This is a genomic window from Pseudomonas sp. USTB-Z, assembly GCF_019691255.1.
GTDB lineage: Bacteria > Pseudomonadota > Gammaproteobacteria > Pseudomonadales > Pseudomonadaceae > Aquipseudomonas > Aquipseudomonas alloputida.
The window spans coordinates 57672-113340 of record NZ_JAECZP010000013.1; the positions used below are offsets into that span (position 1 = coordinate 57672).

At 62.2% G+C, this 55669-nt stretch carries 58 protein-coding genes and 1 riboswitch (2 of these 59 only partly in view); of the genes, 36 read left to right on the forward strand and 22 right to left on the reverse strand.

Annotated elements, in window-relative coordinates; all coding sequences use genetic code 11:
- The 3 genes from I8746_RS16240 to I8746_RS16250 all read left to right on the forward strand — a co-directional run.
- Window positions 1–107, forward strand: partial view of a 2,3-butanediol dehydrogenase gene (locus tag I8746_RS16240; RefSeq protein WP_223279163.1) — the final stretch only. The gene continues 958 nt to the left of window position 1, outside the view; 107 of the gene's 1065 nt are visible here — the last part of the coding sequence; the start codon falls outside the window, past its left edge; its stop codon occupies window positions 105–107.
- A gap of 212 nt (window positions 108–319) precedes the next feature.
- On the forward strand, window positions 320–2053 hold the full coding sequence (locus tag I8746_RS16245) for a C13 family peptidase (RefSeq protein WP_221100834.1): 1734 nt from the start codon (window positions 320–322) through the stop codon (window positions 2051–2053).
- Window positions 2054–2080: 27 nt separating this feature from the next.
- Window positions 2081–2725, forward strand: a complete 645-nt coding sequence (locus tag I8746_RS16250) for an oxidoreductase (protein WP_003255346.1) — start codon at window positions 2081–2083, stop codon at window positions 2723–2725.
- Window positions 2726–2831: 106 nt separating this feature from the next.
- Here I8746_RS16250 and I8746_RS16255 read toward each other — a convergent pair whose 3' ends face one another.
- The 4 genes from I8746_RS16255 to I8746_RS16270 form a co-directional block, all read right to left on the reverse strand.
- Entirely contained in the window at window positions 2832–3119 is a 288-nt protein-coding gene (locus tag I8746_RS16255) for a YceK/YidQ family lipoprotein (protein WP_003255347.1), read from the reverse strand.
- Window positions 3116–3745, reverse strand: coding sequence for a flavin prenyltransferase UbiX (gene ubiX / locus I8746_RS16260; RefSeq protein ID WP_003255348.1), 630 nt, complete (start codon window positions 3743–3745; stop codon window positions 3116–3118). The genes I8746_RS16255 and ubiX overlap by 4 nt, the downstream gene beginning before the upstream one ends.
- Window positions 3742–5091, reverse strand: coding sequence for a UDP-N-acetylmuramate:L-alanyl-gamma-D-glutamyl-meso-diaminopimelate ligase (gene mpl, locus I8746_RS16265; protein WP_003255349.1), 1350 nt, complete (start codon window positions 5089–5091; stop codon window positions 3742–3744). Before mpl ends, ubiX begins: the two co-directional genes overlap by 4 nt.
- 66 nt (window positions 5092–5157) lie before the next feature.
- Window positions 5158–7173 (reverse strand): sigma-54-dependent Fis family transcriptional regulator, encoded by a 2016-nt coding sequence (locus I8746_RS16270; RefSeq protein WP_221100835.1) that lies wholly within the window; start codon window positions 7171–7173, stop codon window positions 5158–5160.
- 254 nt (window positions 7174–7427) lie between these two features.
- Here I8746_RS16270 and I8746_RS16275 point away from each other — a divergent pair, with 254 nt between their 5' ends.
- The 14 genes from I8746_RS16275 (at window position 7428) to I8746_RS16340 (ending at window position 22419) form a co-directional block, all read left to right on the forward strand.
- On the forward strand, window positions 7428–8948 hold the full coding sequence (locus tag I8746_RS16275) for an aldehyde dehydrogenase family protein (RefSeq protein WP_004577014.1): 1521 nt from the start codon (window positions 7428–7430) through the stop codon (window positions 8946–8948).
- 226 nt (window positions 8949–9174) lie between these two features.
- The gene (gene eat, locus I8746_RS16280) at window positions 9175–10623 is read left to right on the forward strand and encodes an ethanolamine permease (protein WP_003255355.1); all 1449 of its coding nucleotides are present in this window, start codon (window positions 9175–9177) and stop codon (window positions 10621–10623) included.
- 46 nt (window positions 10624–10669) lie between these two features.
- Entirely contained in the window at window positions 10670–12064 is a 1395-nt protein-coding gene (locus I8746_RS16285; RefSeq protein ID WP_003255356.1) for an ethanolamine ammonia-lyase subunit EutB, read from the forward strand.
- Between the two features lie 8 nt (window positions 12065–12072).
- On the forward strand, window positions 12073–12891 hold the full coding sequence (eutC, locus tag I8746_RS16290; RefSeq protein ID WP_003255358.1) for an ethanolamine ammonia-lyase subunit EutC: 819 nt from the start codon (window positions 12073–12075) through the stop codon (window positions 12889–12891).
- A gap of 107 nt (window positions 12892–12998) precedes the next feature.
- Window positions 12999–13457, forward strand: coding sequence for a GNAT family N-acetyltransferase (locus I8746_RS16295; RefSeq protein WP_003255360.1), 459 nt, complete (start codon window positions 12999–13001; stop codon window positions 13455–13457).
- A 217-nt stretch (window positions 13458–13674) separates the two neighbouring features.
- Complete coding sequence (locus tag I8746_RS16300; protein WP_003255361.1) at window positions 13675–14322, forward strand: DedA family protein; 648 nt, start codon at window positions 13675–13677, stop codon at window positions 14320–14322.
- Window positions 14323–14342: 20 nt separating this feature from the next.
- The gene (locus tag I8746_RS16305) at window positions 14343–15158 is read left to right on the forward strand and encodes a zinc-dependent peptidase (protein ID WP_060538986.1); all 816 of its coding nucleotides are present in this window, start codon (window positions 14343–14345) and stop codon (window positions 15156–15158) included.
- Between the two features lie 92 nt (window positions 15159–15250).
- On the forward strand, window positions 15251–15778 hold the full coding sequence (ppa, locus tag I8746_RS16310; protein WP_221100836.1) for an inorganic diphosphatase: 528 nt from the start codon (window positions 15251–15253) through the stop codon (window positions 15776–15778).
- 186 nt (window positions 15779–15964) lie between these two features.
- Window positions 15965–16666: an XRE family transcriptional regulator gene (locus tag I8746_RS16315; RefSeq protein WP_004577015.1), complete on the forward strand. Its 702-nt coding sequence runs from the start codon at window positions 15965–15967 to the stop codon at window positions 16664–16666.
- Window positions 16667–17623: 957 nt separating this feature from the next.
- Window positions 17624–19417 (forward strand): copper resistance system multicopper oxidase, encoded by a 1794-nt coding sequence (locus I8746_RS16320; RefSeq protein ID WP_221100837.1) that lies wholly within the window; start codon window positions 17624–17626, stop codon window positions 19415–19417.
- Window positions 19414–19749, forward strand: coding sequence for a hypothetical protein (locus tag I8746_RS16325; protein WP_017148071.1), 336 nt, complete (start codon window positions 19414–19416; stop codon window positions 19747–19749). The genes I8746_RS16320 and I8746_RS16325 overlap by 4 nt, the downstream gene beginning before the upstream one ends.
- Window positions 19739–20674, forward strand: a complete 936-nt coding sequence (locus tag I8746_RS16330) for a copper resistance protein B (RefSeq protein ID WP_221100838.1) — start codon at window positions 19739–19741, stop codon at window positions 20672–20674. Before I8746_RS16325 ends, I8746_RS16330 begins: the two co-directional genes overlap by 11 nt.
- A 9-nt stretch (window positions 20675–20683) precedes the next feature.
- The gene (locus I8746_RS16335) at window positions 20684–21457 is read left to right on the forward strand and encodes a cytochrome c (RefSeq protein ID WP_082423699.1); all 774 of its coding nucleotides are present in this window, start codon (window positions 20684–20686) and stop codon (window positions 21455–21457) included.
- Window positions 21458–21954: 497 nt separating this feature from the next.
- Window positions 21955–22419 (forward strand): hemerythrin domain-containing protein, encoded by a 465-nt coding sequence (locus I8746_RS16340; protein WP_221100839.1) that lies wholly within the window; start codon window positions 21955–21957, stop codon window positions 22417–22419.
- 176 nt (window positions 22420–22595) lie between these two features.
- On the opposite strand, the gene I8746_RS16345 is transcribed toward I8746_RS16340, so the two are convergent.
- Entirely contained in the window at window positions 22596–24770 is a 2175-nt protein-coding gene (locus I8746_RS16345) for a TonB-dependent siderophore receptor (protein ID WP_012051068.1), read from the reverse strand.
- A 181-nt stretch (window positions 24771–24951) separates the two neighbouring features.
- Between I8746_RS16345 and I8746_RS16350 the strand changes: the two genes are divergently transcribed.
- The 3 genes from I8746_RS16350 to I8746_RS16360 all read left to right on the forward strand — a co-directional run bounded on the left by I8746_RS16350 (window position 24952) and on the right by I8746_RS16360 (window position 27966).
- The gene (locus I8746_RS16350; RefSeq protein WP_012051067.1) at window positions 24952–25644 is read left to right on the forward strand and encodes a response regulator transcription factor; all 693 of its coding nucleotides are present in this window, start codon (window positions 24952–24954) and stop codon (window positions 25642–25644) included.
- Complete coding sequence (locus tag I8746_RS16355) at window positions 25644–26972, forward strand: sensor histidine kinase (protein WP_088513621.1); 1329 nt, start codon at window positions 25644–25646, stop codon at window positions 26970–26972. The genes I8746_RS16350 and I8746_RS16355 overlap by 1 nt, the downstream gene beginning before the upstream one ends.
- 100 nt (window positions 26973–27072) lie before the next feature.
- Window positions 27073–27966: an alpha/beta hydrolase gene (locus I8746_RS16360; RefSeq protein ID WP_221100840.1), complete on the forward strand. Its 894-nt coding sequence runs from the start codon at window positions 27073–27075 to the stop codon at window positions 27964–27966.
- A 21-nt stretch (window positions 27967–27987) separates the two neighbouring features.
- Here I8746_RS16360 and I8746_RS16365 read toward each other — a convergent pair whose 3' ends face one another.
- Window positions 27988–28968 (reverse strand): zeta toxin family protein, encoded by a 981-nt coding sequence (locus I8746_RS16365; protein WP_221100841.1) that lies wholly within the window; start codon window positions 28966–28968, stop codon window positions 27988–27990.
- A gap of 149 nt (window positions 28969–29117) precedes the next feature.
- Window positions 29118–29259, forward strand: a riboswitch (FMN riboswitch).
- 80 nt (window positions 29260–29339) lie between these two features.
- On the opposite strand from I8746_RS16365, the gene ribB reads away from it, so the two are divergent.
- The 5 genes from ribB (at window position 29340) to I8746_RS16390 (ending at window position 35651) form a co-directional block, all read left to right on the forward strand.
- Complete coding sequence (gene ribB, locus I8746_RS16370; protein WP_012051063.1) at window positions 29340–29990, forward strand: 3,4-dihydroxy-2-butanone-4-phosphate synthase; 651 nt, start codon at window positions 29340–29342, stop codon at window positions 29988–29990.
- A gap of 248 nt (window positions 29991–30238) precedes the next feature.
- Window positions 30239–30481 (forward strand): exodeoxyribonuclease VII small subunit, encoded by a 243-nt coding sequence (locus I8746_RS16375; protein WP_003255380.1) that lies wholly within the window; start codon window positions 30239–30241, stop codon window positions 30479–30481.
- On the forward strand, window positions 30478–31365 hold the full coding sequence (ispA, locus tag I8746_RS16380; RefSeq protein ID WP_012051062.1) for a (2E,6E)-farnesyl diphosphate synthase: 888 nt from the start codon (window positions 30478–30480) through the stop codon (window positions 31363–31365). Before I8746_RS16375 ends, ispA begins: the two co-directional genes overlap by 4 nt.
- Before the next feature lie 176 nt (window positions 31366–31541).
- Window positions 31542–33437 carry a 1-deoxy-D-xylulose-5-phosphate synthase gene (gene dxs / locus I8746_RS16385; protein ID WP_003255384.1) on the forward strand — a complete coding sequence of 632 codons (1896 nt, stop codon included), beginning with the start codon at window positions 31542–31544 and terminating at the stop codon, window positions 33435–33437.
- 342 nt (window positions 33438–33779) lie between these two features.
- Window positions 33780–35651 carry a TonB-dependent receptor domain-containing protein gene (locus tag I8746_RS16390; RefSeq protein WP_221100842.1) on the forward strand — a complete coding sequence of 624 codons (1872 nt, stop codon included), beginning with the start codon at window positions 33780–33782 and terminating at the stop codon, window positions 35649–35651.
- Here I8746_RS16390 and I8746_RS16395 read toward each other — a convergent pair.
- The 12 genes from I8746_RS16395 to nrdR form a co-directional block, all read right to left on the reverse strand.
- A complete protein-coding gene (locus tag I8746_RS16395) occupies window positions 35629–36441 on the reverse strand; it encodes a cobalamin-binding protein (RefSeq protein ID WP_012051060.1) in 813 nt (270 codons plus the stop codon). The genes I8746_RS16390 and I8746_RS16395 overlap by 23 nt on opposite strands.
- Window positions 36441–36860 carry a hypothetical protein gene (locus I8746_RS16400; RefSeq protein ID WP_003255388.1) on the reverse strand — a complete coding sequence of 140 codons (420 nt, stop codon included), beginning with the start codon at window positions 36858–36860 and terminating at the stop codon, window positions 36441–36443. The genes I8746_RS16395 and I8746_RS16400 overlap by 1 nt, the downstream gene beginning before the upstream one ends.
- The gene (ribA, locus tag I8746_RS16405; RefSeq protein ID WP_003255389.1) at window positions 36857–37474 is read right to left on the reverse strand and encodes a GTP cyclohydrolase II; all 618 of its coding nucleotides are present in this window, start codon (window positions 37472–37474) and stop codon (window positions 36857–36859) included. Before ribA ends, I8746_RS16400 begins: the two co-directional genes overlap by 4 nt.
- Window positions 37475–37655: 181 nt before the next feature.
- Window positions 37656–38399, reverse strand: a complete 744-nt coding sequence (locus I8746_RS16410; protein WP_011953349.1) for an ABC transporter substrate-binding protein — start codon at window positions 38397–38399, stop codon at window positions 37656–37658.
- Window positions 38400–38415: 16 nt separating this feature from the next.
- Window positions 38416–38919, reverse strand: coding sequence for a phosphatidylglycerophosphatase A (locus tag I8746_RS16415; RefSeq protein ID WP_003255391.1), 504 nt, complete (start codon window positions 38917–38919; stop codon window positions 38416–38418).
- Window positions 38916–39884 (reverse strand): thiamine-phosphate kinase, encoded by a 969-nt coding sequence (gene thiL, locus I8746_RS16420; RefSeq protein ID WP_011953348.1) that lies wholly within the window; start codon window positions 39882–39884, stop codon window positions 38916–38918. The genes I8746_RS16415 and thiL overlap by 4 nt, the downstream gene beginning before the upstream one ends.
- Before the next feature lie 18 nt (window positions 39885–39902).
- Window positions 39903–40403: a transcription antitermination factor NusB gene (nusB, locus tag I8746_RS16425; protein WP_003255393.1), complete on the reverse strand. Its 501-nt coding sequence runs from the start codon at window positions 40401–40403 to the stop codon at window positions 39903–39905.
- Window positions 40400–40876: a 6,7-dimethyl-8-ribityllumazine synthase gene (gene ribE / locus I8746_RS16430; RefSeq protein WP_003255395.1), complete on the reverse strand. Its 477-nt coding sequence runs from the start codon at window positions 40874–40876 to the stop codon at window positions 40400–40402. Before ribE ends, nusB begins: the two co-directional genes overlap by 4 nt.
- A 91-nt stretch (window positions 40877–40967) precedes the next feature.
- Window positions 40968–42059, reverse strand: a complete 1092-nt coding sequence (ribBA, locus tag I8746_RS16435) for a bifunctional 3,4-dihydroxy-2-butanone-4-phosphate synthase/GTP cyclohydrolase II (protein WP_003255398.1) — start codon at window positions 42057–42059, stop codon at window positions 40968–40970.
- An 18-nt stretch (window positions 42060–42077) separates the two neighbouring features.
- Window positions 42078–42743: a riboflavin synthase gene (locus tag I8746_RS16440; RefSeq protein WP_003255399.1), complete on the reverse strand. Its 666-nt coding sequence runs from the start codon at window positions 42741–42743 to the stop codon at window positions 42078–42080.
- 42 nt (window positions 42744–42785) lie between these two features.
- The gene (ribD, locus tag I8746_RS16445; RefSeq protein WP_011953347.1) at window positions 42786–43916 is read right to left on the reverse strand and encodes a bifunctional diaminohydroxyphosphoribosylaminopyrimidine deaminase/5-amino-6-(5-phosphoribosylamino)uracil reductase RibD; all 1131 of its coding nucleotides are present in this window, start codon (window positions 43914–43916) and stop codon (window positions 42786–42788) included.
- 2 nt (window positions 43917–43918) lie between these two features.
- A complete protein-coding gene (nrdR, locus tag I8746_RS16450) occupies window positions 43919–44383 on the reverse strand; it encodes a transcriptional regulator NrdR (RefSeq protein ID WP_003255402.1) in 465 nt (154 codons plus the stop codon).
- Window positions 44384–44489: 106 nt separating this feature from the next.
- Between nrdR and I8746_RS16455 the strand changes: the two genes are divergently transcribed.
- Genes I8746_RS16455 through trxA form a run of 3 tightly spaced genes read left to right on the forward strand, consistent with a single transcriptional unit; the run spans window position 44490 to window position 46500 of the window.
- Window positions 44490–44936: a YbaY family lipoprotein gene (locus I8746_RS16455; protein WP_003255404.1), complete on the forward strand. Its 447-nt coding sequence runs from the start codon at window positions 44490–44492 to the stop codon at window positions 44934–44936.
- Between the two features lie 3 nt (window positions 44937–44939).
- Window positions 44940–45596 (forward strand): methyltransferase, encoded by a 657-nt coding sequence (locus I8746_RS16460; RefSeq protein ID WP_088513617.1) that lies wholly within the window; start codon window positions 44940–44942, stop codon window positions 45594–45596.
- Between the two features lie 31 nt (window positions 45597–45627).
- Entirely contained in the window at window positions 45628–46500 is an 873-nt protein-coding gene (gene trxA, locus I8746_RS16465) for a thioredoxin (RefSeq protein WP_221100843.1), read from the forward strand.
- Window positions 46501–46651: 151 nt separating this feature from the next.
- Here trxA and I8746_RS16470 read toward each other — a convergent pair whose 3' ends face one another.
- Window positions 46652–46996: a hypothetical protein gene (locus I8746_RS16470; protein ID WP_221100844.1), complete on the reverse strand. Its 345-nt coding sequence runs from the start codon at window positions 46994–46996 to the stop codon at window positions 46652–46654.
- Between the two features lie 130 nt (window positions 46997–47126).
- Between I8746_RS16470 and I8746_RS16475 the strand changes: the two genes are divergently transcribed.
- The 5 genes from I8746_RS16475 to I8746_RS16495 all read left to right on the forward strand — a co-directional run bounded on the left by I8746_RS16475 (window position 47127) and on the right by I8746_RS16495 (window position 51110).
- Window positions 47127–47702 (forward strand): DUF2796 domain-containing protein, encoded by a 576-nt coding sequence (locus I8746_RS16475; protein ID WP_014755171.1) that lies wholly within the window; start codon window positions 47127–47129, stop codon window positions 47700–47702.
- Window positions 47703–48413 (forward strand): ABC transporter ATP-binding protein, encoded by a 711-nt coding sequence (locus tag I8746_RS16480; protein ID WP_014755170.1) that lies wholly within the window; start codon window positions 47703–47705, stop codon window positions 48411–48413.
- Complete coding sequence (locus I8746_RS16485) at window positions 48413–49678, forward strand: ABC transporter permease (protein WP_011953341.1); 1266 nt, start codon at window positions 48413–48415, stop codon at window positions 49676–49678. The genes I8746_RS16480 and I8746_RS16485 overlap by 1 nt, the downstream gene beginning before the upstream one ends.
- 126 nt (window positions 49679–49804) lie before the next feature.
- Complete coding sequence (locus tag I8746_RS16490) at window positions 49805–50317, forward strand: DUF3299 domain-containing protein (protein ID WP_014755168.1); 513 nt, start codon at window positions 49805–49807, stop codon at window positions 50315–50317.
- Between the two features lie 109 nt (window positions 50318–50426).
- Entirely contained in the window at window positions 50427–51110 is a 684-nt protein-coding gene (locus tag I8746_RS16495; RefSeq protein ID WP_003255412.1) for an OmpW family protein, read from the forward strand.
- Here the strand turns inward: I8746_RS16495 and I8746_RS16500 are convergent.
- On the reverse strand, window positions 51098–52303 hold the full coding sequence (locus I8746_RS16500; RefSeq protein ID WP_011953339.1) for an MFS transporter: 1206 nt from the start codon (window positions 52301–52303) through the stop codon (window positions 51098–51100). The two genes, I8746_RS16495 and I8746_RS16500, sit on opposite strands and share 13 nt — an antisense overlap.
- Window positions 52304–52406: 103 nt before the next feature.
- Here I8746_RS16500 and I8746_RS16505 point away from each other — a divergent pair, with 103 nt between their 5' ends.
- Window positions 52407–52850, forward strand: a complete 444-nt coding sequence (locus I8746_RS16505; RefSeq protein ID WP_014755166.1) for a helix-turn-helix domain-containing protein — start codon at window positions 52407–52409, stop codon at window positions 52848–52850.
- A 30-nt stretch (window positions 52851–52880) separates the two neighbouring features.
- Here the strand turns inward: I8746_RS16505 and I8746_RS16510 are convergent, their stop codons facing one another.
- Together I8746_RS16510 and I8746_RS16515 are read right to left on the reverse strand one after the other, a co-directional pair.
- Window positions 52881–53813 (reverse strand): NAD-dependent epimerase/dehydratase family protein, encoded by a 933-nt coding sequence (locus I8746_RS16510; RefSeq protein ID WP_014755165.1) that lies wholly within the window; start codon window positions 53811–53813, stop codon window positions 52881–52883.
- The gene (locus I8746_RS16515) at window positions 53806–54690 is read right to left on the reverse strand and encodes a sugar nucleotide-binding protein (RefSeq protein ID WP_221100845.1); all 885 of its coding nucleotides are present in this window, start codon (window positions 54688–54690) and stop codon (window positions 53806–53808) included. Before I8746_RS16515 ends, I8746_RS16510 begins: the two co-directional genes overlap by 8 nt.
- A 258-nt stretch (window positions 54691–54948) precedes the next feature.
- Here I8746_RS16515 and I8746_RS27225 point away from each other — a divergent pair, with 258 nt between their 5' ends.
- Both I8746_RS27225 and I8746_RS16520 read left to right on the forward strand, forming a co-directional pair.
- Entirely contained in the window at window positions 54949–55083 is a 135-nt protein-coding gene (locus tag I8746_RS27225; protein ID WP_003255421.1) for a hypothetical protein, read from the forward strand.
- A gap of 17 nt (window positions 55084–55100) precedes the next feature.
- A protein-coding gene (locus I8746_RS16520; RefSeq protein WP_221100846.1) for a TSUP family transporter crosses the window boundary here: on the forward strand, window positions 55101–55669 show its 5' portion. Its footprint extends 223 nt past the window's final position; only the first 569 of its 792 coding nucleotides appear in the window; it begins with the start codon at window positions 55101–55103; the stop codon falls past the right edge of the window.

A 55669-nucleotide genomic window follows, 5' to 3' on the forward strand; every position in this document is an offset into this window, starting at 1 on the left:
TAACCGGCCGGATCGGATTGGAGCAGATTGTCGAGCTGGGCTTCGAGGAACTGGTGAACAACAAAGAGGAGAACGTGAAGATCATCGTTTCACCAGGTGTGCGCTGATTGCACCTTGAAGGCAACGTGGCACCTGTGGGAGCGGGCGGGCCCGCGAAGAAGCAACACGGTCGAGGGCACCGGCTTCGCCGGTGTTCGCGGCTGAAGCCGCTCCTACAGGGCACGCGCAAGGTTCCAAGGCTGTGCGCCGACACAGGGGCTCGCTGTCTCAGGATCCCATTCTGCGTCATACTCGGCAGACCTATTGCCCGGTCATCGCCATGCGTCCATTGCTCCCCATTACCCTGGTCCTGCTGCTCGCCGCCTGTGGCGATGGCGAATCGCTGCTCCCGCCGGACGCACGGCTGCCTGACGGTGGGCGTTACCGGGGGCAGGTGGTCGATGGCCTGCTGCAGGGTGAGGGCCGGATCGACTACCCCAACGGCAGCTGGTACGCCGGCAGCTTCAAGGACGGCCAGTGGCACGGCCAGGGCGAATGGCATGGCCAGAACGGTGAGGTCTACCGCGGCCAGTTCGCCGAGGGGCTGTTTCAGGGCCTGGGTGACCTGATCACCCCAGGCAGCCACTATAGCGGCACCTTCCGCCACGGCCGCCGCGACGGCGAGGGCACCCTCAAGCAAGCCGACCAGACCTACCGCGGCCAGTTCAAGGACGACCTGTACGACGGCGCAGGCCAACTGGAGCTGGCCGACGGCAGTCGCTACCAAGGCCTGTTCGCCAAGGGCAAGCCCAACGGCGCCGGGGTGCGCAGCGATGCCAGCGGCAACCAGTTCAGCGGCCACTTCGTCAACGGCCAGCTACAAGGCGCCGGCACCTACGACAGCGTTGATGGCGAGCAGTACATCGGCGAGTTCAAGGACAACCGCCTGGAGGGCCGAGGCCGCTACGAAAATGCCGATGGCGACGTGTGGATCGGTGAATTCAAGGACGGCTCGCTGATCGGCGAAGGCGAGTTGCTGGGCAGCGATGGCAGCCACTACAAGGGTGAGTTTGCCGACTGGCGTCTGTCGGGCCAGGGCAGCCTGCAACTGGCCGACGGCAGCAAGTACATCGGCGGCTTCCTGAACGATGCCTACCATGGCCATGGGCGGCTGATTCTGCCCAGTGGCAAGGTCGAAAGCGGAACATGGGCCAACGGCGTGCGCGTGCGCGACCAGAATGGCAAGCTGCTGCCAGACCCACTGGACCTGGCGTTGCTCAACCAGGGCCGGCTGCTGGACGAGGCGCTGGCGCGGGTACCTCGCTCGGCGCCACCGATCCAGCTGTATAGCCTGGTAGTGGCCGGCGATGGCCAGCAAAGCGTATTCCTGCGCGAAGCCGACTACGTCAGCAACCTGCTAAAGGTGCGCTTTGGCGCCCGTGGCCAAGTGACCCTGGTCAACCACCGCGACCACATGGCCACACGCCCCATGGCCACCCGCGAAAACCTCTCCCGCGCTGCCGCCACCCTGGCAGAGCGCAGCGGCCCCGAAGACCTGGTGTTCATCTACCTCACCAGCCATGGCAGCCAGGACCACCAGCTGGTGCTCGACCAGCCCCGTCTGCAACTGGCCGACCTGGCCGCTGACGAGCTGGCCACTGCCTTGGCGCCGCTGAAGGATCGCGACAAGGTCATCGTCATCTCCGCCTGCTATTCAGGGGGCTATATCGCTCCGCTCAAAGACGAGCGCACGCTCATCATGACCGCTGCCCGGGCCGACCGCGTCTCCTTCGGTTGCTCGGAGGAAGCCGACTTCACCTACTTTGGCGATGCCCTGTTCGCTGAAGCGCTGAACCAGACCGACGACCTGAAACAGGCGTTTGAACTGGCACGTGCCAGCGTTGCCGAAAGAGAACAAAGGGAAGGCTTCGAGGCCTCCGAGCCGCAGCTGTGGGCACCGCCGGCCGTGCTTGAGCACTGGCATCACCTGCGCCAGCAACAAGCCGAAGAAGCATTGCGTAACACCACACAGGCCAACGTGAGGGAACAGGCAAAAATGCCCGGCACTCACTAGACTTGTGTGTAACAAGGGAGAGACATCATGTACTTGACGCCTCAGCATGTCCTGCTTGCCGGAGCCACCGGCCTGACCGGTGAACACCTGCTAGACCGCCTGCTCAACGAGCCCACCATCACCCGTGTCCTGGCGCCTACACGTCGGCCATTGGCCGAGCACCCGCACCTGGAAAACCCGGTGGGCGACCCGGCGGTATTCCTTCCGCAACTGGCCGGGCGGGTCGACATCGCGTACTGCTGCCTGGGCACCACGCTGAAGCAGGCGGGTTCCGAATCGGCTTTCCGCGCAGTGGATCTGGACATGGTGGTCGCCTTCAGCAAGCGTGCCCGAGAAATGGGCGCACGGCATCTGCTGGTGGTGAGTGCAGTGGGCGCCGACCCTAAGTCGTCAATTTTCTATAACCGGGTCAAGGGCGAGATGGAAGAAGCGCTCAAGGCTCAGGACTGGCCACAGTTGACCATCGTGCGGCCCTCGTTCCTGCTGGGCGAGCGGCTGGAGCCACGGCTCACTGAACAGCTTGTTGCGCCATTTTCCAGGTTGATCCCGGGGAAGTATCGGGGAATCGAGGCTTGTACCCTGGCGCGAGCACTGTGGCGGCTGGCGCTGGAGGAAGAAGACGGCGTGCGGGTTGTGGAGTCGGATGAGTTGCGCAGGTTGGGCAAGATCTAGGCTTCGCTTGTGCTGGCCTCTTCGCGGGCACGCCCGCTCCCACTGGTGAGTAGTCACCGGAAGATTACGGAGATCCTGTGGGAGAGGGCGTGCGCGCGAAGGGCCATCACAGGCCGCCGCTAGCCTGGAAGCCTATGCCGGCCGCTGTCAGCAAAGACAACGGCAGCAGCAGGGTATCGAGCAGCATGCTGCCGGGCAGATCCAGGCGCGGATACGCCGGAGCGTCCGCCCCGTAATGATCCCGCGGGCAACACCCGCCATTGATCACATACAAATCCAGCCGGGTACCGGCATACACCACCGGTGCGCCGGGCTTGTTGGCATCCAGCGTGCGCACCGTGGCGCACCCACCCAGCATCACCAGCGCCAGCAACCCCGCCAGTGCTCGCTTCAATCATCCACCCCAAAGTGATGCTCGCCCCAACGCGGCAACATGTCCTGGGGGATGTTCAGCAGGTTGAGGATACGCGCCACGACAAAGTCGACCAGGTCGTCGATGGTCTGCGGCTGGTGATAGAACCCCGGAGCCGCCGGCAAGATCACCGCGCCCATTTGCGACAGCTTGAGCATGTTTTCCAGGTGGATGGTGGAGAACGGCGCTTCGCGTGGCACCAGGATCAGCTGGCGACGCTCCTTGAGGGTGACGTCGGCAGCCCGCTCGATCAGGTTGTTGCAGGCGCCAGTGGCGATGGCCGACAAAGTGCCAGTGGAACAGGGGACCACCACCATTGCCGCCGGGGCGCCAGAACCCGAGGCTACCGGCGACATCCAGTCTTCCTTGCCATACACACGGATCTGCCCATCGGCCGCGCCGGTGTATTCGGTCAGGAAGGCCTGCATCGCCTGGGGCTTGGCCGGCAACACAACATCCGTCTCGGTGGCCATCACCAACTGTGCGGCCTTGGAGATCAGGAAGTGCACCTCGCGGTCTTCGCGTACCAGGCAATCGAGCAGGCGAAGGCCATACTGGGCACCCGAGGCGCCCGTCATGGCCAGGGTGATGCGTTCCGGCCCGTTCACTTCAGCGCCTCGGCCAGCTTGCCGTGCAGGCCGCCGAAGCCGCCGTTGCTCATGATCACCACATGGGTGCCTGGGCGAGCCTGGCCTTTGATCCGCTCGATGATCGCTTCGAGGCTGTCGGCCACCACACTGGGTACCTTGCACTGCGCAGCGGTGGCGGCCAGGTCCCAGCCGAGGTTGGCCGGCGCATACCAGATCACCTGGTCGGCGTCGTTGACGCTTTCTGGCAGGCCGTCACGGTGGGCACCGAGTTTCATCGAGTTGGAGCGTGGCTCGATCACCGCGATCACAGGTGCCTCCCCCACCCGCTTGCGCAGGCCGTCGAGCGTGGTGGCAATGGCGGTCGGATGGTGGGCGAAGTCATCGTAGATGGTCACACCTTGTACTTCGGCAACCTTCTCCATGCGCCGCTTGACGCTCTTGAACGCACTCAGGCCATCGATGCCCATGGCGGGCACCACGCCTACATGACGCGCTGCTGCCAGGGTAGCCAAGGCATTGGCGACGTTGTGCTGGCCGGTCAGCGCCCAGTCCACCACACCCTGCACTTCGCCCTCGAACAGGACTTCAAAGCGCGAGCCATCGGGGCTGAGCAGGCGGGCTTGCCACTGGCCGCCCTCCCCGGTGGTTTGCACAGGGGTCCAGCAGCCCATGCCGATCACACGCTCCAGCGCTTGCTCGGTGGTCGGGTGGATGACCAGGCCTTCGCTGGGGATAGTCCGCACCAGGTGGTGGAACTGCCGCTCGATCGAGGCCAGGTCCGGGAAGATGTCCGCGTGATCGAACTCAAGGTTGTTGAGGATTGCGGTACGCGGGTGATAGTGGACGAACTTCGAGCGCTTGTCGAAGAAGGCGCTGTCGTACTCGTCGGCTTCCACCACAAAGAACGGCGTGTCGCCCAAGCGGGCCGACACCGAGAAGTTCTGCGGCACGCCACCAATCAGGAAGCCCGGGCTCATGCCGGCGTGCTCCAGCACCCAGGCCAGCATGCTGCTGGTGGTGGTTTTGCCGTGAGTACCGGCAACGGCCAGCACCCAGCGGCCTTGCAGCACGTGGTCGGCCAGCCACTGCGGGCCGGAGACGTAGGGCAGGCCCTTGTTCAGCACGTATTCAACCGCTGGGTTGCCGCGCGACATGGCGTTGCCGATGACCACCAGGTCTGGCGCCGGATCCAGCTGGGCCGGGTCATAGCCTTGGGTCAGTTCGATACCCTGGGCTTCGAGTTGGGTGCTCATCGGGGGATAGACGTTGGCGTCGGAGCCAGTGACGCGGTGGCCAAGTTCCTTGGCCAGCACCGCCAGCGAACCCATGAAAGTGCCGCAAATACCGAGAATGTGAATATGCATGGTCGACCTCGCAAAACATCGAGGCAGGGTAGCCCAGGGCGCGACAAATCGCACCCGCTGTTTCGCTCAGTCGCCCCTGGTAATGCCGTGTTTGCGCAGTTTTCGATACAAGGTATTGCGGCTGATGCCCAAGTGCTCGGCAACGCGGGTGAGATGCCAGTGTTTTGCCTCCAGGACCTCCTTCAGCGCTTGCCGCTCCGCGTCGAGCAGAACCTCGGTCCCTCCAGATTCACCCTCGATCTCTGCGGCACTGCCGGACCTGTGGGAGCGGGCTTGCCCGCGAACGAGGGCAACGCCCTCGCCCTCTATTGCCTGGTCGGACATCTTCGCGGGCTCGCCCGCCCCCACGGGAGGTGGGCTGGTGCGGATGACTGCGGGGAGGTCCGTAAAGGTGATGCGGGCATCTTCGCAAAGCGCCACCAGGGTACGCAGCACATTGCGCATCTGCCGCACGTTCCCCGGCCAGTTAAATGCGAGCAGCGCCTGCCGCGCCCTGGGCTCGATGTCTATGCGTTGCCCCTGCGTCTCCTGGCGTAGCAGAAAGTCCAGCAACTGCGCCTTGTCACTGCGTTCGCGCACCGCCGGCAGCGCTACCTCCAGGCCATTGAGGCGGTAATACAGGTCCTCGCGGAAACTGCCCTGTTCAACCCGTTCCAGCAGGTCACGGTGCGTAGCGCTGACGATGCGCACGTCCACCGCCTGTGGCTCTCCCCCGATCGGCACCACCTGGCGCTCCTCCAGTACCCGCAGCAGTCGGGTTTGCAGGGCAAGCGGCATATCGCCGATTTCGTCCAGCAGCAAGGTGCCGCCATCGGCCTGCAACAGCTTGCCGCGCATGCCCTCCTTGCGCGCGCCGGTAAAACTGCCGCCGCGGTACCCGAACAGCTCACTCTCGATCAGGCTTTCCGGGATAGACGCGCAGTTGATGGCGACAAACGGCTTGCCGCGCCGCTCACTGGCCTGATGCACAGCCTGGGCGAAGGCCTCCTTGCCACAGCCGGTCTCGCCGCGCAGCAGCAATGGCACATCGCGCTCGAACACCCTCACGCTGCGGCGGAAATCATTTTGCAACGCAGGGTCCAGCAGACAGACCAGCGGCTCCACTTCACCTGCGGGCCGCGGCTGGGCGGCCGGCACCGACCACACCGGCGCCCGGGCCTGCCCCCGCAGGCTGGCGAACACCTGGCGACCGTCCAGGGTGCGCAGCGGCCAGGCAGTACTGCCGCCGGGCGTGGCACGGCTGAACATTTCGTCATGGCTGCACGCGAAAAAGCACGTCAACGGTTTGCCCAGCACGCCGCCCCGTACCGTGCCCAGCAGGTTCAGTGCGCTTTGGTTGGCAGCGCAAATGCGCCCATCGCCGTCGAACGCCAGCAAGCCTTCGCTGAACAGGCCGACCGACTCGGCTTGCAGGTGAAAACGCAATAACCATTGCTGCTCGAAATGGCGCAGGAAATAGCAGCTTTCGATCATCTTTGCCGACAGGTTGACCAACGCCATGGTGTGGAACTGGCTTTGCCGCGATACGTCGGGGCGCGCAGAGGACACGTCGAGTACCGCCAGCAGGTCGCCATGCGGGTCGAACACCGGGCTGGCCGAGCAGGTCAGCCCGGTGTGACGGCCACGAAAGTGCTCGTTTTGATGGATGGTCAGCGCCTGGCGCTCGACCAGGCAGGTGCCGATGCCATTGGTGCCCTCGCGCGCCTCGCTCCAGTCAGCGCCCAACCACAGTCCCGCACGCTCGAAGCTGCGCCGCTCGGTGGGGGCACTGACGCAATTGAGGATCACCCCACGGGCGTCGGTCAGCAGCACCGCGTGGCCTGCGCCGGAAAGCTGCTGGTGCAGGCTGTTCATTTCATGGTCGGCAATTTGCAGCACCTGATGCAGGCGCTCGCGGCTTTCCAGCAGGCGCCCATGCTCAAGCACCACCGGCGCTTCGATCACCGCCGGGTCGAGGTGGTAATCCTCCAGGCAGCGCAGCCAGGAGCGGGCGATGGACGGGTCACTGCCGCCCTCCCCGGCCCCACCATGGGCAACGCTATGCACCTGCCGGGCATGGCGCGTGAAGTGATTGCTCTGCATTGTTGTAATTCTCCGCAGATAGAGCGTCAGCCCAGCATCCTCCACCCGGGTAGGCTTTGCAATGCACACGCCTGTGATGTGTCGCAAACGGCACAAAATGTCACCCCAGGCGTACCGGCACCGGTACAGCGGCCCTTGATCAGCCCCGTAAAAATGACTCAAGTCATTGATTTGCCTGGCGTGGCCAACACTGGCCCGACCCTTGCTCTATGCTTTCCAACTCCCTAAAAAGCACAATACCAAGGAGACACACCATGCGTTATGCACATCCCGGTACCGAAGGCGCGAAGGTTTCCTTCAAGAGCCGCTACGGCAACTACATCGGTGGTGAGTTCGTTACTCCGGTAAAGGGGCAGTACTTCGAAAATACCTCCCCGGTGAATGGCAAGCTGATCGCTGAATTCCCCCGCTCTACTGCCGAAGACATCGAGAAGGCCCTGGATGCCGCTCATGCTGCGGCCGACGCCTGGGGCCGCACTTCAGTGCAGGATCGCTCCAACGTGCTGCTGAAGATCGCCGACCGTATCGAGCAGAACCTCGAATTGCTGGCCATCACCGAAACCTGGGACAACGGTAAGCCGATCCGCGAAACCCTCAACGCCGACATTCCGCTGGCGGTCGACCACTTCCGCTATTTCGCTGGCTGCATCCGCGCCCAGGAAGGCGGCGCTGCCGAAATCAATGAAGGCACCGTGGCCTACCACATCCACGAGCCACTGGGCGTGGTCGGGCAGATCATCCCCTGGAACTTCCCGATCCTGATGGCTGCCTGGAAGCTTGCCCCGGCACTGGCCGCTGGTAACTGCGTGGTGCTCAAGCCTGCCGAACAGACGCCGCTGGGCATCACCGTGCTGCTCGAAGTCATTGGCGACCTGCTGCCACCTGGCGTGCTCAACGTCGTGCAAGGCTATGGCCGCGAAGCCGGTGAAGCCCTGGCCACCAGCAAACGCATCGCCAAGATCGCCTTCACCGGCTCTACCCCGGTCGGCTCGCACATCATGAAATGCGCCGCCGAGAACATCATCCCGTCAACCGTCGAACTGGGTGGCAAGTCGCCGAACGTGTACTTCGAAGACATCATGCAGGCCGAGCCAAGCTTCATCGAGAAGGCGGCAGAAGGCATGGTGCTGGCGTTCTTCAACCAGGGCGAAGTGTGCACCTGCCCGTCGCGAGCCCTGGTGCAAGAGTCGATCTATCCGCAGTTCATGGAAGTGGTGATGAAGAAGGTGCTGCAGATCAAGCGCGGCGACCCGCTGGACACCGACACCATGGTCGGCGCCCAGGCCTCGCAGCAGCAGTTCGAAAAGATCCTCTCGTACCTGCAGATCGCCCAGGACGAAGGCGCCGAGTTGCTCACCGGCGGCAAGGTCGAGAAGCTGGAAGGTTCGCTGGCTACCGGTTACTACATCCAGCCGACCCTGCTCAAGGGCAACAACAAGATGCGCGTGTTCCAGGAAGAAATCTTCGGCCCGGTGGTCAGCGTCACCACCTTCAAAGACGAAGCCGAAGCACTGGCGATTGCCAACGACACCGAGTTCGGCCTGGGCGCCGGCGTGTGGACCCGCGACATCAACCGTGCCTACCGCATGGGCCGCGGCATCAAGGCTGGCCGTGTGTGGACCAACTGCTACCACCTGTACCCGGCGCATGCCGCGTTCGGCGGTTACAAGAAGTCGGGGGTTGGGCGTGAGACGCACAAGATGATGCTGGATCACTATCAGCAGACCAAGAACCTGCTGGTGAGCTACGACATCAATCCGTTGGGCTTCTTCTAGACCGCGTCGCCTTCTTCGCGGGTAAACCCGCTCCTACAGGTCCTGCGCGAGTCTTGAATGTTGCGCAATCCCTGTAGAAGCGGGTTCACCCGCGGAGCGGCCAGGCCGGCATACCTTAAACCCAGGGCGGTAACCGTGCACCAACCGCTCTGGCTCGCTTCCTGCAGCACCCATCACCATCGGCCCGGAACCCTTCCGGCCACCAAGAAAAAAAACAGGTGAATCTATGCCAAGCGAACATTCCGCCGGATCGCCGGCAGGCTCTTCCGTCGACTTCGAGAAAGTCGGCTCTGACTATTTCCAGCAACGTGAACTGAAAAAAGGCGCCGCCGGCTGGGTACTGCTGGTCGGCCTGGGCGTGGCGTACGTCATTTCCGGCGATTACGCCGGCTGGAACTTCGGCCTGGCGCAGGGCGGCTGGGGCGGCATGTTCCTGGCCACCTTGCTGATGGCAACCATGTACCTGTGCATGTGCTTCTCGCTGGCCGAACTGTCGTCGATGATCCCCACCGCTGGCGGCGGCTATGGCTTTGCCCGCAGTGCCTTCGGCCCCTGGGGCGGCTTTTTGACCGGCACGGCGATCCTGATCGAATACGCCATCGCCCCTGCCGCCATCGCGGTGTTCATCGGCGCCTACTGCCAATCGCTGTTCGGTATCGGCGGCTGGATGATCTACCTGGCGTTCTACATCGTGTTCATCAGCATCCACATTTTCGGCGTGGGTGAGGCACTGAAGCTGATGTTCATCATCACCGCCATCGCCGCCATTGCCCTGGCCGTATTCCTGATAGGCATGGTGCCCCATTTTGATGCAGCCAACCTGTTCGACATCGCCAAAACGGACGCCGTCGGCGCCAGCAGCTTCCTGCCGTTTGGCTATGTCGGCGTGTGGGCAGCCATCCCCTACGCCATCTGGTTCTTCCTTGCCGTCGAGGGCGTGCCGCTGGCCGCAGAAGAAACCAAGAACCCCAAGCGTGACCTGCCACGCGGCCTGATCGGCGCCATGCTGGTACTGCTGGCCTTCGCCTTGCTGATCCTGGTGGTCGGCCCAGGCGGCGCAGGCTCCGAGGCGCTGAAGGCCTCCGGTAACCCGCTGGTCGAAGCCCTGTCGAAGGCCTACGGCGGCTCCACCTGGATGGGCGGGTTCGTCAACCTGGTCGGTCTGGCCGGGCTGATCGCCAGCTTCTTCTCGATCATCTATGCCTATTCCCGGCAGATCTTCGCCCTGTCCCGCGCCGGTTACCTGCCGCGCAAACTGTCGGAAACCAACAAGAGCAAGGCCCCGGTACTGGCCTTGGTCATCCCTGGCATCATCGGGTTTGCCCTGTCGCTGACGGGCCAGGGTGACTTGCTGATCCTGGTGGCAGTGTTTGGCGCTACCCTGTCTTACGTGCTGATGATGGCTGCGCACATCACCCTGCGCATCCGCCGGCCAAAGATGGAACGCCCCTACCGCACCCCGGGTGGCATCTTCACATCCGGCCTGGCGCTGGTGCTGGCGTGCATCGCCGTGGTCGCCGGATTCCTGGTTGACCCGCGGGTAGTCATTGGCGCTGCAGTGATCTATGCGGTATTAATTGCCTACTTTGCTTTCTACAGCCGCCACCACCTGGTTGCGGGCACACCGGAAGAGGAATTCGCCGCGATCCAGAAGGCCGAAGAGGCCCTGCACTGATCGCCGCCACCCGCCGCGGGGCAACCCGCGGCTCTGGAGATTCTGTATGGCAAGTTTCGTACACACGGTCGGCCACTTGGTCTACCGCTTCGACAGCCTCAAGGACGTGATGGCCAAGGCCAGCCCGGCACGCTCCGGGGACTGCCTGGCAGGTGTCGCGGCCAGCAACGACGGTGAGCGCGTCGCCGCGCAGATGGCGTTGGCCAATATTCCGCTGACGCACTTTCTCAATGAAGCACTGATCCCTTACGAAGCAGATGAAGTGACCCGCCTGATCATCGACACCCACGATGCCCAGGCCTTCGCCCCGGTCAGCCACCTGACCGTGGGTGGCCTGCGCGACTGGCTGCTGAGCGAGGAAGCCAACGAAGACAGCCTGCGCGCCCTGGCGCCCGGGTTGACCCCGGAAATGGCCGCTGCCGTTTCGAAGATCATGCGCGTGCAGGACCTGGTGCTGGTGGCGCAGAAAATCCGCGTGGTCACCCGGTTCCGCGGCACCATGGGCCTGCGCGGGCGCCTGTCGACCCGGCTGCAACCCAACCACCCGACGGACGAACCGGCCGGTATTGCCGCCAGCATTCTCGACGGTTTGCTGTACGGCAACGGCGACGCCATGATCGGCATCAACCCGGCCACCGACAGCATCGCTTCGATCTGCGCCCTGCTGGAAATGCTCGACGCCATCATCCAGCGCTACGACATCCCCACCCAGTCCTGCGTGCTGACCCACGTCACCACCTCGATCGAAGCGATCAACCGCGGCGTGCCACTGGACCTGGTGTTCCAGTCCATCGCCGGAACCGAGGCGGCCAACGCCGGCTTCGGCATCAACCTGAACGTGTTGCAGGAAGGCTACGAAGCAGGGCTGTCGCTGAAACGTGGCACCCTCGGGCAGAACCTGATGTATTTCGAAACCGGCCAGGGCAGCGCGCTCTCGGCCAACGCCCACCACGGCGTCGACCAGCAGACCTGCGAAACCCGCGCCTATGCCGTGGCTCGCCACTTCAAGCCGTTCCTGGTCAACACCGTGGTCGGTTTCATTGGCCCGGAATACCTCTACAACGGCAAGCAGATCATCCGCGCTGGCCTCGAAGACCATTTCTGCGGCAAGCTGCTAGGCGTGCCGATGGGTTGCGATATCTGCTACACCAACCATGCCGAAGCCGATCAAGACGACATGGACACCTTGCTGACGCTGCTGGGTGTGGCCGGCATCAACTTCATCATGGGCATCCCCGGCTCCGACGACATCATGCTCAACTACCAGACCACCTCGTTCCACGACGCGTTGTACGCGCGCCAGACCCTGGGCCTGAAGCCCGGCCCGGAATTCGAGGCATGGCTGGCCCGCACCGGCATCTTCACCCAGGCCGATGGCCGGGTGCGCTTCGGTGACAACCTGCCGCCGGCGTTCCGCCAGGCCTTGGCACAGCTTGCATAGGGACGACCATGGACCATCGCACGCCTACCCCCGACAACCCTTGGCTGGCCCTGCGCAACCTGACCCCGGCGCGCATCGCCCTGGGCCGCACCGGCACCAGCCTGCCGACCGGGGCGCAGCTGGACTTCCAGTTCGCCCATGCCCAGGCACGAGATGCCGTGCACCTGGCTTTCGACCACGCCGGCCTGGCCAGCCAGCTGAGTGACCGCGGGCGCGAAAGCCTGGTGTTGCACAGCGCTGCCAGCGACCGCCACCAGTACCTGCAGCGCCCGGACCTTGGACGGCGGCTGAACGAAGACTCGATTACGACGCTTCGCCAGCACGCCCAGGCCAACCCCGGCGGCGTCGATCTGGCCATCGTGGTGGCTGACGGCCTCTCGGCACTGGCCGTGCATCGCCACACGCTACCGTTCCTGACCCGCTTCGACGAACAGGCTGCCGCCGACGGCTGGACCAGCGCCCCGGTGGTACTGGTGCAGCAGGGCCGCGTGGCAGTGGCCGACGAGGTCGGCGAGCTGCTGGGCGCCCGGATGACGGTGATGCTGATCGGCGAGCGCCCGGGGCTGAGCTCGCCCGACAGCCTTGGCCTGTATTTCACTTACGCACCCAAGGTTGGCCTGACCGATGCCTACCGCAACTGCATTTCCAATATCCGCCTGGAGGGGCTGAGCTATGGCATGGCGGCGCACCGCCTGTTGTACCTGATGCGCGAAGCCTGCCGGCGCCAGCTTTCCGGGGTGAATCTGAAGGACGAAGCCGAGGTCCATAGCCTGGAGAATGAAGACAGCGCCAGCCAGAAAGGTAACTTCCTGCTCGGCAAAGAGTAAAAAACCTGTCACGGAAGGCGGATTGCACTTGTGCCGTGCATTGGGCAGCATGCCCTTGAACGCTGCTGGCATTCCGCTGTTTCCCAAATGGACTCTGAGGGCCGCACATGCGCATCATCAAAGCAACCCTGGAACACCTCGACCTGCTCACCCCATTGTTCGTCAAATACCGTGAGTTCTACGGGCAACTGCCCTACCCCGACAGCTCGCGCAGCTTTTTGGAAAAGCGCCTGAAGCGGGACGAATCGGTGATTTACCTGGCACTTCCGGATGATGACGACGGCAAACTGCTGGGCTTTTGCCAGCTGTACCCAAGCTACTCGTCGCTGTCGTTGAAGCGGGTATGGATTCTCAACGATATCTATGTAGCCGAGGACTCCCGGCGCATGCTGGTCGCCGACCACCTGATTCGCGAAGCGAAGAAAATGGCCAAAGAGACCAATGCCGTGCGCATGCGCGTGTCAACCAGCGCGAACAATGAAGTGGCGCACAAGACTTACGAATCCATCGGGTTTCGTGAGGATACCGAGTTCAAGAGCTACATCCTGCCAATCAGCCAGGATTGACCGGCACCGCCCGCTTCCACAAGCAAGGTAGTGATCCTTGTGGGAGCGGGCATGCCCGCGAAGCGGTTGGCAAAGGAATACCCCTCTACCGTAACCCCCCGCTACAAACTCTCCGGGCATGTTCCTGACTTAGCCGTATAATGGCTCACCTGTCATGTGTGAAAATTTACCCTCCCCCCGGTAACCAAGCCTACGCCCAAGAACACAGGTGCTGTACATGGATTTCAACCCGCTGGACCTTATCCTGCATCTCGATGCCTACCTCGATCTGCTGGTCACCAATTACGGTCCCTGGATCTACGCCATCCTGTTCACCGTGATCTTCTGCGAAACCGGCCTGGTAGTGATGCCATTCCTGCCAGGCGACTCGCTGCTGTTCATCGCCGGCGCCGTGGCGGCGGGTGGCGGCATGGACCCGGTGCTGCTGGCCGGCCTGCTGATGGCCGCTGCAATCCTGGGCGACAGCACCAATTACGTGATAGGCCGAACAGCCGGCGAGCGTTTGTTCAACAACCCTAACTCCAAGATCTTCCGCCGCGACTACCTGCAGCGTACCCACGATTTCTATGAACGCCATGGCGGCAAGACCGTGACCATGGCGCGCTTCCTGCCCATCTTGCGCACCTTCGCACCGTTCGTCGCGGGCATCGCTCACATGCACTATCCACGCTTCCTCGGCTTCAGCGTTGCCGGTTCGCTGCTTTGGGTCGGCGGCCTGGTCACCTTGGGCTACTTCTTCGGCAACGTGCCGTTCATCAAGCAGCACCTGTCGCTGATGGTGGTGGGCATCATCATCCTGTCGCTGGTGCCGATGATTCTCGGCTTGCTGCGTGGGCGCCTGGGCCGTACGGCCAAGGCTCACTGAACAGGTAAAGAACAAACGGCATGTGGTCATTCAGCGCCTGGCGGCGCAAGCGTACTCTGGCGCGTTACCCGATCACGCCACAGCAATGGCAGGCCGTACGCGAGCGGCTGCCGATGCTGGACGGCATCAGCGACGCTGAAGACCGCTGGCTGCGCGAAGCCTGCATCCTGTTCCTGCTCGACAAACACCTCACCTGCCTGCCCGGTGTCGAGCTGGACGACGAGCAGCGCCTGATGCTGGCCGCCCAGGCACAGTTACCGCTGCTTCACCTGGGTGAGCTGAACTGGTACCAGGGTTTCCACGAAATCATCCTGTACCCCGACGACTTCAAGAGCCCCCAGCGCCACCGCGATGCCAGCGGCGTGGAGCATGTGTGGGACGGCGAACACAGCGGCGAGGCGTGGCAGCAGGGGCCGATCATCCTGGCCTGGAACGGCGTGCAGGCCAGTGGTGGCTGGGAGGCTTACAACCTGGTCATCCATGAGCTGGCGCACAAGCTCGACATGCTCAATGGCGATGCCAACGGCCTGCCACCGCTGCACAGCAGCATGCCCGTTGATGAGTGGGCAACAGCCATGCAGCAGGCCTACGACGACCTCAACCAGCAACTGGACGCCAACCCCGACGCCGAAACCGCCATCGACCCCTACGCTGCGGAAAACCCGGCAGAGTTCTTTGCCGTTACCAGCGAGTACTTCTTTAGTGCCCCCGACCTGCTTCATCAGGCTTATCCACAGGTCTACCGCCAGTTGTCGCTGTTCTACCGGCAAGACCCGCTGGCGCGCCTGTGCCAGCTGCAGGCGGAACACCCCGAGTACCGCGAAAGCCACGCCTGACGGGCCCGCACATCAGGCCAAGCGTGGCATGCCCCGGCAGAATGTGCCTATAATCGCCGCCACTTTTTGGTCAAACACGGGGGCACTGCCCAATGAGCTACAGCAAGATTCCGGCGGGCAAAGACCTGCCGAACGACATCTACGTCGCCATCGAGATCCCGGCCAACCACGCGCCGATCAAATACGAAATCGACAAGGACAGCGACACGCTGTTCGTCGACCGTTTCATGGCTACCCCAATGTTCTACCCAGCCAACTATGGCTTCATCCCGAACACCCTGGCTGACGACGGTGACCCGCTGGACGTGCTGGTGGTTACCCCTTACCCAGTGGCCCCAGGCTCGGTTATCCGCGCCCGTCCGGTTGGCGTGCTGAACATGACCGACGACGGTGGCGGCGACGCCAAGGTCATCGCTGTTCCTCACGACAAGCTGTCGCAGCTGTACGTTGACGTCAAGGACTACACCGACCTGCCAGCCCTGCTGATCCAGCAGATCGAGCACTTCTTTGCCAACTACAAAGATCTCGAGAAGGGCAAGTGGGTCAAGATCGAAGGCTGGGAAGGCGCCGACGCCGCCCGTGCCGCGATCACCAAATCGGTCGCTGCCTACAAGGGCTGATTCCGATTGCAGGAGAAACCCCGCTTAGGCGGGGTTTTTTTATGCAGGAATGGGCAATACGCACATTACTGGTAATAAATCCTACGCCGTCCTACACCAGAGCCTTACAAACAACCACTTTTCATACAAACCCCGTCAACATCCGGTTCATATCCTGTCTGGCAATTCGCCGCTACACTCGCCGCCATGAACACTTCCGGCGACCGCCTCAGGGCCCTGCTCCAAGAATGTGGCCTGACCCCTTCCGATTTCGCCGCCCAGCGCAGCGTCACAGCACAGCACGTCAACAACTGGTTCAAACGCGGTGTACCTTTGGCCCGGCTGGACGAACTGGCCGATCTGTTCTGTGTGCACCGACGTTGGCTGCGCACCGGTGAAGGCCCCAAACACCCCAATCCACTCCTGCGCAACGGCCTTCCACGGCCAGTGCCCGCCAACCCGCTTACCCCGCTGTCGGGCCATCGTGGCCGGTTATTGAAGGTGCCCTACTACGAAGTGAGCAACGGCTTGCTGTCGCCAGTGAGCAGCAAGCACTTGCGCTTGCCGGCAAAAGCCCTGAAGGGTTTGGGTGTGCAAGCCGGCAACGCAATCTGCCTGGCAATGCCGGCCAGCAACATGCTCCCGCTGATTCCCCTGGAAGCTACCCTGGCCATTGATCTGGGCATGACCCAGGTGGTCGAGGGCGAAACCTATGCCCTGCTGCAAAACGGCATGCTCAGGGTAAACAACCTCAGTCTTGGCCCGCACGACACCCTGTACCTGCACAGCCATGACCGGCGCAACTACACGGTCGAACGCTACACCGCTGCCCAGCGTCAGGCGCAGGGCCTGGAAATTCTTGGCTGGGTGTTCCACTGGTCACATTTCCGCCAGCAGCGGCCCAGTTGAAGCGCCCTGGGCAATTTTTTGCTGGGCATCCGCCGCCCGCCCTTGTATGCTACGCCGCACATTAAGCCCCGACCGGCGCGAGCCGCGTTCCAGAGGGCTCGGCGATATCCCACACGGGCATCTGCCATCTCTTTCAGGCCCTTGATGGCCACACAGTTAAGGCGATTGCGGCTTACCATAAATTAGTCGGAAGCGTCCCCGAGAAGCCGGCCACAAGCCGGCTTTTTAATTCCTAACCCTCTGAAGTAAAAGAGAATTTGTGCTAGGCCAAGGTCAGCCCATGCTCTGTCAAAGCACATCCCCCGCATCTATCTGTGCCAAGTCGGCATGAGAGTGAAGGCAAGCTATTTCTCACTTGGCCTGAAAATCTCGGGATAGCATCGTCGAAGCCATTGACGGCTCAATAGCTTGATCATCTCAGAACTGTCGAGCAGCGTGATACACGACGGAATCGCGTCAGCATTTCATCGTAGTTTGTGAGTGATTGCGTATTGAGTCGCAAGCGAAGTGCTGTTCCTTGGTACGAGGTTACCCGGTCTTCTTTACCCGTTGCGCCAAGGAGAAGCCCTGCCCATTACTCGCAATGAAGAAATTGCCCCCTGCTCTTGGCCCTTTCAGTTTGCAGCAAGTAACGCAACCAATGTGAAGCTGACAGAAAAGTAATGTCGGGCTCAGTTATCTGACAGCATCAGGTAGCTAGATTGTCCTTGAGCATAGCGCCATCAGGCCTGTCCGCTTGATTAGGAAGGCAAGCAAACCGGCACACGAGTTGCTGAGACGCGCTTCCAAAAATGTAATTACCCCAGCATCAAAACGATGGCAGCGTCGAGCTTCTTTCCCCCGTAAAGCTTGTGCTCTTTTGAACGTCGTCGAGGCTGATGGGAGCGCTATTGAAACCGTAGGTTGCTACATCCAGCAGCCTGGACACCAGCAATCCATATGAGTGGGCGCAACGGCATGCAAAGCAAAACCACCAGACGCTCCTTCGTCAAAGGCCTGGCTGCTACCGGAATACTCGGCGGGTTGGGCATGTGGCGCATGCCAGTGTGGGCGTTGACCAGTCCTGGCCAGCCGAATGTGCTGACGGGCACCGACTTTGATCTCTACATCGGTGAACTGCCGGTGAATATCACGGGTGCAAAACGGACAGCCATGGCAATCAATGGTTCTGTACCTGGCCCAACGCTTCGGTGGCGTGAAGGCGATATCGTTACGCTTCGTGTGCGCAACCGCTTGAAACAGGACACCTCGATCCACTGGCACGGCATCATCCTGCCGGCGAACATGGACGGTGTCCCAGGCCTGAGCTTCCATGGCATCGCACCAGATGGCATGTATGAGTACAAGTTCAAACTCCATCAAAACGGCACCTACTGGTACCACAGCCACTCTGGCTTCCAGGAGCAAGTCGGGGTGTATGGCGCACTGGTCATCGACGCGAAAGAACGCGAGCCTTTCGCCTATGACCGGGATTACGTGGTTATGCTCAGCGACTGGACGGATGAGGACCCTGCCCACGTTCTATCCAAGCTTAAGAAGCAGTCTGACTACTACAACTTCCACAAGCGGACCGTGGGTGACTTCGTCAACGACGTAAGCGAAATGGGCTGGTCTGCTGCGATGGCCGATCGCAAGATGTGGGCCGAGATGAAGATGAGCCCCACTGATCTCGCGGATGTGAGCGGGTATACCTACACCTACCTCATGAACGGCCAGGCTCCGGATGGAAATTGGACGGGTGTTTTCAAGCCTGGCGAGAGAATCCGGCTTCGGTTCATCAACGGCTCCGCCATGACGTATTTCGATGTACGCATTCCTGGCCTGAAAATGACAGTGGTTGCAGCGGATGGGCAGTATGTCCATCCGGTCTCGGTCGACGAGTTCCGTATCGCAGTAGCCGAAACCTACGATGTCATTGTTGAGCCAGAAGACGAACAGGCATACACCATCTTCGCTCAATCCATGGACCGTACGGGCTTTTCCAGGGGCACCCTGGCCATCCGTGAAGGCTTGCAAGCTGCTGTTCCAACCGTTGACCCACGCCCCCTCATTTCCATGAATGATATGGGCATGGACCACAGCAGCATGGCTGGCATGGACCACAGCAGCATGGCCGGCATGGATCACAGCAAGATGGCTGGCATGGACCACGGCAGCATGGCCGGCATGGATCACAGCAAGATGGCTGGCATGGACCACGGCAGCATGGCCGGCATGAGTAAGGAAATGCAGAGTCATCCAGACTCAGAGCTCAACAACCCATTGGTCGACATGCAGACGATGACCCCGACGGCAAAATTGGATGACCCGGGCATCGGGCTACGTAACAACGGCCGCCGCGTCCTGACCTATGCAGACCTGCGGAGCACCTTCATCGACCCAGATGGACGAGAGCCTAGCCGGAATATCGAGCTGCACCTGACGGGTCACATGGAGAAATTCGCCTGGTCCTTCGACGGCATCAAGTTTTCCGATGCCGCCCCCCTGCGCCTCAAGTACGGAGAGCGCCTTCGTATCACCTTGATTAACGACACCATGATGACTCACCCCATCCACCTTCATGGCATGTGGAGCGACCTGGAGGATGAGAACGGCAACTTCATGGTTCGAAAACACACCATCGACATGCCACCAGGCTCAAAACGAAGCTATCGCGTAACTGCGGATGCTTTGGGGCGTTGGGCCTATCACTGTCACCTCATGTTCCATATGGAAACGGGCATGTTCCGAGAAGTCCGTGTGGACGAATGAACGGGAGATCCGAGATGAGCAAACCAATGAAACGAAGCACGTTTTTCCTCTCCGCTGCGATGGCTGGCCTGTTTGCTATTTATGCCCCGTTGTCGTGGTCCAGCGATGACCATGAGCAGCACGCCCAGAAAACTGCCGATACTGCGAAAGGCAAAGGTTCCCAGGGCATGGATCATGGATCCATGATGGGTATGGATCATGACTCGATGAAGGGCATGGATCATGAATCCATGATGGGTATGGACCATGACTCGATGAAGGGCATGGACCACAAAAAAATGATGGAATCACATGGCAGCGACAAAGCTAAGGCAGGGAAAGATGGCCAATAGCTTGGCGCGACCATCGCTGCTGGCCTTGACCCTTTCAGCCGGCATGCTAGGCGCTGTGCCCAGCTTTGCCGCTGACGAAATGGACCATTCGGCAATGGGGCACGGGTCCATGAAAATGAGCAGGGCCCCGTCGCATGACTCGATGGCAGGCATGGACCATGGGGCGATGGATCACTCTACGATGAACCATGGCTCTGGCGAGCCTGCGACCAGCAGCCGTACCCCGATTCCCGAACTAACGGACACGGACCGCCAAGCGGCCTTCCCCCCACTGGGCGGGCATCAGATGCACGACAGCGCGATCAACAGCTTCTTCTTGCTGGATCAACTGGAGTATCAGGACGCAGACGACGGTAGTGCGCTGTCGTGGGACGCTTCTGGCTGGATAGGCGGCGATATCAACCGGCTCTGGCTCCGCTCCGAAGGTGAACGCACTAACGGCGTCACTGAAGATGCCGAGTTGCAAGTCCTCTATGGCCGTTCTATAAGCCCCTGGTGGGATGTGGTTGCCGGGGTGCGCCAGGACTTCAAACCCGAATCCCCCCAGACCTGGGCGGCGTTCGGTATTCAGGGTATGGCACTTTACGACTTCGAAGCCGAAGCCACTGCATTCATCGGTGAAAACGGTCAGACCGCCGCTCGCCTGGAAGGCGACTACGACATTCTCCTGACTAATCGCCTCGTCCTGCAGCCAACAGTTGAAGCCAATTTCTATGGCAAGAACGATCCCGCGCGCGACGTAGGTTCCGGCCTCGCGAATACCGAAGTCGGACTGCGGCTACGGTATGAAATCGTCCGTCAGTTCGCACCCTACATAGGCGTCACCTGGAGCCGCTCCTACGGCAAGACCGCAGACTTCATCCGCGATGAGGGTGGGGATGTGGATGAAGCGCGTTTCGTTGCCGGTATCCGCATGTGGTTTTGAGACCCTTACATGAAAAGAACAATTACAACGCTCGTAGTAGCGGGTGCCGCGGCCAGTGCAGGGGTATTGGGTGCAGCTTACCTTGGCCTGGTCAACGTCGGCGCTGACGATCCGCATTTCCCTGCAGTGCATGCATTTCTGGTCATGGCTCGGGATCGCTCCATTGAGGTACGCGCAAGAAACATCGAGGTACCGAACCTCAAGGATGAAAACCTGATTCGTGTCGGCGCCGGCAACTACAACGCCATGTGCATCGGTTGCCATCTTGCCCCTGGCGTCGAGAAAACAGAGCTCAGCCAGGCGCTTTATCCGTCTCCTCCCAACCTTGGCAAGCTTGGGGTCGGTGGTAAACCCGCCGTAGCATTCTGGACCATCAAGCACGGCATCAAAGCCTCTGGCATGCCTGCCTGGGGCAAGAGCATGGGCGATGAGTACATCTGGGGACTCGTTGCATTTCTGGATCAACTACCCCAGATGAACGCCCAACAGTACAACGCGATGGTAGCGATCAGTGGCGGTCACCAGCATGGTGGAGGTGAAAGTGAAATGCACAGCCATGAAGGCCAACACGGCGACAACGTGCCCAATCACCCTGCAGAGGCAGTCTCGGGGAGAGATCATCATGACAGGGGACATGCAGAGGCACACCATCCCGAATCACCATCACCAGAGCCCGCACCTGAACACCACGGCCATGACGAAACCGGCAGTGATCACCACTCAAAGCCGGCTCAGAAGAAGCCTATTCACCGTGATGGTGCGGAACATACCCATGAAGGCTGATTACGATCCGCCCATGAGTCAGCCGTCATAAGTCGCGGAAAAAGCCGGTCAAAAACGACCCAAAAGTGGCGGATCTCAACGCTTTAAAAAGGTTAAAACCAATACTAATCATATGGATAGTCTTTAAAAACCAACCATAAGCCGGCTTTTTAATTTAACAAGCCTTTAAAAACAGCCGTCACAATCCGCGGGTATCCAACCCCGACCTACGTGCATAGCACGCAGCCCCTTGCACCTCCTGCTGTGCTCAGCCCCCCCCCGCTGTTCAAGGACAGCACGCTAGCGATCCTGGTGTGTCTGCGTCTTCTTGCAATGCATATAGACATCAAATTGATATTTCGAAATCTTCCAAGGGGGCGGTTTTTTTGAAGGTGAGCGTTTCGCACTAGACTATAATTAAAGGATTAGATGTAGGCCGACACGTGCAGCTGTCCTTGGAGATTGCTTAATAATAATATTTAATCTGTAACGGCTTGGTGTAGTGATGAGGACTTAGCATGAACGCCTTGTTGAAAGAGCTGCACGCCTATCATCATGAGGTGGCTACCAAAATTACTCAGATCAAAGAATTACTGGAGAGGATAAGGCACGGATCCGCGGGTGCCGGTGACTGCAAGCTGTTGTTTAAGCAGCTGGAAGCCTTGCATGGTGATGCAGAGCGACACCACCATGAAAATGAAGAGCTTATTCGGCTGGCCTTGCTGGCAACCGACGCACCGATTCACCAACGGGTCATGGCTATCGAGCAAGATCATAAAGCCTTCAAGCGAATTGCCGGACAGCTCAAGATGTTGGAGCAGTCAACGCAAGAGGCGAGAGTAATCGCCGACACGATCGAAGACTTCATCAAGAAATATTATGACCATATGGATGCCGAGGAGAATATTTTCTTTCCGGTGGCAGACAAGTGGTTGTCAGACACCCAATGGCAGGAAATAAAGCATCAATGGCACCCCGCGTAGATTTAATTTTCTTGAATTAAAAGCACGCTACTTATTAACACGCGGCCTCACAACTTTATGGCCCTGAAACCCGAGGGTGCAGATACGCTCCCACGTTTCTCATCATTCAGCCTCAAGGCCGCGCCCTTTGCCGGCGCGGCCTTGTTTTACGGCGCACCTAGCAGCCACAGACTTCGTCAGAAGTCATACCGCGCCCCAACCATCATGCTGCGCGACGGCCCGTAGAAGTTGAACGTCGAGGTAGACCCCACCCGCGACAGGTAGTCCCGGTCGAACAGGTTATTGACGTTGAGGGTGGCCGTCAGCTTCGAAGTCACCGGGTAAGACAGCATCGCATCCACCGTGGCATAGCCCGGTGCATCGATACGCACGCCGCCACTCTCGGAATGGAAGTTGCTCATCGCCGATATACCGCCACCCACGGCCAAGCCGGTCAGCGGCCCTTGGCTGATGGTGTACTTGCTCCAAAGCGAAGCCTGGTTGCGCGGCATGATGAAGAACGTGGTTTCGGCGTCCCCCTTGACGGTTTCGGTCTCCATCCACGTGTAGCCAGCCAGCAGTTCCCAGTTTGGCGTCAGCTTGCCGCTCACTTCCACTTCCGCGCCCTTCACGCGGGTCTTGCCGGATGCAACGGAGTCGGTGGTGGCCACACCATCAGCATCGTACACGGTGGTAGCGCGGTTCTTGTCGGTCAGGCGGAATACCGAGAAGCGCGTATTCAAGTCGCCGCCAAAGTAGCTGCTCTTGAGGCCGAACTCGTACTGCTCGCCTTCACGCGGTTTCAGCACCCGACCATTGCTGTCGGTGTCGGACTGCGGCTTGAACACCTGCGAATAGCTGGCGTACAGCGCGTGGTTGTCGGTCAGGTCATAGACCAGGCCACCATAAGGGGTGAAGTGGCCGTCGACGCGTTTGCTGTCATTGGTGGTGGCGCCGCTGCTAAGGGTGGTGGTGTAGAAGTCACCGCGATACCAGCTGAAGCGGCCACCGGCAATCAGCGCCAGGCGTTCCACCGGGCGGAAGGTCACTTTGGAGTACAGGCCGTACTCCTCTTCCTGCATGCCGGTCTCGGTGCTGTAGTTGGGCGACGGCTTGGCGAACTGCTTCGGCGAGTAAGTATTCACGTTGATCGCGCCGAGATTGGTGGTGCCGTTGAGGTACTCGGTGTCGTAGTTCTTGTAGTCACTCCCGACCACAAACTCGCTTACCTGCCCGAAGGTCTCGAACGGCTGGCTGTAGCTGGCGTCCAGCGAATAAGTGTCTTGCGTGAAATCACGGGCGCTGGCGCGCTCGGAGTTGGCGCCTGTGGTGGCATTGGTTGCAGTGAAGGCGTACAGATAGTTGGTGTCGCGGTGCGAGCCACGGGCCGCGACACGGCCGTAACCGCCATTGTCGAAGCGGTGGGTCAGCTCGGCGACCAAGTCGGTGGTCTTGCCGTCGAAGTAGTTCCAGTCGGCCCCCAGGAAACGCGAATGGCTGAAGTCGGGCACCTCGCCGGACAACGTGGCCGGGTAGCCGTTGTGCGGGGTGATGTTCTTCACTTCATGCATCAGGCCGAACGACAGGGTGGTGGCGTCGTCCAGGTCGATGTCCAGCGCACCGTAGTAGGTGTTGCTGGTGTTGGCGTTGTAGTCCACTTCACCATTGGTGTCGTCACGGGATGCGATGAAGCGCCCGCGCACGCGACCGGCCTCGTCCAGCGGCCCGCTCAGGTCGATTTCCTCATGATTGGTGTCCCAGGTGCCGTAGCTGCCTTCGATATGCCCCTGAAACTCGGCGGTCGGGCGCTTGCGCACCATGTTGACGATGCCACCCAGCTCGCTGGTACTGCTAAACAGCCCGGCCGGCCCGCGCATGATTTCGACGCGGTCGAACGCCGCCAACGACGGGACAGTACCGAAGATGCTGGCCATGGGCGCCGGCAGGCCGTCGATATTGAACTCGCTGTACTCGTAGCCACGGGCGTAGATCGACGAGCGGCCGCTGTCATTGGTCAGGGTGCGCAGGCCAGCGGTGTACTTGGCCAGGTCATCCAGGTGCACGAACTGGCGATCCTTGACGTAGTCCTGGGTGTAGACGGTGATCGACTGCGGGATGTCCTTGAGCGCTGCCGGCGTCTTGGTGCCCACGGTAGCGGCATCGACGCTGTAACCGCCGGTTTCTTCCGAAGGCAGCATGTCGTACAGGCGGTTGCCTTCGATGGTCAATGCAGGCAGATCAAGCGAGTTGTCTTCGGCCGCCTGGGCCGCTACCGTTTCGGCCACTGCCGATAAAGAAAACGGCGCCAGCAACCCCAGCGCCAGCCATCCCCGAACCCGCTGTAAGCTGCCCACACTTTTGAAACCGGTCATGACACACCCTTCGCCCAAATGATATTGAATCGCAAACGAAACAAGTTGCTTTTTGCGAACGATACCGGAGCGAAAACCAGGGTGCAGCAGGATTAACCTTCTTAACACATCAAGGCGTTGCCCTTTCCCTGCAGCCAGTGGGATGATTCGCAACTGATAAAAGTTCTCATCAAGGCTCGCCGTGCCCACCTCACTTCTCCTTGCCGAAGACGACCCACGCCTGCTTCAGGACCTGGACCGTCATTTCCGCAACCGCGGTTTCCAGGTGCACGCCTGCGCCAGCGGCACCCAGGCCCTGAATGCCATACAGCAATCGCAGTTTGAACTGGTGCTGCTGGACATCATGCTGCCAGGCATCGACGGCCTCAGCCTGCTCGACGCCCTGCGCCGCCAGCAGGCCGTGCCGGTCATGCTGATGTCGGCACTAGGGGCCGAGCAGGATCGCATCAGCGGCTTCACCCGTGGTGCAGACGACTACCTGCCCAAGCCCTTCAGCCTGGCAGAGCTGGACGCACGGGTAGATGCCTTGCTGCGTCGCGTGGCATTCGATCGTGGTACGGCGCTGCGTCCCGACGTGGGGGAGGTGATGCTGGACCACGACCGCCAGGACGTTATCCACAACGGCAACGCCGCTGGCCTTACCGCTTCCGAATTCCGCTTGCTGGTCACGCTGCTGGCCCACCCCGACGAAGCGTTGAGCAAGCCCTTCCTGTACCAGACCGTGCTGCACAGGGCCTATACCCGACTGGACCGAGGCCTGGATGTGCATGTGTGCAACCTGCGCCGCAAACTGGCCGACATCAACGCCCAGCACCTGCAGATCCAGGCCGTGCGTGGCCAAGGGTACATCCTGGTCGACACGGAGCAGACCTGATGCGTCGCCACCCGTTGCTGTGGAAACTGGCCTTGCTGCAAGTCAGCTTCTGCCTGTTGCTGATCTGGCTCATCTGGACCTGGGGCCTTTCGGTGGAACGCAGTACCTATTTTCTGTCCCAGGCCGACCAGGACTACCTGGCGCGTTATGCTCAACAGGCCGAACAGGCGTGGGAGCAGGACGGCGCAGCCGGCACCGAAGCCTGGCGCAAGCAGGTGGCACTGGCCGAGGACACCTGGGTGGCCGTTATAGGCCCACACCTTCAGAGCCTTGGCACCACCCCGCTGAGCGCCGAGGAAGCCAGCCACCTGACATTCATGCGCAAGCTCGACTGGCCGATGAGCCGGCGCCTGCAGGATGAATTGCCCTACGTCAGCATCGAATTTCCGCAACACCCCGAGCATGGCCGCCTGGTGCTGCAACTGCCCGAACGGCTGCTACCCACAGGCCTGACACCCTGGACCCATGTGGTGACTCATGGCGTTGCCCCCGCGCTGCTGGCCCTGCTGCTGGGCCTTGCGCTATACCGGCACCTTGTCGTGCCGCTGAACCGCCTGCGCGACCGCGCCGACGCCCTGCGGGCCGATGACCTGGACAGCCCCGCCCTGCCCCTGCAGCAACGCCGTGATGAGCTGGGCGAACTGGCTCAGGCCTTCGAGCACATGGCCGGGCGCCTGCGCCAGAGCCTTGAGCAACAGCGCCTGCTGTTGCGCACGCTGTCTCACGAACTGCGCACGCCGCTGGCGCGGCTGCGCATCGCCCATGACAGCGACTTGCCACCGCCGCAGTTGCGCGAGCGCCTGGACCGTGAGGTGGCCGACATGCAGAAGTTGCTGGAAAACACCCTCGACCTGGCGTGGATGGACACCGAACAACCCAGCCTGTCGACCGAGCCGGTATTGGTGCTTTCCGTGTGGGAAGCCTTGTGCGAGGACGTCTGTTTCGAAAGCGGCTGGGACCGTGCGCGCCTGCCGTGTTCACTTGGCACTGACTGCCTGCTGCAGGCCCATCTGGACAGTCTGGCCCAGGCCCTGGAAAACCTGTTGCGCAATGCCATTCGCCACTCGCCGACCGAAGGCCGGGTCAGCCTTGATGGCTGGCGCGAGGGCGCATGCTGGCACCTGCGCCTGAGCGACCAAGGGCCAGGCGTACCGGATACCGACCTTGAGCGCATTTTCAAGCCCTACCAGCGCCTGGCCGACAGTGGCGCAGGCTTCGGCCTGGGCCTGGCTATCGCCCGCCGCGCCATCGAACTGCAAGGCGGGCGGTTGTGGGCCAGCAATGGGCACCCGGGCCTGTACCTGCACATGACCTTGCCTGCGGCCTGAGACTGTTTAGAAAGTTAATGCGCTTTACGCTCGATCGGGACTGGTTATCATCTGGGCGCTCAAGCCTTGCGCTCCTTGCAAAGCCCTGACGAGACGCCCGATGAGCAAGAAGACCCTGATGCTGGCCTTGGCACTTGCCCTGGCGGCCCCTCTTGTCCTGGCCCAGCCCGAGCATGACCAGAAGATGGACACGTCGGTGTTACAGCGCCAGGACCTGGCCTATCACTTCAGCCAGCTTGATCTGGACTCGGCCGATGGCCTGCGTCACTACCGCCTGTGGGTTGGCAAGCCGAATCGTCCAGCGCCAGCATCGGGGTACCCGGTGCTGTGGATGCTCGATGGGAATGCTGCGCTGGGGACGCTGGATCAGCAGCAACTGGACAGGCTCGCCGCGGGCCAGGCGCCCCTGCTGGTGGCGGTGGGTTACCGGACCGAACTGCGCATCGACAGGGCCGGCCGCACGCTGGACTACACCCCGGCGCTGCCGGAGCAGGGGCAGCAGCGTGATCCGCTGACCGGCCAGCCCAGCGGCGGGGTCGATGCGTTCCTGAAGCTTCTGACCGGGCGCATGCGCACGATGGTGTCGGCTGTGGCGCCGATCGATCCGCAACGACAGACGCTGTGGGGGCACTCCTATGGTGGCCTGGCCGTGCTTCACGCACTGTTTACCCGCCCCGGCGCATTCAGCCTTTACGCTGCTGCCAGCCCGTCACTGTGGTGGCGCGATGGTGTGATTGTCCGAGAGGCGCAAGGGCTTCCCTCACGCCTTGGCGAGGCGCGCCCGCACCTGTTGCTGATGCGCGGCGGGCAGGAGCCCGCCAGCCCGCATGGTTCGCCGCACGAGAACGACGAGTTGCCTGCGCGCCAACTGGCGGCAGATCTGGCCGCGATCAAAGGCCTTGACGTGCGCTATGAGCGCTTCGAGGGTCTGGGGCATGGGCCCATGCTGGCCGCCTCCCTGCGCAGGGTGATCGAAGGCATGTCTGGCCAGTGACCAGCCCTGCGCCTGTCCGACTCAAGGTTGCGCGTACTTGAGCACGTACAGGCACAGCTCGCGGTAGACATCGACAGGCAACTGCGACATCAGCCTCTGAGCCTGGCCGAGGGTTTTGCAATTGAGTTCGGCCATCGCCCGACGGTGTTCCGAACCCAGCAGGCCGGCATGCACCACCTGCGCATACTGAATATAGGAACAGGGGAAATCGGCCTGGGGACTGCGCTGGACCTTGAAGTTGATCTTCAGGTCTGCCCCGCGGAAGAATGCTCTGCCCTGGTAGGTCTGCTGGGGCACGAGGAGCCCTTTTTCAGGACAGGTGCTGTGACAGACCGGCAGGCTGTTCTTTTCCGTCTCCAGGCCACGTCGATAGATCACGATTTCGGAACCCGGTACCTCGATACAGGCGTTTTCGAAAGCATCGATGATGGACCTGCCATTGATTTGCGCCTCTTCGATCTGCGTCAGGCTGACCACACGCTCGATCTCATGATTGCCAACGCTGTTGACCACACGGTCCAGGGTCGACCAGTGGCTGAACTCTTTCTGACACGCAATCAGATGGACCTCGCTCTGATAGCCCTTCTGGGCGGCATCAAGTGGAAAATCAGCGAAATGAGGGCTGTCTAGCGCGGTCTCCATGATGATGTTGTATTTGTTTTCCATCGCATACGAGCAAATCATTGCCCCCAGGCGCCAGATGAACGGCTCGGTATGCTCGTAGACATGCAGCACGCCTTTGTCTTCCATCGCCCGATAATGAGGGTGCAGTTCTCGAAAATGGGTTTCGTAAAGGCGCACATAATTGTCGTAGCGCCCGCTCTTCAACAGCGTTTTTTCCAGCAAGTACGTTTTACCCGAGCCCTGTGCACCGGCAATGATGAGCATTTTGGGCTTGAGCACGCCGTCGACGTAGTCGCGTTTCTTGTCGAACAATGTGTCGACGACCTTTCTGAATGCGAGATGGAGATCGGTATCGGTAAAGGGATAGAGAGAGGACATGACGGTTCGTTTCCTAGTTTTGCCAAAGTGACCGTCACGAAGGTAGGCGCTGCGGCAAGTGCAAAGGGGTAGATGGTTACTGCTGCAAGTCTCGTCGAAGGTAGTAGAGCCGCGGGTTGCCACTGGGGTGGCCCTGTGCTGTATGCTGGGTCGGTCTTCAGGGCGGGGTGTAAGTCCCCACCGGCGGTAAATCGAAAGATGAGCCCGCGAGCGCCCCGACCATGTCGGGGGTCAGCAGATCTGGTGCAACTCCAGAGCCGACGGTCATAGTCCGGATGAAAGAAGGCGTCATGCAGGGGCCATCCGGGCGCCCTTGCGCGCGCATTTTGTTCGCCCCGAGACGTTCATCGATCATTCACGAGGAGCGTTTCATGTTCACCCAGCACCACACGCAATTTCCCACTGTTTCCGCCGCCATCGCCGCCTTCCAGGCCGGGCGCCCTGTACTGTTGCTCGACGATGACGACCGCGAGGACGAAGCGGACATCATTGCCGCCGCCGAGAACATTACGCTGCAGACCATGGCCATGATGATTCGCGATTGCAGCGGCATCGTCTGCCTGTGCCTGGACGAAGCCACCGTCGACGAACTGCAACTGGCACCCATGGTGCAGAACAACCAGGCCCGCCACGGCACCGGTTTCACCGTCACCATCGAGGCGGCCGAAGGTATCACCACCGGGGTTAGCGCCCAGGACCGCATCACCACCATTGACGCAGCACTGCGTTCCAGCGCCGAACAGCGCCATATCGTCAGCCCGGGGCATGTTTTTCCGCTGCGCGCCCGCAATGGCGGTGTGCTGACCCGCCGTGGGCACACCGAAGGTTCGGTAGACCTGGCACGCCTGGCCGGCCTGCGCCCGGCGGCGGTGCTGTGCGAGTTGATGAACCCCGATGGCAGCATGGCCCGTGGTGAGCAGGTGGCAGTGTATGCGCGGCAGTACAACCTGCCAGTGCTGACCATCGAGGAACTGGCGCGGTACCGTGAAGCCATGATGGAACGGGAAGCTGCTACGGCTTGATGGTTTCCTGCGCCTGACTTGAGGTAGATGGCGGCGCTGAAATCGAGCGCCGCCCGCGCGGCGCATCGCGAGCAAGCCCGCTCCTACATTTTTCTCGGGTAAGTAACACCTTTGCCTGCGCGTGCGATCGCCTTGTTTGTTCCATACCGTATCGAGGTTCGCGCCAGAGGCGTGCTCCACACAAGTTTGCTCCCCCCGCCCCGCTCTGCTAGTGTCGCGCCGTTCTGAATGCCACCGAGACAGTCGCCATGGCCCGCAAAAAAGCCTCCCTCGATTTCGAGCAATCCCTCGCAGACCTGCAAGCACTGGTCGAGCGCCTGGAGAACGGCGAGTTGTCGCTGGAAGAGTCGCTGGCCGCCTTTGAACAAGGCATCGCCCTGACCCGTGACTGCCAGGGCGCCCTGGCCCAGGCCGAACAGAAGGTGCAAATTCTGCTGGAGCGCGACGGTGAACTGGCTGCCCAGCCCTTCGACGCGGAGCCGGAAGCATGATTGGCACCTACCAGGCCAGTTGCCAGGCTCGAGTCGACGCAGCCCTCGAACCGCTGTTCATCGCCCCGAGCAAAGAGCTGCAACGCCTCTACGCCGCCATGCGCTACAGCGTGATGAACGGCGGCAAACGCGTGCGCCCGCTGTTGGCCTATGCGGCCTGCGAAGCCTTGGGCGCCCCGGCCGAACAGGCCAACGGCGCAGCCTGCGCGGTAGAGCTGATCCATGCTTACTCGCTGGTGCATGACGACCTCCCGGCCATGGACGACGACGACCTGCGTCGCGGCCAGCCGACCACCCACAAGGCGTTTGACGAAGCGTGCGCAATCCTCGCGGGCGACGGTTTGCAGAGCCTGGCTTTCAGTGCCCTGCTCGACCCATGCCTGAGCCCTCAGATCGACAGCATTCGTCTGGCCATGGTTCAGGTACTGGCCAAAGCTGCCGGCCCGGCCGGCATGGTTGGCGGCCAGGCGATCGATCTCGGTTCGGTGGGCCAGAAGCTGGATCAGCAGGCGCTGGAGTTCATGCACCGGCACAAGACCGGCGCGCTGATCGAAGCCAGCGTACGCCTCGGCGCCCTGGCCAGTGCCCGTGCCGAACAGGCGCAGCTGGATGCCCTGCAGACTTATGCACAGGCCATTGGCCTTGCATTCCAGGTGCAGGACGACATCCTCGACGTGGAAAGCGACACTGCTACCTTGGGCAAACGCCAAGGTGCAGACATAGCGCGTGACAAACCGACGTACCCGGCCCTGCTGGGCCTGGAAGCCGCCAAAGTCTATGCAATCGAACTGCGCGACCAGGCGCTGGCTGCACTGCAAGGGTTCGGCGAAACGGCCGAACCGCTGCGGGCCTTGGCGCGTTACATCGTCGAACGCCGTAACTAAACAGCTTCACCGATCCCTGTAGGAGCGGGTTACCCGCGAATGCGATCTTGAATTTGCCGACGCATTCGCGGGTAAACCCGCCCCCACAGGGGACCGCGTAACCTGTGGTCGAATGGGCACTTTTCCCACAATGGGGTAAACTGCCGCGTCTTCACACACCTATAACGACTCGCCTGATGCCCACGACGTTTCAAGAGATCCCCCGCGAACGCCCGGTCACGCCGTTGCTCGACCGCGCTGACACGCCTGCCGGCCTGCGCCGGTTGGCCGAAGCCGACCTGGAGACGCTGGCCGACGAACTGCGCCAGGAACTGCTCTACACCGTCGGGCAGACCGGTGGGCACTTTGGTGCCGGTCTGGGCGTGATCGAGCTGACCATCGCCCTGCACTACGTGTTCGACACCCCGGACGACCGGCTGGTGTGGGACGTAGGGCACCAGGCCTACCCGCACAAGATCCTCACCGGGCGTCGTAACCGCATGCTCAGCCTGCGCCAGAAGGACGGCATCGCGGCCTTCCCGCGCCGCAGCGAAAGCGAGTACGACACCTTTGGCGTTGGCCACTCCAGCACCTCGATCAGCGCCGCGCTGGGCATGGCCATTGCTGCCCGTCTGCAGAACAGCGCACGCAAGTCGATCGCGGTGATCGGTGATGGCGCGCTGACCGCCGGCATGGCGTTCGAGGCGTTGAACCACGCCCAGGAAGTCAATGCCGACATGCTGGTGATCCTCAACGACAACGACATGTCGATTTCGCGCAACGTCGGCGGCCTGTCCAACTACCTGGCCAAGATCCTCTCCAGCCGCACCTACGCGAGCATGCGCGAAGGCAGCAAGAAAGTGCTGTCGCGACTGCCAGGCGCCTGGGAAATTGCCCGTCGCACCGAGGAATACGCCAAGGGCATGCTGGTGCCAGGCACGCTGTTCGAAGAACTGGGCTGGAACTATATCGGCCCGATCGACGGCCACGACCTGCCCACCATGATCGCCACCCTGCGCAACATGCGTGACCTGAAAGGTCCGCAGTTCCTGCATGTGGTGACCAAGAAGGGCAAAGGCTTCGCCCCTGCCGAGATTGACCCGATCGGCTACCACGCCATCACCAAGCTGGAGCCGGCCGACAAGCCAGCTGCGCCGAAGAAAGCCAGCGGTCCGAAATACTCCGCAGTGTTCGGCCAGTGGCTGTGCGACATGGCCGCCGCCGACAACCGCCTGGTGGGCATTACCCCGGCAATGAAGGAAGGCTCGGACCTGGTCGACTTCAGCGAGCGCTACCCTGAGCGCTACTTCGACGTTGCGATCGCAGAGCAGCATGCCGTGACCCTGGCGGCCGGCATGGCCTGCGAGGGCAGCAAGCCGGTGGTGGCGATCTACTCCACCTTCCTGCAGCGCGCCTACGACCAGCTGATCCACGACGTGGCGGTGCAGAACCTCGACGTGCTGTTCGCCATCGACCGCGCCGGCCTGGTCGGCGAGGACGGCCCGACCCACGCCGGCAGCTACGACCTGTCGTACCTGCGCTGCATCCCGGGCATGCTGGTGATGACCCCTAGCGACGAGAACGAACTGCGCAAGATGCTCAGCACCGGCCACCTGTACAACGGTCCGGCCGCTGTACGGTACCCGCGTGGTACCGGCCCGAATGCGCCGATCAGCGGTGACCTGCAACCACTGGAGATCGGCAAGGGTGTGGTCCGCCGCCAAGGCGAGAAAGTGGCCTTGCTGGTGTTCGGCGTACAACTGGCCGAGGCCATGCAAGTGGCCGAACAGATCAACGCCACGGTGGTCGACATGCGCTTCGTCAAGCCGCTGGACGAGGCGCTGGTGCTGGAGCTGGCAGGCAGCCATGAACTGCTGGTAACCATTGAAGAAAACGCCATCATGGGTGGCGCGGGCGCTGCGGTGGGTGAGTTCCTTGCCAGCCAGGCAGTGCTCAAGCCGCTTCTGCACCTGGGGCTGCCGGATATCTATGTCGAGCATGCCAAGCCTGCGCAAATGCTGGCTGAGTGTGGGCTGGATGCGGCCGGCATCGAGGCTTCGGTGAAGGCCCGCATGGTCAAGCTCGGGCTCTAGGGCGCTTTCGCGGGTGAACCCGCTCCTACGACGGCCTGCGCCGAATCACCGGTGCGTTTTCCACCACCGTGGTAGGAGCGGGTTTACCCGCGAATACGGTAGCGGCGGCAACGCTGAACGGCGGTGGAAATTGGCCAGCAGGCCCGGCCCTTTCGCGGGTGAACCCGCTCCTACCTGCGCCCGATCACCGATGTGTGCTCACTGTAGGAGCGGGTTTACCCGCGAATACGGTAGCGCCGGCAACGGTGAACGGCGGGTGGAGATTGGCCAGCAGGCCCTTTCGCGGGTAAACCCGCTCCTACGGGGACAGCACAGTGCTGTGGAAACCCTTTGGAACTGCCCATGAAAAAGTTTGCCTGTGCCACGATTCTCTGTACCCCTACATTCCTTCTGGCCGCTGAGCGCGACGACGCCCTCAAACTCCCCGACGTGCTGATCAGCGCCAGCCGCCAGGTCGAATCGCGTACCGCCACCAGCGCTGCCAACACGGTCTTCACCCGCACCGACATCGACCGCCTGCAACCCACCAGCGTTACCGACCTGCTCTCCCGCGTGCCGGGCGTGCAAGTGGCACCTACCGGTGGCCGTGGCAGCCTGCCGGGCATCTTTATCCGTGGCACCAAGGCCGCGCAAAGCCTGGTGCTGGTCGATGGCGTGCGCATCGCCAATGCCACCTCGGGCGACAGCGGCCTGCAGTTTCTGGACATCGACCAGATCGAGCGCATCGAAGTACTGCGCGGCTCGCGCTCAGCGGTGTACGGCAGCGATGCCATTGGCGGGGTGATCCAGATCTTCACCCGACGCAGCAGTGGCCCCGGTCTGCAGCCACGCCTGCGCATGGCCGCCGGCAGCAACCAGACATTCCAACGCAGCCTGGGGCTTTCTGGCGGCAACGACACGACCCGCTTCAACCTTGGCGCCAGCCTGGACGAAACTGCCGGCATCGACTCGACCGGGCCATCCTTCGCCAGCGATGGTGACCACGACGCCTACCGCAACAAGGCCCTGAACCTGAGCCTGAGCCACACCTTCGGTGAGCGCTTCGAGGCCGGCTTGAACCTGCTCGACAGCCGTGGGCGCAGCGAGTACGACAACCCGTTCGGCGGCTTCGACCCCGTTACCTTCGAGAGCTTCGGTCAACAACCCTACACCGACTTCAGCGTCAGCAGCCTGGGCAGTTACGTTGACGTTCAGGTCACCGAAACCTGGCATTCACGCCTTGAACTGGCCCATGGCGAGAACCGAGACGACAAACGCGACAAGCTCAGCGCTGAGCGCTTCGTTTTCAACACCTACCGCGATCAGGCTACCTGGCAGAACGACCTGGCCCTCGGCGAACAGAACACCATACTGATCGGTGGCGACTGGTACGAAGACCGCGTACACGGCAGTACCGACTTCACTGAGGACAGCCGCTGGAACCGTGCCGTGTTCGCCCAGCACCGCTACCAGGGCGAGCAGATTTCCACTGAGCTGGGGGTGCGCCATGACCGCAACCAACAGTTTGGTGGCCAGACCACCTGGAGCGGCAGCCTGACCGTACCGCTGAACGCGCACAACGATGTGCTGCTGTCCTACAGCGAAGGCTTCCGCGCGCCAACATTCAACGACCTGTATTACCCACAGTTCAGCAACCCGAACCTGGACCCAGAGCACTCCAGAAGCTACGAGCTGCAATGGCGCAGCCAGCCGACTGCAGAGAGCCGGCTGGAGGCTTCGCTGTACCGCACCGACCTGCGCGACGCGATCATCTTTGGCCAGGACTCGATACCCCGCAACGTCGCCTCGGCACGAATCAATGGCGTGGAAATGGCGCTGGCGCAGCAATGGGGCGCCTGGCACAGCCAGCTTGGCCTGGCGCTGATCGACCCACGCGACCGCGACACTGGCCACACCCTCGCCCGCCGCGCCCGCCGCACCTTGAGCCTGGATCTGGACCGTGAGTTCGGGCGTTTCAGCGTGGGTGCCAGCTGGCAGGCGGTCAGCAGCAGTTATGACGATGAGGCCAACCGTAACCGCATCGGTGGCTATGGCCTGCTAGGTTTGCGCGGCAGTTGGGCGGCTAGCGACGAACTGAAACTCGAAGCCAAGCTGGATAACCTGCTGGACCGCAGCTACAGCCGCGCCCTTTACAGCTACGAGGGTGCGTATCACCCTTACCGCGAAGAGGGCCGCACTGTGCTCTTCAGCGTTACCTGGACACCGGCGCTTTAGCGTCCAGCAACGCACACAAGCGAGCGGTGGCTTCGATCATCTGTCCGCTGGGGCGCTCCAGCCCTTTGTCCGGCACCACCAGCAGGCGCCCATCAGCCACCGCTCGAATTTGCGGCCAGGCCTTCCAGCTGGCCAGTTGCGCCTCATCAGTTGCCAGGATGACCTGCGGATTACGCAGCAGCACGGACTCCACATTCACCTGTGGCGCCGGCTGGCCAAGGTCGGCGAACACATTGCGCGCCCCGCACACGGCCAGGGCGTCGGTCACGACCTGCCGGCCACCGAGCGTGTACAACGGCCGATCCCAGACTTGATAAAACACCTGCAAGGGTTCGTCACGCCGATACTGCTGCTGCAGCTGCTGCAGCCGCTCACGCAGGGCTCGCGCGTATGAATGGCCTTGCTCGGCACGCCCGATACGCCCGGCAATGGCCTCTATCTGCTCGATCAGCTGGCTGATGTCGTGGGGTTCGGCGCTGAAGGTGGCGATACCCAGGCGCTTGAGTTGGTCGCGCTGGGCCGGTGGCACACTGCCTGGCCACAGCAGCAACAGGTCGGGGCGCAGGCTGAGCAGGCGCTCCATGTCCAGTTGCCCTTGGCGCCCGACCGAAGGCAAATGGCGCAGCGCAGCCGGCCGTTCGCCACCGTCGAGCACGCCCACCAGCAGGTCGCCTGCCTGCAGCTCAAGCATGATCTCGCTCATCGAGGGGGCCAGACTGACGACACGCAGCGGTTCTGCAGCCAGTACAGTGCAGGCGAACAACGCCAGCAGGCCAGGTAGCAGTCGCATCAGCCCAGCTGGCGCGGAATGCGATAGAGGTACAGCACTACAACGGTAGACAATGCGAGGAGGATCTGCGGCACTGCCTCCAGACCGACCAGCACCGACAGTGCGGCGACCCAAGCCGGGAAGCAGGCATACAGCATGGCCATGCGCCGCACCCGCGCCAGTTCGATCCAGGCAGCGGCTTCTTCGCCCGTGCCGAGCACCTTTGAGGTGGCAATAAGTGCGCGCTTGTAGGCACCGAAGCGTGGCAGGCTGAGGAACATGGTGGCCGCACCGGCGATGAACAGTGGCATGGCCAACACCGGGATCAGTGCATCACCGCCCCCAAAGGCCCAAGCCATGACTGGCAGCGGCACCAGGCCCACCGCCAGGTACTGCCACCAGGCCAGCGCCAGGCGCCGCTTGACCTCGGCGCGAGTCACGCCTGGGGCACCTCGCCCTGGTGTTCGTTGCCCAGCATGTGGCCCAACTTTCCGGCCTTGGTCGCCAGGTAGTAGCGGTTGTGCGGGTTATGCCCGGTGTGCAGCGGCACACGCTCGGCAACCACGATGTTCATGTCGGTCAGGGCTTTGACCTTGCGCGGATTGTTGGTCATCAGACGCAGCGACTTCACGCCCAGGTGCTCGAGCATCGGCAGGCATATGGCGTAGTCACGCTGGTCGGCAGCGAAGCCCAGGCGTTCGTTGGCTTCGACGGTGTCGGCGCCACCATCCTGCAGCTCGTAGGCGCGGATCTTGTTCAGCAGGCCGATACCACGGCCTTCCTGACGCAGGTACAACAGCACCCCACGGCCTTCGCGGGCGATGGCCTGCAGCGCGGCTTCCAGCTGCGAACCGCAGTCGCAGCGCTGGCTGAACAGTGCATCGCCAGTCAGACACTCGGAATGCAGGCGCCCCAGTACCGGCTGGCCGTCCGCGATATCACCCAGGCTGAGCACCACATGCTCACGGCCTGTGGCTTCGTCGAGAAAGCCATGCATGGTGAAGGTCGCGAAGGGCGTCGGGAGTTTAGAGGCGGCAACAAAGACGACGGGCACGTTGTGCTCCTGGCATAAGTAGGAAATTTCTCGTGGGCCGATTGTATCAGCAGGTTGGGGGATGTGGGCTGGCTGTATACGGTGGCTTAAGATCGAAAAGTTCGATACTTATTAAAAAGCCATCGCTCAATCACAAGCCCGCTGCCACAGGGGGCCGCGATGTACCTTGGTGTATTCAGTCTCAGTGCGGGTGACTACCCGCGTTGAACGGATAGGGCTGTTTCCAGTGCTCGAAAATCGGTTTCAGTTCGCCGCTACGCACCAGCTCCTTCATGCGCTTGTCGAACAGGTCGCAGAGGGCCTTGGCCTGGTCGTTACGGGCAAAAGCCAGGTACAACGGCAACTCGGCCACGTGGGTACGGCGGAAGCGCTCAGGCTGGGAGGCTTGCCCTAGCACGTAGTCGACCTCGGTCAGTGCGTCGATGTAGTAGTCCACCCGGTCATGCTCGAGCATCGGCAAAATGCCCTCGCGACGCTGGATTTCGCGGAATTCACGCACATTAGGCAAGTAGCTGCCGTAATCATAACCACGCACCCAAGCCAACCGGTACTTGCCGATGGTATCCAGGGTAGGCGCAGGTTTGCTGGCCAGCCCCAGGGCATAGATGTGGTCCATGTCGAAGTGCCAGCGCGGGTACAGGTTGTCGTCGTTCTCTTCCTTGTACGAGCCAACCCAGGCATCAGCCTCGCCGCGCTTGACCAGGCCAACCGCCCGGCTGTAGGGCGCGCTCTGGGTAACCACTTCGACGCCGGCCGGCTCGAACACTTTGCGCAGCACATCCCAGGCCACCCCGGTACCGTCGGCATTGGTGTAGTCGAGCCACTCCTCGCTAACCAGATGGATCTGTTTCGGGATGCCCTCGGCAGCTGTTACCCACGGGGCAATACTCAGCAGCATTGCCAGCAGTACAGTCCTTACGGCCATTCACGCACTCCCTGTTTCAGGCAACCGCCCACACCAGAACCTGCATGCCCAGCCAGGCAAACACGCCGGCCAGGATATCGTCGAGCATGATGCCGACGCCCCCGTGCACATGGCGATCGATCCAGCGGATCGGCCACGGCTTGAGGATGTCGAAGAAGCGGAACATCAGGAACCCTGCCAACAGCCACTGCCAGCCCTCCGGCACCAGCCAGAGGGTGATCCACATGCCGACAATCTCGTCCCAGACAATGCCTTCATGGTCGTGTACACGCAAGTCATTGGCAACTTTGCCGCACAACCAGAAGCCAAACAGCATGCTCACGCCGAGCAACAGCCAGTATCCCCAGTCGGGCAACATCTGCCAAAGCGGGATGAACGGTATGGCCACCAGCGAGCCCCAGGTACCTGGCGCCTTGGGCAAGGTGCCAGAACCGAAGCCAAAAGCGATGAAGTGCCACGGGTTGCGCCAGACCGAAGGCGGAACGAACTCCGCAGGCACCTGGTTGGGGTGATCGGTCACGGTCTCTCCCTAAAGTGTTGATAGCCCCGCTGGACGGGGGTTATGTCCTGGCCCTGCGCGTCGCGCAAGGTCACGCCTTGCCCTTCGAGCACACGACCGACGGTATGCACTTCGATAAAATCGAAGGCTGCCAAGGGCGCCAGCGCCTCGGGTGGCAAGGTGAAGGCCAGTACGTAATCGTCGCCACCGGTAAGCGCCGCCTGCACGGCTGCTTCACGGCCGAGGAAGGCCTCCAGAGCAGGAGACACTGGCACTTGCGCCAGGTTCACCTCCAACGCGACACCGGATGCCTTGGCAATATGCCCACAGTCGGCGAGCAGCCCGTCGGAGATGTCCAGCGCCGCCGTGGCCCGGCCACGCAGCAGGGCACCGAGGGTGAGCTGCGGCATCGGTGACCAGTAATGGGCCAGCAGCGGCTCGGCCTGCGCGGCAGGCGCCTCGCGCTCGCCCAGCACCAAGGGCAAGGCACCGGCGGCCTTGCCCAGCGAACCGCCGACACACAACAGGTCACCCGGCCTTGCACCGCTGCGGCGCAAGGCCTGGCCAGCCGGCACGCGGCCGAACACGGTGACGGTGATACTCAAGGGGCCGCGCGTCGTGTCACCACCGATCAGGCTCATGCGGCAACGGTGGGCCATGCGACCAAGGCCGTCGGCATAGGCCGCCAACCAGTCAGGGCCAACGTCAGGGAGGGTCAGTGCGAGGGTAAAGCCGATTGCAGTCGCGCCCATGGCTGCCAAGTCACTGGCCGCCACAGCCAACGATCGCTGGCCAAGCAGCAACGGATCGCAAACAGCAGGAAAGTGCACCCCGGCGACCAGGGTGTCGGTCGACACCGCCAGTTGCTCACCGGGGGGAAGGTCCAGCAGGGCACAGTCGTCGCCGATACCCAGCGCCACGCCCTCGCCACCCTGCGCACAGGGCGCAGCGGCGAAGTAATGGTTGATCAGCTCGAACTCACCCATGACCAGGCAGCGCCAGGATCAGCGCTTGTTCGCCTTGACTTCTGCTTCACGCAGCGCCGGGGCTAGCTTGTCGAGCACGCCGTTGACGAACTTGTGGCCGTCAGTGGCACCGAAGACCTTGGCCAGCTCCACGCCTTCGTTGATCACGACGCGGTACGGCACGTCGACGCGTTTGATCAGTTCCCAGGTGGACAGACGCAGCACGGCCAGCTCGACCGGGTCGAGCTCTTCCAGTGCGATGGTCATGCAAGGCACCAGCGCTTTGTCGATTTCGCCCTTGATTGCCGGGACCCCATGCAGGATCTCGCGGAAATAGGCACCGTCGACATCGGTGAAATCGTTATCCACCCGGAACTGCGCTTCGATCTCGTTCAGCGAATGCTGGGCCATGTGCCACTGGTAGAGGGCCTGGGTCGCGAGCTTGCGGGCTTCGCGGCGCTTGGCGCTCTTCGAGGGCTTGCCGGCATCCGCAGGTTTTGGATCGCGCGGGTTGAAACGATCGCTTTCGTCGCTAATCACTTGGCCTCCAACTGCGCCAGCAGGCTGACCATTTCCAGTGCGGACAGGGCAGCTTCAGCACCTTTGTTGCCGGCCTTGGTGCCAGAACGCTCGATGGCTTGCTCGATGGAGTCGACGGTCAGTACGCCGAAGGCCACCGGAACACCGAACTCCATGGACACCTGGGCCAGGCCCTTGGTGCACTCGCCCGCCACGTATTCGAAGTGCGGGGTACCGCCACGGATCACGGCGCCCAGGGCGATGATCGCGTCGTAGGCGCCTTGCTGGGCGACCTTCTGTGCCACCAGCGGGATCTCGAATGCACCCGGGGCACGGATGATGGTGATGTCGCTTTCGCTGACACCGTGGCGTACCAGGGCATCAACGGCACCGCTTACCAGGCTTTCGACAACGAAGCTGTTGAAGCGGCCAACCACCAAAGCATAGCGACCTTTGGGGGCGATGAAGGTACCTTCGATGGTCTTCAGGGTCATTCCGATATTCTCATCTTCAAGAGCGAGGCCGCATACAAGCGGCCTCGACAGGGGTCTGGACTCGAGCAGAGGGCGTCAATGCCGCCTCAAGTCACTCGGAGGGCACGTATTCTACAACTTCCAGATCGAATCCGGATATCGCGTTGAACTTCATCGGCGAACTCATCAGGCGCATCTTGCGCACACCGAGGTCGCGCAGGATCTGCGAACCGGCCCCCACAGTGCTGTAGGTAGTCGGTGCCTTGGCCGGTGCATCGCCCGCGCTTTCGCGGATGTGCGCCAGCAGCACGTCGCCGTCCAGCGGGTGCCCCAGCAGCAGCACCACGCCACTGCCGGCTTCGGCCACTGCGGCCATGGCCGCGCGCAGGCTCCAGCGGCCTGGCTGCTTGACCAGCAGCAGGTCACGCAGTGGGTCCATATTGTGTACCCGTACCAAGGTCGGCTCTTCGGCGCAGATCTTGCCCAGGGTCAAGGCCATGTGCACGTCGCCTTCGACCGCGTCACGGTAGGTGACCAGGTTGAACTCACCCAGCTCGCTCTCCACCGATTGCTCGGAAACTCGCTGCACGGTGCGCTCGTGGATCATGCGGTAGTGGATCAGGTCGGCAATGGTGCCGATCTTCAGGCCGTGCTCGGCGGCGAACACTTCCAGTTCGGCGCGGCGCGACATGGTGCCGTCGTCGTTCATCACTTCGCAGATCACGCCGCTTGGCTCGAAACCGGCCATGCGCGCCAGGTCACAGGCGGCTTCGGTGTGGCCGGCACGCGCCAGCGTACCGCCTGGCTGGGCCATCAGCGGGAAGATGTGACCAGGACTGACAATGTCTTCGGCCTTGGCGTCCTTGGCAGCGGCAGCCTGCACAGTGCGTGCGCGGTCGGCGGCGGAAATACCGGTGGTGACGCCCTCGGCGGCCTCGATCGACACAGTGAACTTGGTGCCGAAGCCCGAGCCGTTGCGCGGCGCCATCAACGGCAGCTTCAGCGTTTCACAACGCTCGCGGGTCATCGGCATGCAGATCAGGCCACGGGCATGCTTGGCCATGAAGTTGATGTGCTCCGGCTGGCAGCATTCGGCCGCCATGATGATGTCGCCTTCGTTCTCGCGGTCTTCGTCATCCATCAGGATGACCATTTTGCCCTGGCGGATGTCTTCGACCAGTTCTTCGATGCTGTTGAGCGCCACGCGGCACCCCCTTCTCAATCAGGATTTCAAGAAGCCATTGGCGGCCAGGAAGCTTTCGGTAATGCCACTGCCCTTGCTCGGTTCGGCGGCCTTGTCACCCAGCAGCAAGCGCTCCAGGTAACGGGCCAGCAGGTCGACCTCAAGGTTTACCCGACGCCCTGCACGGTAATCGGCCATGATGGTTTCGGACAGAGTGTGCGGGACAATGGTCAGCTCGAACTCGGCGCCATTGACCTCATTGACCGTCAGGCTGGTGCCGTCGACGGTGATCGAACCCTTGTGGGCGATGTACTTGGCCAGTTCCTTCGGTGCACGCACGCGGAACTGGATGGCGCGGGCGTTATCGCTGCGCGAAATGATTTCGCCAACCCCGTCGACGTGGCCGCTGACCAGGTGCCCGCCCAGGCGGGTGGTGGGGGTCAGGGCTTTTTCCAGGTTGACCTTGCTGCCGCTCTTGAGGTCGATGAAGGCGGTGCGCTTGAGGGTTTCGACGCTGACATCGGCCCAAAAGCCGTCGCCCGGCAGTTCTACGGCCGTGAGGCATACACCGTTGACGGCGATGCTGTCGCCGAGCTTGACGTCCCCCAGGTCGAGCTTGCCGGTTTCTACGTAGACGCGCACGTCACCACCCTTGGGGGTCAGGCTGCGGATGGTGCCGATGGATTCGATGATGCCGGTGAACATGGGGTCTTCCTCAAAAACGGTTTGCGCGGGGCAAGCCCGGCATTATACGCCGGGTGCTGGCAGGGGGATGGCCGTGACCCGCCAGTCATCGCCCACTGCGCGCATTTCGGTAATTTTCAGCCGTGGTGCTTCGCTCATCTTGTCCATCGGCCAGTCCAGCAGCGGCCGGGCCTGAGAGCCGAGGAAGGTGCCAGCGACGAACAGCTGGTACTCGTCGACCAGGCCTTGCCGTGCAAAGGCACCGACCAGGCCGGCACCGGCTTCCAGCAGGACTTCGTTGACGCCGCGGGCGGCCAGGGCATGAAGCAGCGCCCCCAGGTCGACCTGGCCATTGTCGCCCGGCAAGCTGAGCAATTCGTGGCCGGCAGCGGCATAGCGCGGGTCATCTGCGACAGCAGTCACCACCAGCGTTGGGCCCGCCTGGAAGAACGGCGCCGCCAGTGGCAGGCGCAGGCGGCCATCGACCAGCACCCGCAAGGGTGTGCGGCTGAGTGCCAGGGCGGCTGTTTCGGCATCCAGGCCCAGCTCGGCGCCACGCACGGTCATGCGTGCGTTGTCTGCCAGCACGCTGGCGGCGCTGGTCAGCACCACGCTGGAGCGGGCGCGCAAGCGCTGAACGGCTGAGCGCGCGGCCGGGCCGGTGATCCACTGGCTTTCACCACTGGCCATGGCAGTGCGGCCATCCAGGCTCATGGCCAGTTTGGCGCGAACGAACGGCAGGCCGTGCTCCATACGCTTGAGGAAGCCTGGGTTGAGGGCGCGGGCCTCGGCTTCGAGCACCCCGCTGGCCACTTCGATTCCAGCTTCGGCCAGGCGCCGCAGGCCCTGCCCCGCCACTTGTGGGTTAGGGTCCTGCATGGCGGCTACGACACGGGCCACGCCGGCCTTGACCAGTGCCTCGGCACACGGTGGCGTACGGCCATGATGGCTGCATGGTTCCAGGGTGACGTAGGCACAAGCACCGCGGGCAAGTTCACCGGCCTGACGCAGGGCATGCACTTCGGCATGGGGCTCGCCGGCGCGCACGTGCCAGCCTTCACCGACCACTTCGCCATCGCGCACGATCACGCAGCCTACGCGCGGGTTCGGGTGGGTGGTGTACAGGCCTTTACGCGCCAGCTCCAGCGCGCGGGCCATGTAGTGGGCGTCGAGAATGGCAGCTTGGCTGGGCATGTTCACTCTTTAGCTGGCTCACGGGCCAGGCGGTCGATTTCTTCGCGGAACTCGTCGAGGTCCTGGAAGCGCCGGTACACCGAAGCAAAGCGGATATAGGCCACTTCATCGAGTTTGCGCAACTCGGCCATGACCATTTCACCGACCACCAACGATTTGACTTCGCGCTCGCCTGTGGCACGCAGCCGGCTCTTGATGTGCGCCAGCGCAGCTTCCAGGCGCTCGACGCTGACCGGACGCTTTTCCAGGGCCCGTTGCATACCAGCGCGCAGTTTTTCTTCGTCGAAGGGCTGACGCGTGCCGTCCTGCTTGATCAGCCGGGGCAGCACCAGCTCGGCGGTTTCGAAGGTGGTGAAGCGCTCGCCGCAGGCCACGCATTCACGGCGGCGGCGCACCTGCTCGCCCTCGGCGACGAGGCGAGAGTCGATGACCTTGGTGTCGTTGGCACCGCAAAAGGGACAGTGCATGGTGGCAGGCAACAAAAAAAGGGAGGGCCATGGTAGCGCATTGCACTGGCAAGACAAGCCAAAGGGGTTAACATCCATGGGAAATATGCCCGTGAAGGACTCCCCCATGCACTACCGAGCGCTCGTCGTGCTGTGCTGCGCCGCTCTGCTTGCCGCCTGCGGCAGCGACAGGCCAAAGACCGACAACCCAGTGCCCGCGCCAGCCCCTTCGGCCAAGGCCGAAGTACTGGGCCCGCTGCCGGCCTACCAGCGCGAGCTGAGCGGCACCTTGCTGGAAATTCCGGCGGGTGCCGAGGTGGAACTGGCCTTGCTGGTGATCGACGAACGCGACCGCCCGCAGCGCCTGCTGGCCAGCAGTAATCTGACCGGTACCGGCCAGGCACTGCCCTACCACCTGCGCTTCAACCCCGAAGCCTTCCCGCCCGGTGCCCGGGTCGAACTGCGTGGCCGCGCCAGCAACTCCGGCCAGCTGATCATGCACCTGCCCCCGGTGCGCATTACCCAAGCACAAACCCAGGCCACCGGCCCGCTGCGTTTCGAGAAGGCGCCTTAAGTGATGCCGCTGGCTCTGCAACGGGCCCTCAGCGGCCTGATCGGCGAAGCACGCCTGATCGTCAGCGAACTGCCCGACTGTGACCTGAAGCTATGGCTGATCGACGACCAGAACATGGATCGCGCCTTCAGCAGCGAAGAAACCCGGCGCATTCTTGAAGAACCTCCCTATTGGAGCTTCTGCTGGGCCAGCGGGCTGGCAATGGCCCGCTACCTGGCCGAACGCCCGGAGTGGGTGGCGGGCAAGCGCGTGCTGGACTTTGGTGCCGGCTCTGGTATCGCCGGCATTGCTGCTGCACGCGCCGGAGCACGGGAAGTGGTGGCCTGCGACCTCGACCCGCTGGCCCTCGATGCCTGCCGTGCGAATGCAGCACTGAACGGGGTGACATTACGCTACAGCAGCGATTTTTTTGCCGAGGAAGACCGCTTCGACCTGATCCTGGTTGCCGATGTGCTGTACGACCGCGCCAACCTGCCGCTGCTGGATGCCTTCCTGAGCCGCGGCCGGGAGGCCTTGGTGGCCGACTCGCGGGTACGTGACTTTCACCACCCGTTGTACCAGCAATTGGGCGTGCTCGAAGCACTGACCCTGCCGGACCTGGCCGAGCCACACGAATTCCGCCGGGTCAGCCTGTACCACGCCAGCCGCGACACCTTATAGTGGTGCCATACACGAGTTTGCGAGAGTCGCGATGACCCAAGACACGCCTTACATTTTCGACGCCACCGATACCACCTTCCAACAGCTGGTGATCGAAAACTCCTTCCACAAGCCGGTGCTGGTGGACTTCTGGGCCGAGTGGTGCGCGCCGTGCAAGGCGCTGATGCCATTGCTGGCAAAGATTGCCGAGGGTTACCAGGGCGAACTGCTGCTGGCCAAGATCAACTGCGACGTGGAGCAACAGGTGGTTGCCCAGTTCGGCATCCGTAGCCTGCCGACAGTGGTGCTGTTCAAGGACGGTCAGCCGGTGGACGGTTTTGCCGGGGCGCAACCGGAGTCGGCGATCCGCGCCATGCTCGAGCCGCATGTACAACTGCCAGCCGCGCCCACCGCCTCGCCACTGGAGCAGGCAAAGGCGCTGTTTGCCGAAAGCCGTTTTGCCGAAACCGAAGCGCTGTTGCAGGCGCTGCTGGGTGAGGACAACAGCAATGTCGAGGCGCTGATCCTGTATGCCCGCTGCCTGGCCGAGCGTGGCGAGCTGGGCGAAGCGCAAGTGGTGCTGGATGCGGTCAAGACTGACGAACACAAAGCTGCACTGGCCGGTGCCAAGGCCCAGCTGACCTTCCTGCGCCAGGCTGCCAGCCTGCCGGAAGTGGCAGACCTTAAAAGCCGTCTGGCGCAGAACCCGCAAGACGACGAGGCGGCTTATCAGCTGAGCATTCAGCAACTGGCGCGCCAGCAGTATGAGGCGGCGCTGGAGGGGCTGCTGAAGCTGTTCCAGCGTAACCGTGGCTACGAGAACGGGCTGCCGCAGAAGGCGCTGTTGCAGGTGTTCGAATTGCTGGGTGGCGATCACCCGCTGGTTGGTGTTTATCGTCGCAAGCTGTCGGCGGCGATGTTCTGAGTGACCTTGAAGCCTGCGCTGGACCTGTGAGAGCGGGCATGCCCGCGAAGAAACCGACACAGTGGATGGCACCGGCTCTGCCGGTGTTCGCGGGTAAACCCGCTCCTACGGGTGACAGCGCAGGCGTTTCAATTTTCAAGCAAGACAGCGCTCACCCTACCCAGTGATAAACAGGCGCATCCACGCCGCTCTCCACCTTTACCTCACTGCTGTGCCGCAAGCGCACCAGCAACCGTTTACCCGCCGCCGTACTCCCCGCCAACCCTTCCAGCCGGTCCAGCAATTCCGGCCCGCTCATCTGTCCTGCCAGACGCAACACATTACGCGCCGCAGCCCACTGACCGTCATCTTGGCGCGGTGCGACCACCGCAGCTGTCGCGGCCGCCTGGGCTACCATCGGCACCTCGGTCTGCCGCCCCAGTTGCGCCCACTCTTCAGGCGTCAGCTCGATGGTCAGGTCCACCGGCCAATCACCAATCTGTCCACGAATTCTCATGATGCATTCCTTGAGCCCAAATCAATGCAGCCATGCTACCGCAACATGAAACATGCGCCACACAGGCTGGCGGCACGCCGAGAAGTTGTTATAACATAACTCGATCTTTCAGCCCGCTCCGGAGTCGTCCATGCGTCGCCTGCTGCTCGCCCTGCCCTTCGCTTTGCTGCCACTGGCCGTGGCCCATGCTCACGATGACCATGATCATGACCATGCCCACGGCTCCCTCGGCGCCCACGAGCATGGCGTAGCCAAGCTAAACGCAGTGCTCGATGGCAATACCTTGGAACTGGAACTGGACAGCCCGGCAATGAACCTGGTCGGCTTCGAGCATGCCGCCAGCAGCGATGCCGACAAGGCCAAAGTCGCCGCCGTGCGCCAGCAACTTGAACAACCACTAAAGCTGTTCGGCCTTTCCGCCGCCGCAGGCTGCAAGGAAGACCAGCAGGCACTGGAAAGCCCTCTCTTCGGTGACGCCTCCAAGGCCGACGACGAGGGTGACGAGCACGAGCACGGCCATCAGCACAGCGACATCGGCGCCCATTATCAGCTGACTTGCGCCAACCCCGACAAACTGACAGAGCTGGACCTGGCGCCGCTGTTCAAGGCCTTCCCCGCCACCCAGAAAATCAACGTGCAACTGATCGGCCCCAATGGCCAGAAAGGCGTGGAAACCACGCCGGCCAAGGCAACGGTCGCCTTCTGAATGAACCAGCCGTTGATCGATCTGCATGACCTGATGTTCGCCTGGCCAGGTCACCCGCCGCTGCTGGATATTCCGTCATTACGCCTGGACGCTGGTGAAGCGCTGTTTCTCAAGGGCCCCAGCGGCAGTGGCAAGACGACCTTGCTGGGCCTGCTGGGCGGGGTGAACGTGCCGGTCCAGGGCCGCATCCAGTTGCTCGGTCAGGACCTTGGCAGCCTGAGCCAGGGCGCCCGCGACCGCTTTCGGGTCGATCACACCGGGTATATCTTCCAGCAGTTCAACCTGCTGCCGTTCCTCTCGGTACGTGAAAACGTCGAGCTGCCCTGCCGCTTCTCGCGCAGCCGCAAGGCCCGCGCCGAGCAGCGCCATGGCAGTGTTGACCAGGCGGCCAGCACGCTGCTGACCCACCTGGGCCTGGGTGACCCTGCCATGCTCGCCCGCCGCGCCGACAGCCTGTCGATCGGCCAGCAGCAACGGGTCGCCGCCGCCCGCGCACTGATCGGCCAGCCTGAGCTGGTGATTGCCGACGAACCGACCTCGGCACTGGATGCAGACACCCGTGAAGCGTTCATCCGCCTGCTGTTCGATGAGTGCCGTGCCGCCGGTGCCAGCTTGCTGTTCGTCAGCCACGACCAGAGCCTGGCACCGCTGTTCGACCGCCACCTGTCGCTTGCCGAACTGAACCGCGCCGCCAAGCCCCGGGAGGCCTGATGTACCTGCTCCGCCTTGCCTTGGCCAGCCTGGCCAACCGCCGCTTCACCGCGTTTCTGACCGCCTTTGCCATTGCCCTGTCGGTGTGCCTGCTGCTGGCTGTTGAGCGGGTCCGTACCGAAGCCCGTGCCAGCTTCGCCAGCACCATCAGCGGCACCGACCTGATTGTCGGTGCACGCTCCGGCTCGGTGAACCTGCTGCTGTATTCGGTGTTCCGCATTGGCAACGCGACCAACAACATCCGCTGGGACAGCTTCCAGCACTATGCACAGGACCCACGGGTGAAGTGGGCAATCCCGATCTCGCTGGGCGACTCGCACCGCGGTTACAGAGTGATGGGTACCACCACGGATTACTTCAGCCATTACCAGTACGGCCGCCGCCAGCACCTGGAACTGAGCCAGGGGCGTACGTTCGCCAACGACCCGTTCGAAGTGGTGCTCGGCGCCGAAGTGGCCGAGGCATTGCACTACAAGCTGGGTGACAAGCTGGTGCTGGCCCACGGTGTGGCCGCAATCAGCCTGGTCAAGCACGACGACAAGCCGTTTACCGTGGTCGGCGTACTCAAGCGCACCGGCACACCCGTCGACCGCACCCTGCATATCAGCCTGGGCGGCATGGAAGCGATCCATATCGACTGGCACAACGGCGTACCCGCCCGTGGCGCCGGCCGCATCAGCGCCGAGCAGGCCCGTACCATGGACCTGCAACCTGCCGCCATCACTGCGTTCATGCTTGGCCTTAACAGCAAGATCGCAACCTTCAGTTTGCAGCGAGAGATCAACGAGTACCGCAGCGAGCCGCTGCTGGCGATCCTGCCAGGGGTCGCCCTGCAGGAGCTGTGGAGCCTGATGGGCACTGCAGAACAGGCATTGTTCGTGGTGTCACTGTTCGTGGTGCTGACCGGTTTGATCGGCATGCTCACGGCGATTCTCACCAGCCTCAACGAACGCCGCCGAGAGATGGCGATACTGCGTTCGGTCGGGGCCCGGCCTTGGCATATTGCGGGGTTGCTGGTACTGGAAGCACTGTCACTGGCCTCAGTCGGGATCGTGGCCGGGCTTGGCTTGCTATATGCGGGTATCGCCCTGGCACAGGGGTATGTGCAGGCCAACTATGGTTTGTACTTGCCACTGGCTATGCCGAGTACCCATGAATGGACCTTGCTGGCTATCATCCTGGGGGCCGCGTTGCTGATGGGCAGCGTGCCGGCGTGGCGGGCTTACCGGCAATCGCTGGCCGACGGCCTGTCCATACACCTCTGAGTGCGCGTAATGATCAAACACCTCACCGCCTGCTTCGCGGGCACGCCCGCTCCCACAGGGAGCCCCGCAGGCTTCGGAGCGTGTGCAGTACCTGTGGGAGCGGGCATGCCCGCGAAGAGGCCGGCAATGCACATGCTGCTGGCCTTGCTGTTGCTGGTAGCGATGCCTCTATGGGCCGCCGAACCCAAGGAGCTGGACTGGCCCGCCCTGATCCCCGAAGGCGCCCCGGTCATCCCGCCGCAACTCACCCCGCTGCACGACATGTCACAGCTCAGCAACGCCCTGTCTGCCGAATCCGCCCCACCCGCGCGCCAACAGGCGCCCGACGCGCCAGTGGTAAAAAGCCTCGACGGCCAACAGGTCAAACTTCCCGGCTACATCGTGCCACTGGAGGTCAGCGAAGAAGGCCGCACCACCGAATTCCTGCTGGTCCCTTACTATGGCGCGTGCATCCACGTGCCGCCGCCACCGCCGAACCAGATCGTGCACATTTTCAGCGAGATGGGCGTGCGCGTCGAAGACCTCTACCAGCCCTACTGGATCGAGGGAAAGATGCAGGTTAGAGCTTCCAGCAGCGAGTTGGCCGACGCCGGCTACCAGATGGAAGCCGAGAAAATCTACGCTTATGAGCTGAGATGAGAACTGTTTCGAATTCGTGAAGACGCTTCTTTGAGCTGGGTCAAACTTTCCGTTTAACCAGCTCCGTACCATTGGACCACTCGATTAATAACGTCCTTTGGGAGCTTCCATGAACAAGTCCTTGCTGGGTGCCTCGCTTGTGGCCCTTGCGCTCGCCGCCCCTGCCGCCCACGCCTATCAGGCGGGGGACATGATCCTGCGCGCAGGCGCCATCACCACCGCCCCGAACGAGAGCAGCGGCGACCTCAAGTTTGACGGTAACAAGGTGTCAGGCACCAAGGCGACCCTGGACAGCGATACCCAGTTGGGCCTGACCTTTGCCTACATGCTCACCGACCACATCGGCCTGGAGCTGCTGGCAGCTACCCCGTTCAAGCACACCGTCGCCGTAAAAGGCCTGGGCGGCGGGCTGGACGGCAAGCTGGCAGACATCAAGCAACTGCCACCGACGCTGTCGCTGCAGTACTACCCAATGGAACCGAATTCGCGCTTCCAGCCGTACGCTGGCGTCGGTATCAACTACACCCTGTTCTTTGACGAAGACTTGAGCAGCGCACGCAAGCAACAAGGCTTCAGCAACCTCAAGCTGCAGGATTCGGTAGGTATCGCCGGCCAACTGGGCATGGACTACTTGCTGACCGACAACCTGCTGGTAAACGCCTCGGTCTGGTACGTCGACATCGACACCAAGGCCAGCGTCAACGGCCCGACCGCCCTTGGCTACAGCAAGACCAAGGTCAACGTCGACGTCGACCCATGGGTATACATGGTCGGCCTTGGCTACAAGTTCTGACCTGAACATTGCAGGGCGGCTTCGGCCGCCCTCGCGCGTTGCAGCCATAGCCAGTAGCACAGTGCGACGGCACTGATGCCCATGCCAAGCCCACACACGGCAACCCAGCCCCAGTGTGCATACACCCAGCTCGCCAACACCGCCCCCAAACCGCTGCCCAGCGAATAGCAACACATGTAGGCGCCGATCAAACGGCTAGCCATCGCACCACGTCCGGCCAGCAACAGGCTCTGGTTGGTGACATGCACTGCCTGCACGGCAAAGTCCAGCATCAGCACACCCAGCACGAAGGCCAGCAATGAATGCTCGACGAACGCTGTTGGCAGCCACGACAGCGTCAGCAGGGCCAACGACACCCCGGTCGTACGCTCACCCCTTCCAAGGTCGGCCAGACGACCGGCATGCGAAGCCGCCAGCGTACCCGCGACACCTGCCAGGCCAAACAGGCCGATCTCGGTATGGCTCAGCGCCAGCGGCGCAGCACTGAGCGGCATGACCATGGCACTCCACAGCACGCTGAATGCGGCGAAGATCAACACACCGAACACGCCGCGCTGGCGCAGCAACCGGTCGTGCCGATACAGGCTGAACTGAGCCATGATCAGCGCCCGGTAACCCGGCCGACTCCTCATCGGCTGCCCGCCGGGCAGACTGCGCCACAGCACCAGCGCCAACACCATCAAGAGCCCTGCGGCGACCAGGTACACACTTCGCCAACCGGCCAGGTCAGCGAGCCCGCCCGAAGCCAGCCGTGCCAGCAGAATACCCAGCACCACACCACTGGTGACGGTGCCTACCGCCTGCCCTTGCTGGCCAGGTGAGGCCAGGCTCGCGGCATGAGCCACCATCACCTGCACCATGACTGCCATCAACCCGGCGATAGCCAAAGCCAGCAGCAATATTGCCCAGTTCGGCGCCATGCCAACGCCGACCAGCGCAAGCGCCGAGAACAGCAACTGGCCAAGCAACAGACGTTTACGGTCGACCAAGTCCCCGAGGGGAACAATCAGTAGCAGCCCCAGGGCGTAACCCCCCTGGGTCGCGCCAACGACCCAGCCAATCTGCTGCTGCGCCACCCCCAACTCAGCAGCCATCGACTCAAGCAGCGGTTGAGCGAAGTACACCGTCGCCACAGCCATCGCACTGGTGGTGGCAAGCAACAGGGTTATCCAGCGTGTCAGCGAAGGTGTCATCCGGCAAAGCCTCTGGAATCTGGTTTCAATTTGAAACCACATGCTGGCTATTTAGCAAATGTGGTTTTAATCTGCAACCAGGTAATCAAGGCAGGCTTGCCCCATGCTCGATGAAAACAATGCGCAGTGCCCCGTGGCCCGGGCTCTGGAGGTGCTGGGTGACCGTTGGGCGCTGATGATCCTGCGCGATGCCTTTGACGGCCTACGGCGTTTCAGTGAATTTCAGAAGAACCTGGGGCTGGCGAAGAACATCCTCACCTCGCGGCTAAAGCTGTTGGTGGGAAGTGGGTTGCTGATGACACAGCCGGCGTCGGATGGCAGTGCCTATAAAGAATATGTGCTGACCGACAAAGGGCGGTCGGTGTTTCCAGTGGTGGTTGGTTTGAGGCAGTGGGGGGAGCGGTTTCTGTTCGAGGCGGGAGAAGCGCGTTCGGAACTGGTGGACGGCGTGACGGGGCAGGCGCTTGAGATATTGCAGGTCCGCGCCCAGGATGGGCGGGTCTTACATCCCGAAGATTGCCAGCGCAGAAGGGTGCGGCATGGGTGATGTCAGGGCTGCTGAGCAGCCCCGCGGGGCTCAGCCTTTACCGAGAAGCTTTGCCAGGCCTTCAACCATCGGCGTTACCTGCGCAAATTTGAACCGCGCCAACAACCGCTGGTTATCCGCTCGCGAATGGCGGATATCACCCGATCGCGCCGCCGCATAGCTGATCGCTGGCAAGCTCCCAACAACCTTCTCCAGCGCAGCCAGCAACTGGTTCAGTGAGGTCGCCTGGTTCAGCCCGATGTTCACCGCCCCCTCCTCGACCTGCGGCTGCTCCAGTGCCTGCACCATCACCTGCACCAGGTCGCCCACGTAAAGGAAGTCACGGGTCTGCTCGCCGTCACCGAACACTGTAATCGGCAAGCCCTGCACAGCGCGCTCGCAGAAGATGCTGATCACCCCGGAATACGGTGAGGAAGGGTCCTGCCGTGGCCCGAAGATATTGAAGAAGCGAAACACCACCGGCTCCAGACCATGCTGGCGACGGTAGAAGTCCAGGTACTGCTCACTGGCCAGCTTGTCCACGGCATAAGGGGTCAACGGCGCCTTGGGCGTGTCTTCGGAAATCGACTCCCCTTCACCATTGTTGCCGTACACCGCTGCGCTGGAGGCGAAGAGCACCCGGCGCACGCCATGCACGCGCATGGCTTCGCAAACGTTGAGGGTACCGATGAAGTTACTCTGGTGGGTACGCACCGGGTCTTCGACCGAGGCCTGAACCGACGCTACCGCCGCCAGATGCACCACAGCACGGCAGCCAGCCGCAGCCTGAGTGACCAGCCCTGCATCGGCAACATCACCTTCGATCAGTTCCAGCCGTGGGTGGTCGACCTGCAGATTGCTTCGCCGGCCCGTGGAGAAGTCGTCGAGAATGCGTACGGCGTAGCCTTTGTCCAACAACGCATCGCACAGGTGGGAGCCAATGAAGCCGGCACCGCCGGTGATCAGGATGGGGGCGTCAGCCATGGCGGTAGAACCGGTCCAGTAGAGGTGGCAAACCAGCGCGCCAGGCACGCGGCTTGATACCGAAGGTATGAAGGATTTTCTTGCAGGCCAGTACCGCGTGCTGTGGCTCTTCGCTGGCATCCGGGCGCGCGGCATGGGCCTGCGGCGTGGGGGCCTGAACGGCCAGCTGGCGGTATTGACCGGCCTCGGCGAGGATCGCCTGGCCCAGCGCCAGCGGCGTGGTCGCCTCATTGCCGGCGTAATGGTAGGTGCCCCACAGCGGCGCATTGCAATCCAGTTGCTTGAGCACCGACAGGATCACTCGGGCGGCATCATCAACCGGCGTCGGGTTGCCACGTCGATCATCGGCCAGCAGCAGTTCCTGTGGTTGCTCGGCACGGGTCAGGAAGCGGCCCAACGCGCCATCGATGCTCTCGTCCAGCATCCAGCCAAAGCGCAGCAACACATGCTGCGGGCAGGCCGCACGCACGCTCTGCTCTATGCGCCATAGGGCCTGGCCACGCAAGCCCAGCGGCACTGGCTCGTCCTTTTCGCTATAGGCCGTGGCCCGCGAACCATCGAACACACGGTAGCTGGAGGGCTGCACCAAGGTGATCTGATGGTGCTGGCACAGCTCTGCCAACCGCTCCACCGCCCGCTCCTGTTGAGCCAGGCGCTGCTCGCTGACCGACTCGGCCTGGAACCAGTCGAAGTAATAGGCCAGGTTGACCAGCGCGTCGGGGCGATGGTCATCGAGCAGCTGAGTGAGGCTTGAGGGCGCCCAGCCGTTCTCGGGCGGGCGCGGTGCCAGGAATGCGATGTCCTCCTCGGCCCCAAGACGAATCAGCGCTTGCCCGAGGGCATTGCCACCACCCAACAGCATTAGGCGCATACGCATAGAGTCAGCAGATCCGGAGAGGTTGATGAGAAAAAAGAGTCATTTTGCGGTTTCCTGCCCGGGAAGTCCAACACCGGACCCGTTCGATGCCACAGGGGGTGATTCCACCGTTTCACTGCTCAATACCGCCACAGACAGAAATCTCCTACGACATACGAGGAATGGGCTGACTACCACGTCTCGGCATAACTGCATTGAATAGTCGACTCCCCACTTGCCAGCCAGGGAGTTTCACCTAAAAACGACAAGGAACGTTCAATGCTTCATTCGGAAGCTGCCTACCTGGATTTCTACCCAGAGGGCAACCGGCGCCTGCTTATCCGTCAGTTCGGATACTCCCCCTTCGCCGTACCGTTGGTGCTCGCTGAAGACCCGCTGCTGGTACGTGGTTGAGCACAGGAAAATACTCCATGATCGAAATCGACTTGACGTTTGTTCTGCTACTCGCACTGGTTGCACTGATGGCCGGCTTTTTTGATGCTATCGCCGGCGGCGGTGGCCTTATCACGCTCCCGGTGTTGTTTATTGCCGGTGTAGAACCCTTGGCAGCTATTGCCACTAACAAGTTCCAGGCAGCTTCGGCTACGGTTTCGGCTACGTGCGCCTTCGCCCGCAAAGGCATGATCGACTGGAGACAAGGCAGTCCCATGGCTGTCATGGCGTTTATCGGCGGGGCGCTGGGGGCCTTGTCGATAACTTACGTCCCCAAAAGCGTTCTGCAGGCGTGCGTCCCACCACTGCTGATCCTGATCGCCGCCTACTTTGCCTTCAGTCCAAAGCCGAATGAACAAGCGCGCAAGGCAAAGGTATCGACTAGCCTATTCTGCGTGACGGCTGCACCCATCATTGGCTTTTATGACGGCATCTTCGGCCCCGGAGTCGGCTCGTTCTTCATGCTGGCCTGCGTGGTCCTCTTGGGCCAGCACCTCATTCAAGCCGTATGCACCAGCAAGCTTTTGAACGCGGCCTGTAACCTGGG

Excerpts from the sequence above, each read along its gene's own strand:
- I8746_RS16500 (WP_011953339.1), bottom strand. The coding sequence starts at position 52,303 with ATGACACCTTCGCTGACACGCTGGATAACCCTGTTGCTTGCCACCACC.
- I8746_RS16490 (WP_014755168.1), top strand. The coding sequence starts at position 49,805 with ATGCACATGCTGCTGGCCTTGCTGTTGCTGGTAGCGATGCCTCTATGG.
- trxA (WP_221100843.1), top strand. The coding sequence starts at position 45,628 with ATGACCCAAGACACGCCTTACATTTTCGACGCCACCGATACCACCTTC.
- I8746_RS16345 (WP_012051068.1), bottom strand. The coding sequence starts at position 24,770 with ATGACCGGTTTCAAAAGTGTGGGCAGCTTACAGCGGGTTCGGGGATGG.
- ribD (WP_011953347.1), bottom strand. The coding sequence starts at position 43,916 with ATGCCCAGCCAAGCTGCCATTCTCGACGCCCACTACATGGCCCGCGCG.
- ribB (WP_012051063.1), top strand. The coding sequence starts at position 29,340 with ATGTTCACCCAGCACCACACGCAATTTCCCACTGTTTCCGCCGCCATC.
- thiL (WP_011953348.1), bottom strand. The coding sequence starts at position 39,884 with ATGGGTGAGTTCGAGCTGATCAACCATTACTTCGCCGCTGCGCCCTGT.
- I8746_RS16275 (WP_004577014.1), top strand. The coding sequence starts at position 7,428 with ATGCGTTATGCACATCCCGGTACCGAAGGCGCGAAGGTTTCCTTCAAG.
- I8746_RS16375 (WP_003255380.1), top strand. The coding sequence starts at position 30,239 with ATGGCCCGCAAAAAAGCCTCCCTCGATTTCGAGCAATCCCTCGCAGAC.
- ppa (WP_221100836.1), top strand. The coding sequence starts at position 15,251 with ATGAGCTACAGCAAGATTCCGGCGGGCAAAGACCTGCCGAACGACATC.
- ispA (WP_012051062.1), top strand. The coding sequence starts at position 30,478 with ATGATTGGCACCTACCAGGCCAGTTGCCAGGCTCGAGTCGACGCAGCC.
- I8746_RS27225 (WP_003255421.1), top strand. The coding sequence starts at position 54,949 with ATGCTTCATTCGGAAGCTGCCTACCTGGATTTCTACCCAGAGGGCAAC.
- I8746_RS16270 (WP_221100835.1), bottom strand. The coding sequence starts at position 7,173 with ATGCAGAGCAATCACTTCACGCGCCATGCCCGGCAGGTGCATAGCGTT.
- I8746_RS16300 (WP_003255361.1), top strand. The coding sequence starts at position 13,675 with ATGGATTTCAACCCGCTGGACCTTATCCTGCATCTCGATGCCTACCTC.
- I8746_RS16485 (WP_011953341.1), top strand. The coding sequence starts at position 48,413 with ATGTACCTGCTCCGCCTTGCCTTGGCCAGCCTGGCCAACCGCCGCTTC.
- I8746_RS16315 (WP_004577015.1), top strand. The coding sequence starts at position 15,965 with ATGAACACTTCCGGCGACCGCCTCAGGGCCCTGCTCCAAGAATGTGGC.
- I8746_RS16440 (WP_003255399.1), bottom strand. The coding sequence starts at position 42,743 with ATGTTCACCGGCATCATCGAATCCATCGGCACCATCCGCAGCCTGACC.
- I8746_RS16515 (WP_221100845.1), bottom strand. The coding sequence starts at position 54,690 with ATGCGTATGCGCCTAATGCTGTTGGGTGGTGGCAATGCCCTCGGGCAA.
- I8746_RS16295 (WP_003255360.1), top strand. The coding sequence starts at position 12,999 with ATGCGCATCATCAAAGCAACCCTGGAACACCTCGACCTGCTCACCCCA.
- I8746_RS16410 (WP_011953349.1), bottom strand. The coding sequence starts at position 38,399 with ATGGCCGTAAGGACTGTACTGCTGGCAATGCTGCTGAGTATTGCCCCG.
- I8746_RS16245 (WP_221100834.1), top strand. The coding sequence starts at position 320 with ATGCGTCCATTGCTCCCCATTACCCTGGTCCTGCTGCTCGCCGCCTGT.
- I8746_RS16495 (WP_003255412.1), top strand. The coding sequence starts at position 50,427 with ATGAACAAGTCCTTGCTGGGTGCCTCGCTTGTGGCCCTTGCGCTCGCC.
- I8746_RS16505 (WP_014755166.1), top strand. The coding sequence starts at position 52,407 with ATGCTCGATGAAAACAATGCGCAGTGCCCCGTGGCCCGGGCTCTGGAG.
- I8746_RS16340 (WP_221100839.1), top strand. The coding sequence starts at position 21,955 with ATGAACGCCTTGTTGAAAGAGCTGCACGCCTATCATCATGAGGTGGCT.
- I8746_RS16330 (WP_221100838.1), top strand. The coding sequence starts at position 19,739 with ATGGCCAATAGCTTGGCGCGACCATCGCTGCTGGCCTTGACCCTTTCA.
- dxs (WP_003255384.1), top strand. The coding sequence starts at position 31,542 with ATGCCCACGACGTTTCAAGAGATCCCCCGCGAACGCCCGGTCACGCCG.
- I8746_RS16475 (WP_014755171.1), top strand. The coding sequence starts at position 47,127 with ATGCGTCGCCTGCTGCTCGCCCTGCCCTTCGCTTTGCTGCCACTGGCC.
- I8746_RS16325 (WP_017148071.1), top strand. The coding sequence starts at position 19,414 with ATGAACGGGAGATCCGAGATGAGCAAACCAATGAAACGAAGCACGTTT.
- I8746_RS16480 (WP_014755170.1), top strand. The coding sequence starts at position 47,703 with ATGAACCAGCCGTTGATCGATCTGCATGACCTGATGTTCGCCTGGCCA.
- I8746_RS16365 (WP_221100841.1), bottom strand. The coding sequence starts at position 28,968 with ATGTCCTCTCTCTATCCCTTTACCGATACCGATCTCCATCTCGCATTC.
- eat (WP_003255355.1), top strand. The coding sequence starts at position 9,175 with ATGCCAAGCGAACATTCCGCCGGATCGCCGGCAGGCTCTTCCGTCGAC.
- I8746_RS16360 (WP_221100840.1), top strand. The coding sequence starts at position 27,073 with ATGAGCAAGAAGACCCTGATGCTGGCCTTGGCACTTGCCCTGGCGGCC.
- I8746_RS16320 (WP_221100837.1), top strand. The coding sequence starts at position 17,624 with ATGCAAAGCAAAACCACCAGACGCTCCTTCGTCAAAGGCCTGGCTGCT.
- I8746_RS16335 (WP_082423699.1), top strand. The coding sequence starts at position 20,684 with ATGAAAAGAACAATTACAACGCTCGTAGTAGCGGGTGCCGCGGCCAGT.
- I8746_RS16470 (WP_221100844.1), bottom strand. The coding sequence starts at position 46,996 with ATGAGAATTCGTGGACAGATTGGTGATTGGCCGGTGGACCTGACCATC.
- I8746_RS16510 (WP_014755165.1), bottom strand. The coding sequence starts at position 53,813 with ATGGCTGACGCCCCCATCCTGATCACCGGCGGTGCCGGCTTCATTGGC.
- I8746_RS16395 (WP_012051060.1), bottom strand. The coding sequence starts at position 36,441 with ATGCGACTGCTACCTGGCCTGCTGGCGTTGTTCGCCTGCACTGTACTG.
- I8746_RS16390 (WP_221100842.1), top strand. The coding sequence starts at position 33,780 with ATGAAAAAGTTTGCCTGTGCCACGATTCTCTGTACCCCTACATTCCTT.
- I8746_RS16460 (WP_088513617.1), top strand. The coding sequence starts at position 44,940 with ATGCCGCTGGCTCTGCAACGGGCCCTCAGCGGCCTGATCGGCGAAGCA.
- mpl (WP_003255349.1), bottom strand. The coding sequence starts at position 5,091 with ATGCATATTCACATTCTCGGTATTTGCGGCACTTTCATGGGTTCGCTG.
- ribE (WP_003255395.1), bottom strand. The coding sequence starts at position 40,876 with ATGACCCTGAAGACCATCGAAGGTACCTTCATCGCCCCCAAAGGTCGC.
- nrdR (WP_003255402.1), bottom strand. The coding sequence starts at position 44,383 with ATGCACTGTCCCTTTTGCGGTGCCAACGACACCAAGGTCATCGACTCT.
- I8746_RS16455 (WP_003255404.1), top strand. The coding sequence starts at position 44,490 with ATGCACTACCGAGCGCTCGTCGTGCTGTGCTGCGCCGCTCTGCTTGCC.
- I8746_RS16305 (WP_060538986.1), top strand. The coding sequence starts at position 14,343 with ATGTGGTCATTCAGCGCCTGGCGGCGCAAGCGTACTCTGGCGCGTTAC.
- I8746_RS16355 (WP_088513621.1), top strand. The coding sequence starts at position 25,644 with ATGCGTCGCCACCCGTTGCTGTGGAAACTGGCCTTGCTGCAAGTCAGC.
- I8746_RS16250 (WP_003255346.1), top strand. The coding sequence starts at position 2,081 with ATGTACTTGACGCCTCAGCATGTCCTGCTTGCCGGAGCCACCGGCCTG.
- eutC (WP_003255358.1), top strand. The coding sequence starts at position 12,073 with ATGGACCATCGCACGCCTACCCCCGACAACCCTTGGCTGGCCCTGCGC.
- I8746_RS16285 (WP_003255356.1), top strand. The coding sequence starts at position 10,670 with ATGGCAAGTTTCGTACACACGGTCGGCCACTTGGTCTACCGCTTCGAC.